Raw genomic sequence first — 57,671 nt, 5'->3', positions numbered from 1 at the left:
AATGCGGATACGGTTTCGCTGGATGGTCCCCTTCCGGCAGTTCAATTTCAGGATGTGATCTTTGCCTATAACGAAGGGGCGAAGCCGGCGCTTGCAGGAATCAACCTGGAGATCAAAGGCGGCCAAACAATTGCCGTTGTCGGGAAATCCGGATCAGGCAAATCGACGATGGTCAATCTGCTCTTCCGCTTTTATGATCCGACCCAGGGCAGTATATTGATGAATGGCATAAATATAAAGGATTACGGCATCCGTTATCTGCAAAGCAAGATCGCCGCGGTGTTTCAGGATACCTATCTTTTTTACGGAACCGTGTTTGAGAATATCCGTATGTCACACACCGATGCTGCTGATGACAAAGTCATAGCCGCGGCCAAGGCAGCCGGCGCTCATGAATTTATCAGGGAGCTTCCCCAGGGCTACGATACTGTCGTTGGCGAGCGGGGGGTCAATCTTTCCGGAGGGGAGAGGCAACGGCTGGCGATTGCCCGTGCCATCCTGAAGGACGCGCCGCTGCTGATTCTGGATGAGGCTACCTCAAGTGTGGATGCCAGGAACGAAGCCCTCATTCAGAATACGCTGGATTCCCTCACCAAGGGGCGCACCACAATCATCATTGCCCATCGGCTTTCCACAGTGCAGAATGCGGACAAGATATTTGTTTTGGATCATGGTGGGCTGGCAGAGGCAGGCAGCCACGAGGAGTTATTGCTGAAGGGCGGCATATATGCCGATCTCGTCCGCGCGCAGAGAGGGGATGAGAACAATGCCTAACGGGGAAAGCAGGAAGGAAACGACGCGTATTAAAAATACCCTCCGCCTCATCGCCTCCATGAAGCCCTATTCCTTGGAGATGATAGCCACCATCGTCACAACCTTTTTAAAGCACATAGGTACAATCGGCTCCGCCGGCATCGTGGCCTACATGGCGGCCCTGGCCATGGAAGGCAGACTTTTGTCTGAATTCTCCGTTCTCTTTAGCTGGCTTTGCGTTTGTATTGTTTTGAGAGCTGTTATGTATTACGGAGAGATGTGGTTCGGCCATGATGTAGCTTACCGGGTCTTGAGAGATTTCAGGATCAAGTTGTATGACAAGCTGGAAACCATCTCGCCGGCCTTCGTTTTAAAGAAGCGTTCCGGTCAGATCGGGGCCACGCTGATGAGTGATGTCGAAATTCTGGAGTGGTTTCTGGCGCATACCTTCGGAAGCTTCCTGGTGGCGGTGGCCATTACGATAGTGCTGCTTATCCTGCTGGCCAAGATTCATATTCTGCTTTCTATTCTCATGATGATATTTTCCATATTAACACTATGGACACCCTTTCTGCTGCAGAAAAAGGCAGATGAGCAGGGCAGAAAAGTCCGTGAAAAAGCAGCCGAAGCGAATGCAGTCACAATCGAAGGCATTCAGGGATTGCGCGAGCTGCTGACTCTGAATTATCTGGAGCGCTACAAAGGGAGAAATAAGGAAAGCATGCAAAATCTCTACGATGCGCAATTGACATACGGTAAACGGGCGGGGACGGAGAGTGCGCTGATGCAGATTTTTGTGGGCGTCTTTACTGTTATCGTCATGGCTGTGACCGCCGTATTTGTCTCCCAAAATAGTTTGGATTTTGAGGTCTATCCCATGGTCGTCATGCTCTCCGCATTGCTTTTCAGCCCGATCATTGAAGTATGCGGTGTAGCGAGAAATCTTGGCAATGTTTTTGCCGCAGCCAACCGCATTCAGATGGTTTTTGATGCCGCTCCTGTCGTAAAAGACGATGGGAAGGATATTGATTGCTCCTCGCTTCAGCATAGCGTCGTATTTGAGCATGTTTCATTTCGCTATGACGATGCTCTGGACGAAGTCCTGCACGATGTGAGCTTTGCTATAGAGCCAGGCCAGACCGTTGCCCTGGTCGGCCCCTCCGGCGCCGGCAAAAGCACATGTATCAACCTTTTGCTGCGCTATTGGGATGCTGAAGGCGGTTCCATACGCATTGGTGGCGTCGATATCCGCCACATCTCTTTGGATAACCTGCGTGACTTAACCGCGGCGGTTCTGCAGGATGTTTTTCTTTTCAATGTTTCCATCAGGGAGAATATCCGGCTGGGCAAGCCGGAGGCGACGGATGCGGAAATTGAAGAAGCGGCCAAGGCGGCCTATGCTCATGATTTCATTATGGAGCAGCCCCATGGGTACGATACGATAGCGGGAGAACGGGGTTTTTGCCTTTCCGGGGGACAGCGGCAGCGTATCGCGATTGCTCGTGCCATACTGAAAAACCCGCCCATCCTTGTCTTGGATGAGGCAGTCTCCAGTCTGGACAGTGAGAACGAGAAGTTCATTCAGCAGGCGCTCCATGATAAATTAGGCGGTAGAACCACGGTTGTCGTTGCCCATCGCCTGTCCACGATCATGGCGGCAGACAAGCTGGTGGTGCTCGACAAAGGCCGCGTCGTGCAGGTGGGGCATCACAGCGAATTGATTGCACAGGAAGGCTTTTATAAAGATCTGGTGGTCAATCAGGTTGATAAGAGCGGAGTGTTAAAGTCGTGATGAGATTTAATTAAGAAGTAGTCATGAGAATTCAATTAATCAGAAAGCGGTGTGAGCAAATTGGCTATCGTCAATAATTACTGGAGTACCCAAGCGGAAGCCTTTACAGAAATCAGTATCGATGAGTTAACAAGTGAGAAAAACGCGCTCTGGCAAAGCATTCTGGAGCCCTTTGTTCAGATTGATAGAAAACTAGAGATTTTGGATGTAGGGTGTGGCGCCGGTTTTTTTGAGATTTTTCTGAGCGGTATGGGCCACCACGTCACTGCCGTAGATTTTAACGGTAAAATGCTTGAAGAGGCTCGTAAAAATATACAGAAGCTGGGCAGACCGGAGCTAACCTAAGCTGATGCAGATGGATGCGCAGAACCTGGCGTTCCGAGATTCTGTATTTGATATGGTGATCAGCAGAAATATTACCTGGGTATTAGAGAACCCGGAACGTGCTTATGGTGAATGGCTCCGTGTTCTTAAACCCCACGGGAAGCTGATTAACTTCGACGCAAACTGGTTTCTGCATCTGCGTGACGACACAGCGAGGCGTAACTTTGAGGAAGGGCAGGCCGCTGTGGTTGAACATGGTTTTGAGCTCAAAGAAAGTGATCATGGCGAGGAGCTGGACAATATCTTCAGAGAGCTGCCGCTTTCCTGCTGCTGGCGACCGCAATGGGATTTTATGACTCTCGCCAATATGGGCTGTGAAGAGATTGCTGTGAAATTTAGCCTTCCCAAAGGATTGTATGACGAATATTATGAGCAATTATATAAGACAATTCCGACATTTATGATCTGTGTGGTGAAGGCAGACTGAACTGATTGCAGCCGAAATATTGATCTAGAGAGCATTAAATGATCAAATACACCGGTAGCAAATCTAAAGGGGCGGAGTATTGAGAATTTTAAAAAAAGATCCCCCCAAGGGGCTTGTAAGATAAGGAAAGAATTGTTAGGATAGACTTAGATTCAGGGGTTGACTATGGATTGGACGTATCCCCCTATCATAGTATAACGAAGACCATGGAGGTCTGTTTACCCTAACTATAGGGCAGGCACTTCATGGTCTTTTTGCATTTCATTGAGTTTTCATTAGGTTGTCAGGTTCTCATAATAGTTGATATTGGATTTCCTTGGCAGGATTCAATATACCTTCTCTTTTTGCTCATTTTTTGGTCCCATTTGGGTCTGGGATCGATAAGATGGGTTTCTTTTCTAAACAGGCTTATTTCTTGAAAATAGGCTTAAGTGTATAGATAGAAGCTTGGTAAAACAATCAATAGGAGGTAAGGGATGGATAGTGAGCAAATTCGTGAAAAATGGAAACTAAGAAAACAAAACAAGCAGGCCAGTGTGGATATGTGGAACTCAATGGCCGGGAGCTTCGGGGAATTTGAACTGCCTGATTTTAAAGAGAATTCCTTCTTAAACCTGTTGGAAAAGAACAAGATGCTGAACCCGGAGAGCCTTGTCTTAGACGTTGGCTGTGGTGCGGGGAAATATTCCTTGGCCATAGCCGAGCGCTGCCAACATATCACCGGATTGGATTTATCTCCCCAAATGATTGAAATTGCCCAACAAAAAATGGTGGAATATCATATCGGCAATAGTGAGTTTTTCTGTGCAGACTGGCATCAACTGGACATCGAAGCTGCCGGGTATCAAAAAAAGTTTGATTTGGTCTTGGCCCGTATGACACCGGCCATCCAGAGTGCAGATACTTTTGAAAAGCTGACGGCGGCGTCCAAAGACTGGTGTGTGTTAGCCAAGCCAATTAAACGAAAAGACCCGGTGTCCGATGAGCTCAAAAAGCTGGTCGGTATCAGCGGACGCCGGGAGAGTGCTGATGAAGAAGTTTTGCTGGCCTTTGCACTGTTATGGGGACAGGGATATCTGCCCCGGCTGGAATATGAGCAGCAAACCTGGAAGATGGAAAAAACGATTGAAGAAGCCTATGGCTTGTATATCAACAGAGTGAAAACCTATCGGGAGATCACTCGGCCGGAAGAAGAAAAGCTTAAGGATTATATTAAATCACTGGCGCGGGATGGTTTTATCTATGAAGAGGTCGATACGACTATTGCCACCCTGTTTTGGCAGGTAGTGTAATTATCGCGCAAGTCCCAAGTTAGGAAAGAAAAAATAGAGTATAAGCATAAAGAATATAACATCTGCGTAGCCATCATTAGTCATGAGCTTAATTTGGCAATACGTTATTGTGACCGATTTATATTCCTTAACAATTTATCGGTTCAATATACCTCCTACTCTTGCTCATTTTTTGGTTCCTCGGATTTGGGAACGATAAAATGAGTTCTTTTATAAGCTCAGCCTGATTCAAGCTTAAAATATAAGTGAACTTTTAGTAAAAAACAATGCTAGAAAAGTAAAGCTATAGCAAACCTGGAGGGATAACAATACTAAGGAATATTAAGAATAGTATAAAAATATCCCCCTTGGGGGCTTGTAGGAGAAGGGAAGAATTGTTAATCTGTACATACCCTTTTAAAAGTGCTTAGCGAGATTATTCCAGTGAAGGTAAATCTTCATAGTATAACGAAGACCATGGAGGTCTGTTTACCCTAACTATAGGGCGGACGCTTCATGGTCTTTTTGCATTTCCTTGGTTGGTTAGATCCTTGAACAGCTGATATTGGATTCCCTTGGCAGGGTTCAATATACCTTCTCTTCCTTGCTCATTATTGATCTCTTTAGGTTAGAGCTCAATAGATGAGTTTCTTCTTAAATAATAAAGCTCAGCATACTTTTATCCAAAACATATATAAAAATATTTAAAAAAATAAAAAGGGGAGATTGACGTTATGAAGAAATGGTTGCTTTTTCTGATGATTCCTATGCTTATTCTGATAGGATGCACAAACCAGGTGTCTCAGAATTCCGATCAGACGGATGGCGAGAAAGAGAATGATACAGAGAAAAGCACACAGGTAATTACCGATATGATGGGAAGAGAGGTGGAAATACCGACCAAGATCGATTCCATCATTTGTACAGGTGCCGGTGCTCTGCGGCTGATCACTTATGCCCAGGCCGTGGATCTCGTGATTGGTATTGAAGATACCGACAAAAGCAGGGTGATAGGACGGCCTTATAACTATGTCTATCATGATCAGTTCAAAGACCTCCCCAGTATCGGCAAGGGAGGCGGCCGGGGTTATACCGCCTATGAAGAGCAGATAATCGCCCTGCAGCCGGATGTCATTTTCTGCAGTTATACCAGTGATGCCCTTGACCAGCTGGCCGCTAAAACAGGTATCCCTGTCGTATCGACAGCTATTCAGGGTAATTTGTTTGAAGAAAATACCGTTCAATCCCTAAAATTGATTGGTGAAATATTGGGGAAAGAAGAACGCTGTGCTGAGGTGATTACCTATCTGGACCAGTATGAGGCCGATCTCAGTGACCGCACTAAGGATATTCCGGAGGCAGACAAGCCGACGGTGTATGTCGGCGCTATATCCAATCAAGGGGGCCGGGGATTTGCCGGAACCTACGGCGGTTTGGGACCTCTTAAAGCCATCAATGTCAGTGGGGTGGCGGATGAGGTAGGGAAAAAAGAAGGCTTTGAAGTGGATTGGGAGCAGATTCAGGTCTGGGATCCCGACTATATCTTCCTTGACCCCGGCAATATAAATCTGGTCAATGAGGAATATAACAAGAAGCCCGATTATTTCAATTCTTTGCGTGCTGTGAAGGAAGGCAATGTCTATTCGATCATCAGCTTTAATAATTATACGACGAATATCGAGATGGCCATCGCCGATGCTTATTATGCAGGTAAGGTTCTGTTCCCCGGGAAGTTTGCCGATCTGGATATAGAGACTAAGACTGAGGAGATATTTAAAAACTTTTTGGGAAAGGGGATCTATTCCGAAATGAAGGAGGTCGGGTTGACCTTTGGAAAGATTACACTTGGTCAATAATGGGAGTGGGCTTCACTATCGGGAAGCTTACGGAAGGTATATGGCCGGAAAACGGTTTGTCATCCTGGTGCTGGTTGCCCTGCTGATCGGTGTAGCCCTGTTTTCGATTACAGCCGGTTCCGCCGGTCTGACTTTGGGAGAAGTTTTCAGGACATTTATAGGCACAGGTTCGGCTCAGGCCCAGGCCATCGTTTGGAACGTACGTCTGCCCCGCATCTTTACCGCCATCGTGGTGGGCGGGGCCTTGGCTTTGGCCGGCTGTGTCATGCAAAGTGTGCTGCGCAATCCCCTGGCCTCGTCATCAACCTTGGGCATCTCTCATGGGGCTGCCTTCGGGGCCGCCATTGCTATCGTTTATTTTAGCGCGGGCTCTCAGCATAATGCCGCAGGAAGCGGGGCAATCAGTATTACCAACCCCTATCTGGTCACAGGATGCGCTTTTATGGGGGGGATGATCTCCGTATTCGTTATTTTGCTCTTATCCCGGATCAAAACCGTTACCCCTGCCGCCATGGTCTTAGCCGGCGTCGCTCTTTCTTCTCTGTTTCGCGGGGGGGTTGCCTTGGTTCAATACTTTGCCGACGATGTGGCGTTGGCTTCGGTAGTCTATTGGACTTTTGGCGATCTTGGACGCACCAGCTGGCATGAAATTGGGCTGATCCTTATCATTCTTGGTCCGACTTTTGTCTATTTTATGTTTAACAGCTGGAGTTACAATGGGATACAAAGTGGAACGCAGACGGCGCGGAGTTTGGGGATCCATGTGGATCAGCTGATTATAGTCAGCATGGTGCTGGCTGCCCTGCTGGCAGCCAGTGCGGTATCATTCGTGGGCATCATTGATTTTGTGGGATTGGTGGCACCCCATATGGTCAGAAAGTTTGTGGGCAGCGATTACCGGTTTTTACTGCCGGCTTCCATGTTGGCCGGGGCTTGTATCCTGCTGTTAAGTGATCTTTGTTCCCGAACCATCATAGCACCTATCGTGCTGCCTATTGGTGCCATAACCTCATTTCTCGGTGCACCGCTGTTCATCTATCTCATATACAAGGGGGCGAAAAAATAAATATGCTGAAAGTTCAAGAGCTAAGCTTTCAATATAGCTCCCGCCTTGTCCTGAAAGATGTGCATTTCGAAGTTCCCTATGGACACTGTGTTGCTGTTCTGGGTAATAACGGTGCGGGCAAAAGCACCTTGATCAAATGCCTCAATAAAATATTGCCCCCACGCTCTGGGCAGGTTCTTCTGGATGAACGGGATTTGTGCAGCATGTCCCGCACCAATGTGGCGAAAGAGATGGCTTATGTAGCTCAACACAGTGAAACCTCCCGTTTTACAGTGTTTGATGCGGTGATGCTGGGACGCAAACCCTATATCAAGCTCAGCCCCTCTCAGGCGGATTATGAGATCGTTGAAAGCATGATGGAAAAGTTGGCCTTAACCCACATGGCTTTAGCTTATATCGATGAGCTTTCCGGAGGGGAACTGCAAAAAGTCATGCTGGCCCGGGCCTTGACCCAGCAGCCGAAAGTGCTGTTGCTGGATGAGCCGACCAGCAATCTGGATCTGAAAAATCAGCATGATATGCTTGGCTTGGTAGGACAGATTGCCAAGGAGGAAAACATCTGTGTTCTTATGGTCATTCATGATTTGAATCTTGCCCTCCGCTACTGTGACCGGTTTCTCTTTATTAAAGGCGGAGGAATTTATGCCTATGGCGACGAAGAAGTCATGAATGCCAGGATTATCAGTGAAGTGTACGGCATACCGGTGGCTATGGAATATTGTCATGGGACCAAAATGGTCGTGCCCTTCCCTGAGCAGGGTGTTAAGTCGAGTAAAGCATAATGTAAAGAGCATAATGAATTAATCATAAGGCATCAATTAAAGAGAGGATTGAGTGATTATGGATCAGCAATTATGGGAAAAAGCGGTGGCCTTTCATGGCCATGAGTGCCCGGGATTAGCGATTGGTTTCAGAGCATGTGAAGCAGTGCAGGAAAAAATGGGGTTGAAGTTTTCCCAGGATGAGGAAGTCGTCTGCGTGACGGAAAATGATGCCTGCGGAGCAGACGCCGTGCAGGTGATTACGGGATGCAGTTTTGGTAAAGGTAATCTTATCTATCGCGGCACCGGAAAGATGGCCTTCAGCTTCTTCAACAGAAACACTGGGGAAAGTGTGCGCATTCTTCAGAAGCCCTCGTCAGGGGAAATGAACCGTCAGGAACGTCAAAATTATATCCTGACCGCTCCCCTGGATGACCTTTTTGAGTTTAAAAAGCCTGGTTTTACCTTGCCTAAGCAGGCCCGGCTCTTTAAATCGGTGGTCTGTGAAATCTGTGGGGAAGGCGCGCCTGAGCATAAAATGAGGCTCCAGGAGGGGAAAAAAGTTTGTCTCGATTGTTTTGAGGATTATTCAAGGGGATATTGATCTTAATTCATTGATCTTAATTCCATAGACGAAAAAGGCCCCTTGCCGAGGAAAACGAGTTCCTCGGCAAGGGGCCTTCTTAGCTTATAGATAAGTGGGGTCAAAAAGATATCCCTATACTAATACGTCAAGTTTACTGCCAAGATGAGGATTAACAGATGACTCCATCTCACCGGACATCCCCGGTGTCATAGCCAAGAGAGAATTCGTCTGCTCTTGAGAAGCATTCATAACCATCTTCATGACAGAGAGTGAAGCTTGCTGTTTGAGCTGAACCTGATTGGAAACGACGGATAAAGCAGCTATATCCATGGGCGACCCTCCTCTGAATTTACTATAGCATAGTTTGGCGGTTTAACCAAACCTTTTCCAATGCGCACAAGGATTTGTCGATGTATATTGCTTGCAATTCACTTCAAACAAGCTATAATTAGGAATAGGTGGAAATTAAAAAGTCGCCGTGACCTGAAAGTGTTGACGCACTTCCAGGCACGAGCAGGTGGGATGAGCACCTACACGTAACAGTCCAGCTGTCCACGACGACATTCTTATTATACAACGCTGCCCGTTTCTGTACAAGCAGGATGCCTGTGCCACGGGTGAGGCGGGTATAGTGGGATGTTGGCAGGGAGCAGACTGTGCGGCTTCACGCAGCAGGAGATTCAGCCTATTCCTGACCCAGGCAGCGGAAAGGAACGGTTCGCATATCGGTTATGCGGACGGCTTTTCTGTTCACAACCGGTTTGTTTCCGGTTGAATGGGGTCGGGTGTTTGGGATTCAGCAGATAACGAAGCATAGCGCATGTGTAGGGTGAAAAAACCTCGCATGCGTTTTTTAATTTCCCCTATCAAAGCAGACGGCAGGACCGGGTTAAGACCCGGAGCCTTGCCGCTGCTTGGAATAGGGGGTATAGATCAGGATGACGGATTATGAAAAGATGTATTTTCAGCTTGCAGCCAAAGTTGCCGATGCCGTAGATATCCTTTTAAAAGCCCAGGAGCAGGGAGAAATGGAATTCATGGATGGTGAGCCTTCGCTCATCAAAGTCATTGCCTTTAAAGGTGAAAACGGTGATTCCGAGTAGGGAGAAGATGAAAAAAGACCTTGGCCAGAGAGCATATCACATCTCAACGGCAAAGGTCTTTTTTGTTTTGTGAATTTAAGACAAGGCCAGAACAACCTTCCTCTGTCTCAGACTTTCCTGCACATCGATAACCCGCTGGTTCTCCGAACCTCTGAAGGGTAAAAGGAGGTTCCTTTCAGCCAAGTGGAAAGGCCCGTCCACCAGGAGGTCCGTCTGTTCCAGCAAGCGAGCCCAGGCGGGGTTCTGTTCACTTGAGGCAGTGAGTTCTTCATAGGTATATCCTGAGTAAGTCATGACATGGAAGCCTTTCTGCCGGGCGGATTGTGCCAGCAAGGCAAAGCCGACCGCCTGGGCAAAGGGTTCCCCGCCGCTTAAGGTGATGCCGTCAAGGAGGGGATTCATGGCCAAACGCTGGAGAATTTCCGCGATGGCGACACTTTTTCCTCCTTCGTAAGCATGGGTCTCAGGATTATGGCAGCCGGGGCAGTGGTGGGGGCAGCCCTGGGCAAACACCACCAGGCGTATGCCCGGGCCATCCACAATGGACTCCTCGATGATTCCTGCGATCCGGATGCGGGGGTCCATCTTAAAGCAAACCTTTCTCGGCAAAGGAGAAGTCAAGGCAATTCAGGTGTTTAATCCGATCCCGGACTTCGGCTTTTTTGGCGTCGTTAAAGCGATCCAAGGTTCCCACCAGATAGCCTGTGATGCGGCGGATGCGCTCAAAGGGGGTGGAGCTTTCCTCGCGGCCGCAGCGAGGGCATTCGTTGCCGATGATTCCTGTATATCCGCAGACGGGATCCCGATCCACAGGATGATTGACGGCGCCGAAGCCGATGCCGGATTCTTTCATGCAACGGACAATTTTCTCAAAAGCCTCCAGATTTTGAGTGGGATCACCATCGACCTCCACATAAGTGATATGGCCGGCGTTGGTCAGCTCATGATAGGGAGCTTCAATCCTGATTTTGTGAAAGGCGCTGATGGGGAAACTGACGGGGATATGGAAGCTGTTGGTGTAGTATTCTTTGTCCGTGATACCGGGGATGCTGCCGAAAAGCTCCTGATCCATTTTGATGAAGCGACCGGAGAGGCCTTCGGCAGGAGTGGCTAAGAGAGAGAAATTCAGCCCGTATTCCCGTCCTGCTTCATCCATGCGTCGGCGCAGCTGTTGAACAATCTCCAGTCCCAGCTCCCGTGCCTCTTCCGATTCCCCGTGATGCTGCCCAGTTAAAACCATAAGGCATTCAGCCAGTCCGATAAAGCCCATGGAAAGGGTGCCGTGCTTCAGCACTTCGCGAATTTCATCATCCCAGCCCAGTTGGTCGGAATCCAGCCAGATCCCTTGTCCCATGAGAAAGGGAAAGTTCTTGACTTTTTTACGGGCTTGAATTTCAAAACGTTCCAGGAGCTGGTTGATAATCAGGTCGATTTTCTCATCCAGCATGGCGAAGAATTCAGTGCGGTTTTGGTGGCTTTTCAGGGCAAGACGGGGGAGGTTAATGGTGGTGAAGCTGAGATTTCCCCGTCCAAAGATGGTTTCCCGGGAAGTGTCATAAATATTGCCGATAACCCTGGTGCGGCAGCCCATGTAGGCAATCTCCGTCTCAGGCCTGCCCGGGACATAGTACTGCAGGTTAAAGGGAGCATCAATAAAGGAGAAGTTGGGGAAGAGTCTTTTGGCACTGACCCGGCAGGCCAGCTGGAATAAATCGTAGTTAGGATCACTGGGATTATAATTAATCCCTTCTTTCACTTTGAAGATATGGATAGGGAAGATAGGGGTCTCGCCATTGCCCAGACCTGCTTCTGTGGCCAGGAGCAGGTTTTTGACCACCATACGGCCTTCCGGGGTGGTGTCCGTGCCATAATTGAGGGAGCTGAAGGGAATTTGGGCTCCGGCACGGCTGTGCATGGTATTGAGGTTATGGACCAGGGCTTCCATAGCCTGATAAGTTTTTTTATCCGTCTCGGCGAGAGCTTTTTTGACAGCAAACTCTTGGGCTTTGCGGATGGTAGGCCTATCCAGATTAAGGTTAGGAAGGGTTAGAAGCAGTGCGGCTTCCTGTTCAAAATAGTCCGGATCAGGGGAAAGGGTGGGTGTAGGCCCGCCTTGGTTGACAAGGGCGATGAATACATCTTTGAGATGGGCTTCCAGCTCCTCCTGATCCACATCCTGATGGATTAAAAGCTCGCAGGCTTTAAGCAGGTTTTGCCTGTAAAGCTTAATATAGGTTTTGGCTACTCCCGGAGCCATACCGTAATCAAAATTAGGAATGCTTTGGCCGCCGTGTTGGTCGTTTTGGTTGGATTGGATAGCGATACAAGCCAAAGCGCTGTAGCTCTGGATATCGTTAGGTTCTCTTAAGAAGCCGTGGCCGGTCCCAAAGCCCTCTTTGAAAAGTTTTATAATATCGATCTGGCAGCAGGTGGTGGTGAGGGTGAGAAAATCCATATCATGGATGTGAATATCCCCTTCTTTGTGGGCTTTAGAGTGTTCGGGCTTTAGGACAAACATCTCATTAAACTGTTTAGCTCCTTCGGAGCCGTAGCGCAGCATGGTGCCCATGGCGGTATCTCCGTCAATGTTGGCATTTTCCCGCTTCATATCATTGTCTTTGGCTTCTTTAAAAGTCAGCTCCTCATAGACCTTCATAAGCCGGGTATCCATTTCCCGGACACGGGTCCGTTCCGCCCGATAGAGAATGAATTCTTTGGCTGTGCGGGCGTGGCCTCTTTCGATCAGGATCTTTTCCACAGCATCCTGAATTTCTTCCACAGAGGGGACTTTTTTATGTAGGTTAACCTCAAGGTAGTTGACCACTTCTTCAGCAAGAAGGAGAGAGGATTGATAGTCCTTGCCTCCCGTGGCACTGGCCGCCTTAAAGATAGCGTTGGCTATTTTTTCAATGTTAAAAGGAGCTTCCCGTCCGTCGCGCTTGCGAATCTTAGTAATCAAATAAAATCTCCCTCTTTTCTCCATTTTATTACTGGCGTCTATTCTGTTCTATTACCGGTGTCTATTCCGTTCCGATAAAGAAAACCCCGAAAGCACTGCTTTCGCACTTTGTTGCTTCGCCCGAAGACACTGTCGACCCACTTGTTTACTTTAAACGTATGTTTGCAAATAAGGCGAAGTCGCTGGTTGCACTTATGCTTAGAAAGTATACAGAGCAAGCTTATACTTTCTGACAGTGAAATAAAAACTTCCCGACAGAGATGTCGAGAAGCTAAAAACAACATGCCGTTAGCAGCCCAACATACTCTATCTTCCGTAGAGTTGGTGGTATACACATAGGCAGGTCTTCTGACTTAGGATCATCTATACTTCTTACCTTCCCGAAAACCTTTTCAGTGGTAATGCCAAGAAGCATATTCCCCTTACAGCGGCGGGACCGTGCCGGTCTCTAACCGGCTTCCCTTTTCAACTGTGGTTGTACAGTCACCTATGAGATTCCTTATTAATGAACTAGTCTCATTATACATCAAAATCTCGTTGAACACCATATATAGATGAAAATTTATAAAAAAACACTATATATAGGGGTGCGCAACCTAAAACCAGTTGAGCCAAGACTGATAAAATCATATCTTAAAAGCAAGGGGACTGTCAACGATCTAAATCACATTATCTAATTAAATGAGCCTTAAATAAGCAAAATTATATTACCTAAATTACATTATCTCACCATGATATTTCTGCAAGGATTTAACCACGGTCTTATTGGCAGCCGCCTCCTGAGACGCGGCAATTCCTTTGGCACTGGCTAAGGCGGCGGGGGTGGTGGTGATATAAGGGATCTTGTACTTAATGGCGGTTTTGCGGATGTAAGAATCATCTTTGAGACTGCGTTTGCCGATAGGAGTGTTAATGACCAATTGGATCTCGCCGTTCATGATACCATCGGGGATATTGGGACGGCCTTCCTCGATTTTGTGGATGAATTCGGCTTCAATGCCATGATCCTGAAGGAATTTCCGGGTCCCCTGAGTGGCCTTGATCTTAAAGCCCAGCTTGAGAAATTCCCGGGCGGTTTCGATTAACCCTGAAGAGCGGTCCTGTTCGGCAATACTCATAAGCACGGTTCCGCTGAAGGGCAGGGGGGAGTGGGTTGCTTCCTGGGCTTTGAAATAGGCCAGACCGAAGGAATCTGCCATGCCCAGAACCTCTCCGGTGGAACGCATTTCCGGGCCGAGGACGGGATCCACTTCAGGGAATTTGTCAAAGGGGAAGACCGCTTCTTTGACACCGTAATGGGTGATCTGAGCAGGCTTAAAGTTTGCTGCGATATCCGTCTTTTCCCCGGTGTAATCAGCCAGAATCAACTCCGTGGCCAGCTTGGCCATAGGGGTATTGCAGATTTTCGAGACCAGAGGTACGGTACGGGAAGCTCTGGGGTTGGCTTCCAGGACGTAGACCTTATCCTCAGCGATGGCGTACTGGATATTCATGAGTCCTACCACATGAAGTTCCTGGGCAATCCGCTGGGTATAATCGATAATGGTGCGCAAATGGTGATCGGCAATGGTCAGAGGGGGAATGACGCAGGCACTGTCTCCGGAATGGATCCCTGCCAGCTCGATGTGCTCCATGACGGCAGGAACGAAAGCATGGCTACCGTCCGAGACGGCGTCGGCCTCTGCTTCAATGGCATTTTCCAGAAACTTATCAATAAGAATGGGGCGTTCCGGAGTGATGTCCACGGCGGCGGCCACATACTCCCGCAATTGCTCTTCATCAAAGACAATCTCCATGCCCCGGCCCCCCAGGACATAGGAAGGACGAACCATGACGGGATAACCGATGGTCTCCGCCACGGCCCAAGCTTCCTCAAGGGTACTGGCCATACCTGCCTGGGGCATGGGGATAGCCAGCTTTTCCATCATTTTGCGGAACTGATCCCGGTCTTCGGCCTGGTCGATGACTTCCGGTACGGTACCAAGGATTCTTACCCCGGCCTCCTGGAGCTGGGCGGCGATATTCAGGGGTGTTTGACCTCCGAATTGAACGATGGCGCCGATGGGGCGTTCTTTTTCATAGATGCTTAAGACATCTTCCACAGTCAGGGGCTCGAAATAGAGCTTATCCGAGGTGTCATAATCAGTGGATACGGTCTCAGGGTTGCAGTTAATCATGATGGTTTCATAGCCCAGGTCCTTTAAGGCGAAAGCGGCATGAACACAGCAGTAGTCAAATTCGATGCCCTGGCCGATGCGGTTGGGGCCGCCGCCCAGGATGAGGACCTTTTCCTTCTGACTGGTGGTGACCTTGTCCGGGGCATTATAGGTGGAGTAATAATAGGCGGCGTTGTTAACTCCGCTTACAGGAACGGCATCCCAGGCCTGGGTCAACCCCAGTCCGAGGCGCTGCCGGCGGACTTCGGTTTCCGAGCTGGCTAAGAGCTGCGCCAGATAGCGGTCGGCAAAACCGTCCTTTTTGGCTTGAATCAGGAGTTCGGCGGGGAGTTCCCGGCCCTGATGCTTCAGGATCTTTTCTTCCAGGTCCACCAGTTCCTTCATCTGCTCAATAAACCAGGTCTTAACATAGGTGATGGCGGCAAGATCCGCCGGGTCAGCCCCTTGGCGGAGGGCCTCGTACATCATAAAATGCCGTTCACTGGTGGGGGTCTTCAACAGCTCCAGAAGCTCGGGAAGGGTCTTGGCATTAAAATCTTTGGCAAAGCCTAAGCCGTAACGGCCTATTTCCAGAGAGCGAATGGCTTTTTGGAAGGCCTCTTTATAGTTTTTGCCGATGCTCATGACTTCACCTACGGCCCGCATCTGGGTCCCCAGTTTGTCTTCCACACCCTTGAACTTTTCAAAGGCCCAGCGGGCGAACTTGATCACTACATAGTCACCCCAGGGAGTATATTTATCCAGGGTTCCTTCCCGCCAGTAGGGGATTTCATCCAGGGTCAGACCGGCGGCCAGCAGGGAAGAGATCAGGGCAATGGGGAACCCGGTGGCTTTGGAAGCCAGGGCGGAGGAGCGGGAGGTACGGGGGTTGATCTCGATGATCACCACCCGGTCTGTCTTGGGATCATGGGCGAATTGCACATTGGTTCCGCCGATGACTTCGATGGCTTCCACGATGGAGTAAGCGTACTTCTGAAGTCTCTTCTGAAGATCCTGAGAGATGGTCAGCATGGGAGCGCTGCAAAAGGAATCCCCGGTATGGACGCCAATGGCATCGATGTTTTCAATAAAGCAGACGGTGATCATTTGATTTTTGGAGTCCCGGACCACTTCCAGTTCCAGCTCTTCCCAGCCCAGGACGGATTCTTCGACAAGAACCTGCCCGATCATGCTGGCCGAGATGCCCCGGTTCACGATGGTTCTTAATTCCTCTACGTTGTAGACCAGGCCGCCTCCGGTGCCTCCCAAGGTATAGGCGGGGCGGATCACCACAGGATAGCCCAGCTCCTGGGCGATTCTCTCGGCTTCTTCCACGGTATAAGCGGGGCTGCTTTGGGGCATGTCAATACCCAGGCGTTCCATGGTTTCTTTGAAGGCGATGCGGTCTTCCCCACGCTCGATGGCATCCAGCTGTACCCCGATGACTTTCACGCCATAGTGATCGAGAACCCCTGCTTTGGCCAGCTCGGAACTCAGATTAAGCCCGGATTGTCCCCCTAAATTAGGCAGGAGGGCATCGGGGCGTTCTTTCTCGATGATCTCGGTGATTCTCTGGACATTGAGAGGCTCGATGTAGGTGGCGTCGGCGGTACCGGCGTCCGTCATAATGGTGGCGGGATTGGAGTTCACCAACACCACTTCATAACCCAGATTTTTGAGGGCTTTGCAGGCCTGGGTCCCTGAATAGTCAAATTCGGCAGCCTGCCCGATGACGATGGGGCCGGAACCGATGATCATTATCTTCTTAATATCTTCTCTCTTGGGCATCTTGATCAACCACTCCTTACTTTGTAGTGAGGGGAATACGCATAAAGGGTTTATATATTTATACATTGATATGCATAAATATAACATCTGGAAGATAAAAAATACAGTGTTTTTTTATTAAGATTCAGCTGCTTTTTCAGAAGGAGTGGAGATCGGGAAAGTCATGGTTTGCCCTATGGACAGCCCCACATATCAGAGTAAAAGCCGATGGCCCTGAGGGAGGATTCTGTTAAATGTGGAGTCGCTTGACTTAAGCATTTCTGAAAAGCCATCGTATTAATGGGGGAAGGGAGCCGCTTGAGTTCCTGGAGGGTTAACATATAATTCAAAGATAGGGTTTCTTTGAGAAGATTCCGGAAATGGTCATGCCTGCCTTTTATGGAGGGGCTGCTTGGTTCAGATAAGGCATAGCTTTGGGAAAAGACAGGTGAGACGATAAGCCGCTCTGTTTCTAATGAGAACTTCTTCTTTAATACATTAGGCAAGTAGGCGTTGCTGTAATAGGCCAAGGTATGATCGGGCAGAAAATAGCCAATACCCCATAGAGGTTGAAAGTCAAAGCGGTCAAGAGCCGGCAATCCGGTTGGGGGGGAATAGGGTATCCTTTGCAGAAGTTCAAGATAACCGGCTCTGTGCAAGCGCTTGGAGCAATAAGCAAAATTAACCAGGGCATAGTTGGCCTGGGAAAGACTCCGAGCTGTTTTAGGAGGGAAAGCTGTTAAGTATCTTTTTAGAATAGGTTCCGCAGAATTGTGGGATGCTGCCTCATTAAAATAAGTCAGGAAGGCAAAGTAGCTCTCAGGATAGTTTTGCTGAAGGATATCCTGCAATGGAGAGGCTGCTTGATTCTCCGGATGAATGGTCAAGGATTTTTGGGTGATGGTTGCGATGGGCGTGCAGATTACTTTTTCAGTCATTTTAGACAGCTGCAGCAAAAAAGCAGGGGCTTCGCTGGCAGCAGCATAATAGTGGACAGCGGCGTTTTCCAGATAAGCAAATCCAAAGAGAGTACCATCCTTTTCGTTTAATACGTTGTTCGCCATTTCGCCGACAAAGACATCGCGATTGGCATTATTGACAATAGACATAGCGCTCAGCTCCTATAAACAATAAGTAAGGAAAGGTTTAAACAGCTTCTGAGAAAGTTTTGGCAGCAGGAGGGGTTCTTGCTATAATTTTAAAACAAAAAAAGGCCGGGCAGGTAGTCGCCGCAACCTCCTTAAAATGAAAACTGAGTAGGATGTAATTAGGCCTTAAAAAATTTAAGGTGAGTCATGTTAAACCTATTTTAAAACTAAAGGAGGTAAAATTGTGAAAAGAAAGGCAATGTCAGACAAAATTTTAGTGTTAGGTCTGGATGGTATGGATCCAAGCCTGGCTCTGAAATTTGTCAACAAGGGCTCCATGCCGAATTTGAAAAAGCTTATGGAGCAAGGGGCTCAAAGAGCAGATCTGCGCATGCTGGGCGCCATGCCGACCATTACGCCTGCCCAATGGACGACATTGGCAACCGGGGCCTACCCGGAAACTCACGGAATCACAGACTTCTGGAATCAGAGTAAAGAAGATCTTTCCGAGATTGTTTATTCCTTGGATTCCGGCATGTGCCAGGCGGAACAACTTTGGAATTGTTTTGCAGAGGCCGGCAAGAAAACCCTTGTTTGGCACTGGCCGGGGTCAAGCTGGCCTCCGACTTCAGACAGCAAAAACTTATTTGTTGTGGACGGAGCCCAGCCGGCGGCTGTCAACATGAGTGTGGCTAATGTTGACGGTGAGAAAATGGTATTCGCTGCCAACAATGTGAACAAAGTCGGATATAAACCTTGCTCTACGGATGATACCGGGGCAGGGTGTGTGATTCAGGACTTGCCGGAAGAGGATAGTGCCGGAGGATCGTTTCTTCTTGAACGCCACAAGAAGAAAACGGTAAAAAATTTATTTATGAGTTTAGAAGAAGGGGCGGCCGGATTGGATAATCTCCCCTATGACAGAGTGGTAAGTCCGATCAAAGAGGCCGAAGGCTGGGCTCACGCTCCGGCAGGGGCCAAAGAATTTTATTTTGTAACCTCTAATGGGTTAGTGAGAAGACCGGCATTAATCTTGAAGAACGAATCCGGGGTCTATGACAGCATCGCCCTTTATCGCTCCAAAAAAGATGAGAACCCCTTCGCCTCCATGAAAGAAAAGGAATTTGCCTTTACGGTTGTGGATGATTGTAATGTCAATGGTGAGCAAATTCCCTGTGCAAGAAGCTACAAGCCTATGGAAATTGCTCCGGATGGTTCCCGGGTAAGAATGTGGATGAGCACAGCCTTTGATATTGCCAATGATGTAAGATGGTCGCCGAAATCCATGTATCAAGATGTTATCAGCAATGTCGGTTATGTTCCGCCCTTCTGCCAGCTTGGCGGTTCTAATTTTGAAAATTGCCGGGAGCTGTTAAATCCGGTCTGGGCCCACTATGTACAATGGCAGGCCGATGCCCTGAATTACCTGATTAAAGAGCAGGGCATCGAAGTCGTGTTCTCCCATATCCACTTTATTGATCATCAAGGGCATCAGTACTGGAATTATGCCCTGGAAAAAGAAGGGGTAGGGAACGAAGAAGGGTACCAGGGGCTGATCGAAAAAGTGTATCAGGATGCAGACCGTTATATCGGCGAGTTTATGTACCTGCTCGATGAGGATTGGACGATTTTCATCACCTCCGACCATGGGCTGCAAATCCATTACGAAGAGCTGCCCTTATTGGGAGACGGTATGGGCTGCAATATCAGGGTGATGCAGGAGCTGGGCTATACTGTCCTGAAGAAAGATGAGAACGGCCAGGAGTTAAGGGAAATCGACTGGGAGCAAACAAGAGCTGTGGCGACGAGAAGCAGTTATATTTGGGTTAATTTGAAAGGAAGAAATTCCACAGGAATAGTTGATCCAAAAGATAAACAAGCGCTTGAAGAAAAGATTATCGATGATTTATATAATTATAGGCATCCCAAATCGGGGAAAAGAGTCGTTGGCATTGCCTTGAGAAATAAAGATGCTCAGGTCCTGGGATTAAGCGGAGACGAAACAGGCGATATCGTTTATATGTGCAAGGAGGGCTGCTGCCGGGAGCATGGAGAAAGCATGTCCACCTATGACGGGTATTTCGATACTTCGATTTCCCCTATTTTTGTGGCGGCCGGTAAAGGGTTGAAAAAAGGCTTCACAACGACCCGGGTTATTCGTCAGGTTGATTTTGCTCCTACCCTGGCTATTTTGGGGGGAGTGAAGATCCCGGCTCACTGCGAAGGGGCGCCGGCTTATCAAATTTTAGCGGAAGAGCTGTAGAAGCAAAGAATCTGGAACTTTACTTGGAGCGGCTTGAAATATAGAAAAAGGCCGCCCGGAATAGAGATTTTGGGCGGCTTCTTGTGGCGTGTCCCGATGCGCTGCGCCGGACAATGGTAGGAAGAGGCAAGAAACTTTGCAATATAGGAAAGAAATAACTTTCATTAGTAGAGTGAAGGGAGTAGGTTGAATGCGCGTTAAATGTTAAATTCTAATCACGTGGGGTGCTGTTTATTCGGTTATCGTCAATTCAAAATAAAAAAATTATAGTCAGAGTTCCGGGCAATTGCCGGAAGGCTAACTATAAGAAAGTCATTGGAACTTAATTATACTACAAAAACCTTATTTGTGGAACCGCCTTGCCTTATGATCACTCACGCATTATGTTCATCACTTATCAAGGGGAGGAAAGTTAAATGGCAGTCAATGTCAATACTCCAAAGTTTAATAATGTTGCTTTAACTAAATATTATGTTCATATAGCAGTGTTCGCTTTTTTACTGTTTGGATTTTCTATTGTGGTGCCTCCGATTGAACCAATAACAGCAATGGGCATGAAAATTCTGGGAGTGTTTTTAGGGACGGTCTATGCTTGGCTGTTTATCGATGTTCTTTGGCCAAGCTTAATATCCATGGTTGTATTGGGGTTCACTGGTTATGCTAAAATTGGCCGTATATTTGCTGAAGGCTTCGGCAGTGATATTTTTCTGACCCTGTTCTTCATTTTTATTTTTGCAGCGTATCTTGAAGAAACAGGAATCAACAGATATTTCGCGACATGGCTGATTACACGCAAGTTTGTCGTCGGGAAGCCCTGGCGCCTGATTGCGATGATATTTGTAGCCGCATATCTGATAGCTACCGTTATGGGGGTTTATGCGGCAATTCTTGTATTATGGACGATTGTTTATAATATCGCAGAAACAGTAGGGTTGAAAAGGAAAGACCGCTTATTGGGATTTATTTTAGTGGGGATTGCCAACGTTGTCATGCTGGGTTGGGGAGTGTTTCCCTTTACACCCTTCCCGTTGCAGGGGCTGACGTTGCTGGCAAAATCAACGGGTGTGGATGTCAATCTTGGCGTCTATTTGCTGTATATGATTCCTATTTCAGTCATTACTTTGGTTGCGTACCTCTTGGGCGGAAAGTATATTTTTAAATTAGATACGAAGGCTCTGGAAAACTGTGACTATACTCTTAATCTAAAAATAGAGCCATTAACAAAGGAACAAAGAATTGCCATTCTTTTTACGATAGTTTTTGTATTGGCATTATTTGCGCCCCAAGTTGTCCCTAAGAGCACAGCCGTTGGCGCATTTCTTGCCCAATTACCGAATCCGGCGATAATTTCCATAATTTTGGTGGTGATCTGTCTAATAAAAAATAAAAGCAATGAGCATCTGACCAGCTTTCAGAGATTGGCAACAAGTGGTTCGAATTGGCGTATCCTGATTTTAATGGCCTGTACAGTTCCTTTAGGTAATGCATTGGAAATTAAAGAAGCGGGGTTGATGCAGGCGCTTACCAACTCCCTGGCTCCTATATTGAGCAATCTTTCTCCATTTGTATTTTATGCACTGAGCTTTCTCATCGCGATTGTTATTACTCAGTTTGTTCACAACGTTGTCTTGTTAACCATAATGACGCCGATTCTCACAACACTGGCGGTTTCCATTGGCGCTAATCCGGTGATTGTAACCATGGGCTTAATCTTAGCAATTATGGCAGCAATTGCCACTCCCGGCGCATCCAGCAGAGCAGCATTGGTATTTGGCAATACAGAATGGATTGCGACGAGGGATGCTTATATTTTTGGGATTTGGGCGGTAGTAAGCGGTTATCTTGTTGTTTTAGCATGTGGTATTCCTTGGGGGATGCTTTTATTTTAAAAGCGTTCAGCAAAGGTCCATAGTTGCTGTCAAAAATTAAGAGAGCGGACCCATTGAGGACGAGTAGCGCAATGGGTCCGCTCTTCTTAAGCTAAGGTTATACGAGTCAATCGGCTAAATTGATTAATTTTTCAAGGGTTTGGGGCTGCTTGATGATAATGAACTGTTTTTCTTTTTTTATGATCGCCATGTTCTCAAGTTCACTTAAGTACTTAATAATATTGGAACGATGAACACCGGTGATCGAAGCCATATCCATTCTTGTTAAAAAATTTTTGACAAGAATGCTCTGATCGGATTGAATTTGGCCATAGTTTTTTCCTAACTGGTGGATCAACTTATACACTCTCACCTTGCTTGTGCTTTTATGTTCTGTGAGCAAAATATTAATGCAATACTGGTATTTTTTGTATAATTGATCAAGAAAGAAATCCAGGTTGTCCTGATTAGAGCGGATAAAGCGAAAGAAAAATTCTTTTTTTATGAAGACAATTTCCGTCCTTTCTGTAGCAACCGCCTCCTGATAAAAAAGATCACGGAAACAGGAAATGACACAGCCTTGGTTAAGGAACCACATGAGCCTGTTCTCACCCTCTTCGTTGGATAAGCCTATTTTTAATCTTCCCACTTTAATCAGGCCCACATCGTATCCAAAGATTGCGGGAAAAACGGCTCGCCTTTCATAAGCAATGTTTGATGGATAGAGTTCTCCTTGAAATAATCCAAAATTGATGTGTTGGCTTGAATAAAGGGAGTGTTATCGGTGTTCATAACGATGCTCCTTTCGGAAATTATACTTGCAATAAAGGGGATAAATCTTTATTTGAAGATAACCATTCCGGAGCCCGATTGTTGAGGAGAACCCTGCAGAAAGAAGAGCTTGTTCATTAATCCACTATCTGATTATACCATCTATAGAGCAAGAAGTCTTATTTTTTAAACTATTTTTCAAAATAAGGCAAGAAATATTGAAACAGTAGTCTGGACTATAGTATGAGATTTTAGAGATGATAAAATTAAAATGGGAGTGATGAGCTTCCCGAGATTAAAACGAAAGCATTAAATTGACTTAAGGAGGATTCCAATGGAGCAGGCTCTGATTGAAAACCTAAAAAAGCTGGTGGGCGATGAGAATGTCATCCATAGATTTGAGGATCGTTTTTGTTATACCTACGATGCCTCCTTTGCTGAAATTGATCAAAAAAATATTCCGGGAGCCGTTGTCTTTCCGGAGACCACGGAACAAGTAGCAGCGGTGATGAAGTTTGCCTATGCGCATAAAATCACGGTGATCCCCCGGGGGGCCGGTTCCAATGTCAGCGGCGGAACCCTTGCCGTTGCGGATGGCTTGATCATGGTTTTAACTAAAATGGATAAGATCCTGGAGATCGATCGGGATAATCTGCTGGTGGTCGTTGAAACCGGTGTCAAAACCGGCCGGCTTCAGCAGGAGGTGGAAAAGATGGGGCTTTTTTACCCTCCCGATCCGGCCAGTCTGGCTTTTTCAACAATTGGCGGCAATGTGGCGGAAAGCGCCGGGGGACCCCGGGGTGTCAAGTATGGGACCACCAAAGATTATGTCCTGGGTATGGAGGTGGTGCTGCCCACCGGAGAAATCCTCAATACCGGCGGCCGGGTGATCAAAAACGTGACCGGATATAACCTGACCCAGCTCTTTACAGGCTCCGAGGGTACTTTAGGGATCATTACCAAGGTTATTTTGAAGTTAGTTCCTAAACCCGAGGGGAAGAAAACCCTGCTGGCCGTATTCAATGAGATCGAAGGGGCGGGGCAGGCTGTTTCGGGAATTATCGCCCAGGGCATTATTCCCACAACCATCGAGCTTTTAGATGATGTCTATATTAAAAATATTGAAGAATATGCCCATGTGGGCTTCCCGCTGGATGCCGGGGCGGTTCTGCTGATTGAGGTGGACGGTGACAAGGAAGTTTTGGACAAACAGGCCGGCAAGATTGAACGGGTCTGCCAAGCAGCCGGAGCCAGAGAAGTGAAAATCGCCCGCAATCAAGAGGAAGCGGAAGAGCTGTGGAAGGCGCGCCGGGCGGCCTTTGCCTCCTGTGCCCGCTTGAAGCCCACGATTATCGGCGAGGATGCCACAGTGCCCCGAAGCGCCATTCCGGCCATGATCGCCAAAATACGTGAAATTGCCCGCAAATACGAGGTGTTGATTGCCGTGGTGGGGCATGCGGGAGATGGCAATCTGCACGCAACCTTCCTTTGTGACGAAATGAATCAGGAGGAAATGGCCCGTGTTGAGAAGGCTATCGACGAAACGTTCTATGCGGCCTTGGAGCTGAAGGGAACCTTAAGCGGCGAGCATGGCATCGGCAGAGCGAAGGCCCCCTTTATCAAAATGCAGATCGGAGAAGAGGGTTACCGGGTCATGAAAAAAATAAAGCTGGCGCTGGATCCGGAGAATCTTCTCAATCCCGGCGTAATGTTTGGAGAGTGATGGCAATGTCTGAAGCATGGGATCAGTGGGAAAAAGAAGCGATTAAATGTACACGCTGCGGGTCCTGCCAGAATGTCTGCCCGGTTTTTGCCGAGCTCATTTCCGAGGCGACAGTGGCACGGGGCAAGGTGCGTCTGATCCGTACAGTGCTCAAGCAGGATATGGAGATGACGGATTCCTTTGCGGAGCTGATGTCCCAATGTCTGATGTGCAAGGCTTGCGTAGCCAATTGCCCCAGCGGGGTGCGGGTGGATAAATTAGTTGAGGCTGCCCGGACGGAGCTGGTCAGACGCCGGGGAATGCATCCCCTGAAAAAGTTTATTTTTCGTGTAGCGCTGAAGAATCGGGGGATATTCCATATCGGCTTAAGAAGCGGCTCTTTATTTCAGAAGCTCCTTTTCCGCCCGGGACCTCATGGGCAGGGAATGCTGCCCCGGCTGCCGATGGGCATAGATAGGAGAAGGATGATAAAGCCTATCGCCCCGGTCCCTCTGCGCGGGCAATTCCCGGAAAGGGCGGAGAGCAAGGGTTCCCGGGGAACAGTGGCATTTTTTACCGGCTGCATGATGAATTATTTTTATGTGGATGCCGGCCGGGCAGTGGTTGAGGTGCTGAACAAGCTGGGCTACCATGTCCTTATCCCCGCCAGACAGCATTGTTGCGGAACTCCGGCCCGCGTAAACGGGGATAAGGATACGGCGGTTGCTTTAGCCAAAGCCAATCTGGATGTTTTTGCCGATGTGGAGGCTGAGGCGGTGATTGTGGCCTGCGCTTCCTGCGGCTTGGCCTGGAAGGAAGAATTTGCGGAGCTGCTTGAGGATGATGCCCGCTATCAGGCTAAGGCTCAGAAGCTTATGACCAAAGTCAAGGATTTTAATGAATTTGTCGCGGGCCTTGACGGATGGGAACAGAACATCGGACAGATTGCAGCCAGGACGACCTATCATGATCCCTGCCATTTGGCACGGGGGCAGAAGATAAGGGAGCAGCCCCGCCGGATTATCCGGGCAATCTCAGGGGACTATTTTGCAGAATTGCCAGGAACAGAGCAATGCTGCGGTATGGCCGGGTCATACAGCCTCTATCATTACGATACCTCCAAAAAAATTAATGATAAAAAGATTGCGGATATTAAGGCCACCGGTGCGGAAATTATGCTCACCTCCTGCCCGGCGTGTCTGATGCAAATCGAAGACGGCTTGCAGCGCAATCAGCTGCAAGGAGTTCAATGTATGCATGTGGCCGAATTATTGAATAAGGCCCTTGCGGCGGATAATACCCGGCAGACGGAAGGTTAATGCGTTAAAACACAGTCCCCTCCATAGATTGCGGCAAAAAAAGGCGGTGCTATGATGAGGGGATTTTCCTTAGGAGGGTGGGCGCATGGAGCAAAAAATAGGAATTATAGCCAATAATAGGGAACTAAAACAGAGAATTGAAGAGCTTTACAGAGAGGATGTCCGTCAGGGGAGGATATTGATTGAGATCCTGGACTTTGAAAAAATTGAAGAGCAAGGCCGGCTTCTGGAAAAAAGGGGAGCCAAGGTGATTATCGCCAGAAGCGGCGGTTATCGCCATACTCTCGGCAAAGTCAGCGTTCCGGTAATTCAGTTTAAAATAAACACCCTGGATATCTTAGCCGCCATTAAGTCGGCGCAAAAGATCAGCCGCCATGTGGTGCTGGTCATTTCCGATTTAGAGTCCTTCGCTTACGAGGAGTGGCGGGAAATGATTCAGGCCAGAGTGACCATTGAAGAATTCGCTTCTCTGGAGGCTATTGAAGACAAGGTCTTTAAGTATGCTGCCGCCCCTGCGGAGGTGGTCATTGTGGGAGGCGGCATTCCTTGCCGGTTCGCCCGTAAATTCGGCTTGAAGTATGTTCCCATCAGCGCCGGCAAGGAATCGATCAACGAGATTATGACCTCGGCCTGGGAACTCGTTGATAATCTCTATGAACAAAAATACAAAAACGAAGTGCTGAAAAAAACCTTGGATGGAGTTCATGATGCGGTTTTGGCCGTCGATCAGGAAGGCCGGATTATCCATTGCAATGAAAAGGTGAAGGCCACGCTCAAAGGTGAGAGAAATCCGCTGATCGGGGAGCGGTTGGATCAGGTTTTTCCTGAGCTCGGCTTTATGGTCAAGGGTTCAGGCAATAAGGCGAATGAGATTATTAATCTGAACGGCCTTGTGATCACTGCCAATACCTCGCGTTTAGAAGTGGACGGTCAGGTCAGGGGAATGCTGTGTTCTTTTCAGGATATTACGAAGCTGCAGAACCTCGAAAAGAAAATACGCTATGAGCTCAATAAAAAGGGACTTAGGGCAAAGTATCATTTTGACGATCTTATTGCCTGGGATCCGGTGATGAAAGGGACGGTAGCCAAAGGGATCAAGATCGGGCTAACGGACGTTACGGTGATGATCTACGGGGAAAGCGGCACCGGCAAAGAGATGTTTGCCCAAAGCATGCATAATATCAGTGCCAGAAAGGACGAACCCTTTGTGGCCATTAACTGTGCGGCCATATCGGAAAGTCTGCTGGAGAGTGAGCTCTTCGGGTATGAGGAAGGCGCCTTTACCGGTGCCAGAAAAGGAGGTAAACCGGGATTATTTGAACTTGCTCATGGAGGAACCGTGTTCCTGGATGAGATCAATAGCGTCTCTCCGGCACTTCAGGCCAAGCTTTTGCGTGTCCTGGAGGAGAAAGAGCTGATGAGGATAGGTTCGGATTATGTGATTCCCTTGGATGTCCGCATTATCTCTGCGGCTAATGAGAGTTTGCTCATGAAGATGGAGGAGGGGAATTTCAGAAGGGATTTATTCTATCGGTTAAGTATTTTGGAACTGAAGATTCCTCCCCTGCGGGAAAGGGAGATGGATATTGTGCCGATTTTTAAGCATTATCTCTCGAATTTGGAGGGAGCCTCCGGTTTAATCATCGATGATGAATTGGCGGAGGCATTAAAAGCCTATACCTGGCCCGGCAATGTCCGGGAATTGCGGAACAATGCTCAACGTTATGCTATTTTTGGCGAACTGGATATAAATCCCGGACCTTGGCCCAAAAACACTGAGTTTTTGCAGGAAGGGTTTATTGATCTCAAAGAAATCAACCGCTATGTGGAAACAAAAGTGATTGATCTGCTTATGGAGAAGGGTTTAAGTAAAAATGAAATTGCGAAACGGCTAGGGATCAGCCGGGCTTCCTTATGGAACAAATCCAATAAACGTCTTAACAAGAAAGAGGACAGGTAAGAAGTCGATGTTCAAAAAACTAGATACTATGTCTAATTTTTTGAACGTATTTTTGGGGATACCTCATAGGGTTGGTGAGAAAGTGCAGGTTTTAGGCCTGTTTTTTTTGATTCTCTTTTTGGCATGATTTTTGCTTATTTAATGGATAAGGGGATAAATCCGGAGTGAAAGAAGGGAAGGACTTGGGGGGACGATGTATCGGCAGTACTGTTAAAAGGATTTAAAAAGCAAAAAGGAGTCTGTTCATGAAGAAATTACTTACGGGAAATGAAGCCATTGCCCGGGGGGCTTACGAAGCAGGAGTTAAATACGCTTCTGCTTATCCGGGGACACCCAGTACGGAAATTCTGGAGAACTTAGCGCTATATAAAGAAGAGGTTTTGGCCGAGTGGGGGACCAATGAGAAAGTCGCTTTAGAGGCAGTTTTCGGCGCTTCAATGGCCGGGGCGAGGGCCATGGCGTCCATGAAGCACGTGGGGGTGAATGTGGCGGCGGACCCCCTCTTTACCATTGCCTATACGGGTATTAACGGAGGGATGGTGCTGATATCCGCCGACGAACCGGGACAGCATTCTTCTCAAAATGAACAGGATAACCGCAACTATGCCAAAGCCGCTAAGATTCCCATGTTCGAACCGGCGGACAGCCAGGAAGCCAAGGATATGGCGAAAGCCGCCTTTGAACTGAGCGAAACCTATGATACTCCGGTCATGGTCAGGGTGACCACACGGGTATGTCATTCCAAAGGGATTGTGGAATGTCAGGAAAGGAAAGAGGTTGGGTTTAAGCCCTATACCAGGAATATTCCCAAATATGTCACCGTGCCTTTATATGCCCGGCAGCTAAGGGTCAAGGTGGAAGAACGAATGAAAAAGCTGCAGGATTTTTCCGACCGGACTTCCGTAAACCGGATCGAATGGCATGATACCAAAGTCGGGGTGATCGCCTCGGGAATTTGCTATTCCTATGCCAAAGAGGTGTTCGGCGATTCCGTCTCTTATTTGAAGCTGGGATTTACCAATCCGCTCCCCGCCGGGAAAATCCGCGAGTTTGCGGGTAAGGTTGAAACCATCTATGTGCTTGAAGAGAATGACCCTTATATTGAAGAACAGGTTAAAATCCTCGGGTTTAAGTGTTTGGGAAAAGAACTCTTCCCGGCCTATGGGGAAATGCTCCCGGATGTCATCCGCAAGGCTGTTTTTGGTCAAACCTATCCGGTGCCTGACTATGGTCAGGGCAAAGTGGTTCCCAGGCCCCCTGCACTTTGCGCCGGCTGTCCGCACCGAAGCTTTTTCTATGAGATCGGCAAACGCAGGAATGTGATGATCTCGGGGGATATCGGCTGTTATTCCTTAGGCTATGCCGAGCCTTACAATGCCATGGATCACAATATCTGTATGGGGGCAAGCATAAGTGTGGGTCATGGTGCCCAGCAGGCCTTTAATATGATGGAAAACAACCGGATGAGAGTGGTTTCGGTCATCGGAGATTCGACCTTCTTCCATACGGGAATCAATTCCCTGATCGATGTGACCTTCAATGGCAGCAAGACCATCAACGTTATTTTGGATAACCGCATAACCGGGATGACCGGACATCAGGAGAACCCCGGCTCAGGATATACCTTACAAGGGCAGGAAACCGTCGGCATTAACATTGAAGCTCTGGTCAAGGTATGCGGAATCAAAAATGTCCGGGTGATTAACCCCAACGATCTGAAAGCGGTGAACGAGACCTTCGATTGGGCGCTCAGCCTTGAGGAGGCTTCGGTGATTATTGCCAGATGGCCTTGCGTTTTGAAGAAGCTGTCCAAAGAGGATAAGCGGGAGTTCAGGGAAGTCTTTACCAGCAAATGTGTGGTGGACCATGACCAATGTGTGGGCTGCAAGTCTTGTATCAGGCCCGGCTGTCCGGCCATTTCCTTTGATAAAAGCCGCAAAAAAGCGGTTATCGATGCCAATTCATGCGTGGGCTGCGGGATCTGCCTTCAGGTATGTCCGGTTAAAGCGATTGGAAAGGTGGAAGGTAAATGACAAAGAGCATTCTTTTAGTCGGAGTAGGGGGGCAGGGAACCATCCTGGCCAGCAAGCTTCTGACCGCAGGTCTGCTGGAAGCCGGATATGATGTCAAAATGAGCGAGATCCACGGAATGTCCCAGCGGGGCGGCTCGGTTTCCTCCCAGGTAAGATATGGCGGGAAGGTGGAAGCGCCGGTGATCGAAGTCGGAGGAGCGGATATGCTGGTGGCTTTTGAGAAGATGGAAGCCTTAAGGTGGCTGAAGTATTTGAAACCGGAGGGCAAAGTCGTTGTCAATGATTTCGAAATTCCCTCCATGCCCATTATCACCGGCAAAGCGGATTATCCGGCCGGTATAATAGAAGAGCTTTCCGGCAGAGTTCGGACCACAGTCATTGATGCGGCCCGACAAGCTGAAGCCCTGGGTAATCCCAAGGTCATGAATGTTATTTTATTAGGCACGATCATCACAGCCATGAATCTCAAGGCCATCGACTGGGCCAAAATTATCCGGGATAATGTGAAGCCTCAATTGGCGGAGTTGAATATCCAAGCCCTTGAAGTGGGAATGAGCTTGGTTTAAGGGGTATTGAGAATGAAACGGGGCGATTATGTATGGGGCTTGGGGCTGCTGATTTGGATTCTTATTTTGGCGGTGCCTGATTCCAGAGCCGTATTTATGAGGGTGACAGGGGACCATCCTTATGCGGGCGGATTTGTTAAATTTGCCGTCCTGGCAACAATGGGCGACTTATTGGGAATAAGAATGCTCAGGGGGGAGTGGAGTATCCCCAAGGGCTTGTTCTACCGGGTTATGGTCTGGGGGATCATCGGTCTGATGATTACCCTGGTCTTTACGGTCTATATGGGCGGTACGGCAGCGGCTCAAAGTTTGGGGATGCTGCCCTTTCAGGACTCGCTGCCGGCGCAGGCGTTTTTGGGAAGCGTGCTGATGAATGTAACCTTTGGACCGATGATGATGGTGTTTCATCGATTTACGGATCTGTTCATTGATGCCAAGACAGAGCAGAAGGGCAAGGTGACCCTGAGCTCTTTGATCAGGAAAAATGACTGGAACTCTTTGGTGGAATTCAGCTGGCTGAAGACCTGCCCGTTTTTCTGGATACCCGCCCACACGGTGGTTTTCTTGCTGCCCGGTGAATATAGAGTCCTGGCTTCCGCGTTTTTATCGATTGCTTTGGGAGCTCTGCTAGCTTTAGCGAAGAAGCAAAAGCCGGCTGATCCGGAAACCGCGGCTTAAGGATAAACAAGATAAAGGATGGGAACAGCCTATGGAATTTAAGATTCTGGCCATTAACCCGGGTTCGACCTCAACGAAAGTAGCCCTCTATCAGGACGAGGCAGAATTGTTCTGTGAAACACTGGATCATCCCCGGGAGGAAATGGCCCCATATGGCAAGGTCCGGGAACAGTTTGCCATGAGAAAGGCGGTTGTTCTGGCTTGCCTGAGTAAGCACGGAGTTGAGGCCGGTCAATTGTCGGCCGTTGTGGGAAGAGGAGGGATGCTTCCGGCGGTAAAATCGGGTGCATATCAAGTGAATCAGGAAATGCTGGATGCCTTGACGAATCATCCCGTAATGGAGCATGCTTCCAATTTAGGAGCATTGCTTGCTTATGAAATAGCGGGCTTGGCAGGAATTCCGGCCTATATCTATGATTCGGTGCGGGTGGATGAGCTCAAACCCATTGCCCGTCTGTCGGGGATGCCGGAAATACCCAGGACAAGCACCAGTCATGCCTTAAATACAAGAGCTATGGCCATAAAATATGCCTATGAGCAGGGCCGGGAATACACGGATATGAATTTTATCGTAGCCCATTTGGGCGGAGGCATCTCCTTAAATGTTCACGAGAAGGGGCAATTGGTGGATGTCATCCCCGATGACGAAGGCCCATTCTCTCCTGAGGGGTCCGGGAGAGTTCACTGTAAGAGTCTGATCAAGCTTTGCTATGCCGACCGGTACGACGAACAAACCATGCAGAAAAAGCTGCGTGGAAACGGAGGACTGAAAGCCTATCTGCAGACTACGGATGCCCGGGAGGTCGAGGCCATGATCCTGGCCGGCAACGAAGAAGCAAGGCTGGTTTATGAAGCTATGGCCTATCAGGTAGCGAAAGGAATAGGAGAGCTGGCCACTGTGGTTTGTGGGAAGCTGGACGCCATTATTATTACAGGGGGCATCGCTTACTCGGAGCTGCTGACTTCGTGGATCAAGAAGCGGGTGGAATTCCTGGCGCCGGTGATCGTCATGTCGGGAGAGAATGAGATGGAAGCCTTAGCCTTAGGTACGCTAAGAGTGCTGAGAGGAGAGGAGCAGGCAAGGGTGTACAGTGAGTAATTGTGTTGATCAAGGCTGGGCCATTGAGAACAGGGATGCGGCTGTAAAAGGGCGGCATCAGGCAAATTGATTTTAGGAGTGATGAGGATGTCTTTATCGCCATTAGATGATACCGGTTTTGAAGAGGTGATTTACGACAAAGGCGAACCGTGTTTGGTGATCTTTTCGAGGAAAAGCTGCCATGTCTGCAAGGAAGTGGTCCCCCTTTTAGAAGAGCTGCAGCCGGAATACGCAGGCAGATTTGGTTTTTATTATGTTGATGTGGAAGAAGAAAAGGGGCTGTTTCAACGTTTCTCCCTAAAGGGAGTGCCGCAGATTCTTTTCTTCCATGAAGGTGAATTCAAGGGCAAAATGGCCGGACAGGTGGAAGCCGAACAAGTCGAGGAGAAAATAGAGGATGTTCTGGGCGCGATAGGTTGAAAGAGAAGGGAGGAGTGTTCTGTTATGGCCATCAAAAATTTTGCGGAGCTTATCGCCAAAGTGCAGACCACTCAGGACAGAAAACGCATGGCAGTGGTAGCCGCCGATGATGAACACACCCTGGAGGCGGTTATCCAGGCCCGCAGAAACGCTATAGCGGAACCGCTGCTGATCGGAAATCCGGATAGGATAAGGGAAGTGCTGAAAGGTCTGCAGGAAGATGCCGGTGCGTTTCAGGTTATTGAAGCCCTGGATAACGAAGGGGCCGCCTACAAGGGTGTGGAGTTAATTCATCAGGGGCAGGCGGATATTATCATGAAGGGCAAGCTGCAGACCGGTGAGTTGCTGAGAGCGGTTGTCGATAAAGAAAAAGGTTTGCGGGCAGGGAAGATCGTGTCGCATATAGCGTTCAAAGAAATTCCCAATTATCACAAGCTGGTCGTCATGACCGATGGCGGAATGGCCACCTACCCCGACCTGGAACAGAAAAGGCATATTTTAGAAAATGCGGTTCATATTCTGCATGTCCTGGGGTATGCAAAGCCCAAGGCAGCGGTACTGGCGGCAGTGGAGACCCTCAATCCCAAGATGCCGGAAACGGTGGATGCGGCAGAACTTAAGGCCTTGAATCTTTCAGGTGAACTAATGGACTGTATCGTCGAGGGACCGATCTCTTATGATTTAGCCATGAGTAAAGAAGCTGCCCGCTTAAAAGGCTATCAAAGCCCGGTAGCCGGTGATGCGGATATTTTGCTGATGCCCAACATTACGGCGGGGAATATCTTGGGAAAATGCCTGCTTTGTTCGGCTCAGGCGAAAATGGCCGGGTTCATTGTGGGAGCCAGGGTTCCTGTGGTGGTAACCTCCCGGGGATCTACGGCTGAAGAAAAGTATCTATCCATCGTTCTTGCGGCGGCAGTGGCTTAGCCGGCGAACACAAGCAGGGGCTTGCCATTTAGCTTATATTTATAGCAAAAGAGGGCTTCTGGCATTTGCCCGCCGCCCTCTTTCGTTATTTATTTTTTCATCATGGCTTTTACTTTCTCGCCGGCGGGAGTTTCCGCTACGATTTTACCCAGTCTTTCATAGTCTTTTTGCACTAACTCTTTAAATTCCTTTCTGGACATAGGTGATAATTCTTCACCTGTAGATTGGGCCTTTTCGGCGAAGGCGGGGTCTTTCAGTATGGTATTGATTCCTTCGTTAAGCTTGTCGGCTATGGGTTCGGGAATCCCTTTGGGGGCAAAAATCCCGCTCCAGACATTCAGTTCTATAGCATAGCCTTGTTCCTGGAAGGTAGGGGTCTCGGGCAGGCTGCTCAGCCTTTCTGGTGAGGCCATGGCCAATGTCAGGGTATCGCCGGACTCTTGATAAGTTAAAAGAGGAGCGCCTCCTACCAAGGCAAAATCAATATGTCCTCCCAAAATAGCGGCGATGGCTTCCGATGTTCCGCTAAATCCGATGCCGCTTGCTTCAATACCGGCTTGCATCAGGAATTCCTCTGTTTTCAAGTGGGGCAGCCCGCCTACGGCAATGGTCCCGTATTTGAGCTTGCCGGGATTTTCTTTGCCGTATTTGACCAGGTCTTCCAGGGTGTTGAATTTTCCATTCTTGACGATCAGCCCAAAGTATCGTTCGATCACATAGGCGATAGGCTCCAAGTCGGTGTAGGCATAGGGCAGATCCTGGTAGTATCCCTGCAGCACGATACTGCCCAGCGGACAGGAGAGAAGAGTGTATCCGTCCGGAGTGCTTTTGGCTACTTCGGCAGTACCTATCGTCTGAGCACCGCCCGGGCGGTTCACCACAAAGAAGGGCTGCCCAAACACTTTTTGCGTGTGCTGTGCCAGCAATCTCGCCACCGTATCGTCTCCGCCGCCAGCCGCTACAGGCACTGTAATCTGTACTTGCTTTTCGGGATAGTCAAGGCCCGGTTCTTGTCCCGCCTCCTTCGAAGCTCCTGATGAACACCCCAGGAACAGGGCCGACAGAGAAAGAATGGCTAAAACCAGGATACAGTTTGTTTTAAAACGCATCATCTTCATCCTCCTTAATTTTGGGTTACTGATGTTGGCCTAAGTGTCAGAAAATCTTGATTCCTCCCTTCATTGCGTACTCACAGCACTAATTAAACGACTGTTTGGCCTTACCGGTTACGATGAATCGGGTATAAAGAAACCTGGCTATCTGAAAAATCAGGGTAATCATAGCGATAGCTACGAATACTGCGGTAACCGGCCTTTGCAGCATGATTAAAAGGTTTCCGTCCGCCATCACCAGCCCCTGCCTGAGACTTTTTTCCAATATTCCGCCCAGAACGAATCCGATGATCAGCGGGGCCACTTTAAAATCAAGATGTTCTTTCATCATATAGCCCACTAAGCCGAAGATAAGGGCCAGCCAAAGGTCGAACACGCTGTTGTTAACTGTATACACGCCGATAAACACCACCCCGGTAATGAGGGGCATGATAATTTTGGGCGGTACCGTGGCGAGGGAAGCAAAGACTCCTACCAGTGGATAATTCAGTATTAACAGAAGAATGTTGCCAATATACAGGCTGGCGATAACCCCCCAAAAAAGGTCGGCATGCTGAGTCATGAAAAGCGGCCCGGGGTTGACTCCGTGAACCATGAAAGCGCCCAGAAGGACGGTCATCGACGCGGTGAAGGGAAGCCCCAGAGACAGTAAAGGGATCATTCCCGTTGTCGAAGCTGCGTTATTGGCAGATTCGGGTCCGGCAACGCCTTCGATGGCACCTTTCCCAAAATTTTCGGGGTTTTTGGAGGGGCTCTTTTCGACTTTGTAAGAGATGATTGTGGAGAGAAAGGCGGCCGGACAGGGAAGCAAGCCTATGGGCAAACCGACGAGGGTGCCTCGCATAACAGGCTTGACAGCGGACTTGAGTTCGTCCTTCCTGGGATAGAGATCCTTGAATTTTACTTTGACCATATCCTTAACGTTATAAGGGCTGAGGACGGTGGCAAATATCTCTGAGAGTCCGAAAAGGCCCATCATGATCGGCACGATATCGATGCCTTTGCTTAATTCCAGGGTCCCGAAAGTAAATCTGGACGTGCCGGTCAGGATATCCAGGCCAATCGTGCTTAGCATCATGCCCAGAATAACCCCCAAAAACGCCTTGAAAACAGAGCCGCCGGTAACGTTGCTCAGGACAACGAGACCACAAAAGGTTATGGCAAAGTATTCAGGCGGCCCCAGAGACAGAGCTGCCCGGCCTAACCAAGGGGCCATAAACATGACGACGGCTATTCCTACAGTACCGGCCACCCATGAGCCAATGGCTGAGACAGCCAAGGCAGCTCCCGCCCTGCCCTTCTTGGCCATCTGGTGCCCGTCGATGCAGGTCATCATGGAAGTGGCTTCACCGGGAACGTTAAGCAGTATCGAGGTAGTGGAGCCTCCGTACATTGACCCGTAATAGATGCCGGACAGCATGATAATGCCGGAAAGAGGGTCGAGCTGAAGAGACAGCGGAAACAGCAGTGCCATGGCTCCTACCGGACCCAGCCCAGGTAAGACACCCACCACAGTCCCTACCATGACGCCAATAAAACAGAAAAGCAGCTTTTCAGGTGTTCCTACTAAAATAAATCCATTCATAATATTGTCGATGTATTCCATTTTTTCACTTCCCAGCCGTTTGAATTTGCTTACCCATCGTGTGCGGATACTCTGTTAAAATTGGATATTGAACCACATAACGAACACCACATAGATAAAGGCAGAGAAGGAAACCCCCATGATCAGAGGCTTCTTCCAGCCTTCAAGTCCGAATATTTTAGCCAGTACGATCATAATCACCAGCGTGTTCACAAGCGGACTCACAAATTTAAAAGCCACTATGTAACAGACAATGGCCAGTACAAGCCAAAGCAGCTTTCTCATCGGGGGGGGGGCCTCTATTGCCGCTTTTTCTTCAGTACGGTCAACGGAAAGGCTCAGCTTTTTTTCCTTTTGGTAAGCTAGAATAAACCAGGCCAAGGACATAACCAGACCGATACAGCCAATGATTGTCGGCAATAATCCCGGCCCTGGAGACTTGAGAGAACCGAAAGGCAGGGAGAAGGAGGAATATAGGTACATAGAGCACACTATGATCAGTACCAGAACAAATAGGGACTCAATCCTTTTCATGACTCTTCTACCTCTTTCTGCGCTTAGTCGGAAAAACTCCTTATATGGACATTGATGCCGCGTGATTGTTCCTTATGTTTTGATGCATATTTTTTCACATGCTGTGTTACAATTTAAATATCACACTCCTTCAAAATGTATAATTCGTATTGTTGAGATAGAAAGTTCACCTCCAGTTTAAACGATAAATATTTCACTAGATCTGCCTGGAAGTATTCGGATTTTTGCGATTATTGCTATAACTCAAATTAAGTTTCTTTATACATTAATAGGGTAGCCACTACTACTTTTTTGAGATCTTTCTATAATTAAAGCAGCATGCTTTCACTTTTGTTTCCCTATGGTATAATCGACTATAAGATAGAGCGGATTATGCCTTGAGACGGGAAGGATCCATGATGCCGGAGCATAAACTCAAAGACTGTGATATTGTACTCTTCGATGCCAACAGCTATTATGCCAGCTGCCATCAGGCAGTAGATCCTGAACTCCAAGGCAAGCCTCTGTTGGTTGCCGGGGATCCCAAGAACCGAACGGGGATTATCCTCACAGCCAGCTATGAGGCGCGGCTTTATGGGGTTAAGACGGCTATGCCTTTGTTTCAGGCTTTAAAGCTGTGCCCGGAAGCGGTGGTGTTATCCCCGGACTTTCGGCTGTACTTTGAACTCAGCAGAAAAATGTGGAGGATCGTTGAGCGATATACGGATGAAGCTCATATTGAAGTGGTTTCCGTGGATGAGTGCTTTGCCGATTTTCGAGGCTCCCACCTTCTTTTTGGCAGTACGGAAGAGATAGCCCGCCGGATACAAAAGGAGATTCTGGAAGAGCTAGGCCTGGGGGTATCGGTGGGGATCAGTTATTGCAAGATTTTTGCGAAGCTAGCCAGTGATTATCAGCGGGACCCGAAAACCAGAATTAAGCTTCCCCGCAGCTTTACGGTGATCACTCCAGGAGAGCTGGAGAGCAAAGTATGGCCTTTAGGGGTAGGTGAGTTATCCGGCATTGGCAGGCAGACGGAAAAGCAGCTGGCAGGCATGGGAATTCGGACCATCGGCGATTTGGCTCAAGCTTCTCCTCAGGTTCTTCGCAAGTGTTTTGGGGTCTATGGGATCAGACTCTCTGAATGGGCCAATGGGCTTGATGAGCGGCCTGTGACCCCGGAAGATCAGGTCAAGGATCATTCGATTGGGCGGTCCATCACCTTGCCTCAGGACGTAATAGACCCGGAGCAGGAGGCGGAGGTCCTGCTTTTTCTGGCCGATGGTGTGGGAAGAAAGATTCGTCAGGAGGAGACCAAGGCTCAGACCCTTACGGTACAGGTCAAAGATGGGGAGTTTAAGACCCGGACCTATTCCACTACCCTTTTTGAGCCCACGGATATTACCGATGTGATCTATCAGGAGAGTCTTAAGCTCTTGGCCAAATGGCCTCAAGGAAAGCCCATCCGTTTGCTGGGCATAACCGCCAGCCGTCTGCAGAAGGGTATAGAACAGCTCAGTCTGTTCCAGGAAGAGATTCAGGAGCAAACTGAGCTGGAGCGAACGGTGGATGAGCTTCGCGATAAGTATGGATCAGGGATCCTGATGCGCGGAACTCAGTATCTTCCTTTAAGCCGCAAGTTGGCGGGAAGAGGCGCCAAAGATAAACGGGAATAAGGATAAAGATAGACATAGATATAAATATAAATATAAATATAAACTTAGATGCAAGTATTGGCTATGAGGATTAGACAAGTATCGGCAGGAAACTCAGATGGTCAAATCCACATGCTGGAGGGTTCCCACCGTACCATTTTCATTCACGTAGATGCCGGTCCTGCGGATCTCACCCAAGGATTGATTGCGGTCATCCTTCAGACTGAAGTCGGTGGCTGTGCTGCCTAAATAGAGAGCTCCGATTCCTTTTTCACCCAGGGCGAAGAGTATATCTTCGCCCTTTTCGTTTTTAGTCCAGATGCGGAGTTGATCGTAGATAGGGTCGCTTTCATCGATCCAACCATTGTTATCACTGTCGTAGAAGGCCAAATCGGCAAAGCCGTCCCCGTTTTTCGTGCCGAAGAGCTCGCTGCCGTCGTTGATGAGGCCGTCCCCATTTTTATCCAGAGCGATAAATCCGCTGCCGGGGGCCAGGAAGGAGATGAGTTCGTTGTTGCCGTCACTGTCCAGGTCAAAGACGTATTTTTGCTGAGTCAACTGGGCGGAGCTAACCCCCAGGTTAATCGCCAGAGGATCGATGGTAACAGCAGCTCCGGCCCGAAAGCTGATGTTGTTTTGATAGGCAAAGCTGCGGCTTATATTCAATTGAAGCTGCAGGTTAATGGTCTTGCCGTCGGCAGTGGTCACCTGGCCTTGAGCAGAAAAGGACATGGATTGCTGTTCAATATACTGTTCTCTGGATTCGAAAATGATGCCCCAGCCTTGATTGGGGACTTGAGTGGGGGAAAAGGGAAGCCTGCTGGGATCATTGAGAACGAGCTTTTGGGGCACAAAGAAGCGCAGCTTCTTGCCGGTGATGGCTTCCAGCATGAGTTGGAGCAGTTCCAGCTTGCGCTTATCCCCTTCGCTCATCTCCAAACTAATCTCTTGGGCTTGCTGGACATTGGCGGCAGGACTTTTCTGGTCTTTAATCGAATCAGATAGATCAAGAATGTCTGCATTCTCCAGGTTAAGGACCGGCTTTCCGGCGGCGTCTTTGTTCTGCCAGCTCTGCAGGGTGACTTCCTTATTGTAGCTCTCTGAATACTTGGATTCCCCTGCCATGACAATGGACGAGTTTTGAATTTTCATAGGGCGACCTCCTTGTCGTTGATTTCATCCTTAAAAGATCCCTTATCTATGTATCGGCACATCAACGGCAGTTCTTAACGAGATTAGGAAGGGTTTATAAAATTTAGAAGTATATGACAATGAAGAGGAATGAAGGACATAATAAAGAATAAAGTGGTAGAGAATGAAAGAGGAGGAATCGATATGAATTTTCTTGAACTGGCTCAAAAAAGAAGAAGTCTGCGGAGTTATCTGCCTGACCCTGTAGAACAGGAGAAACTGGATTATGTCCTGGAGTGCGCCCGTTTGGCTCCCTCCTGGAAAAACCTGCAGTGCTGGCGTTTTATCGTGGTAGAGGATGAGGCCTTGCGCCAAGAGCTGACCACGGCTTATGCAGAGACCAACCCCGGACGCAAAGCGCTGCTGCAGGCCCCTCTGATCGTGGTGCTCTGCGGAGTGCCGGCGGAGTCCGAAATCTGGGAAGGCAAGGACTATATGATGCTGGATGCGGGATTGGCCATGGAGCATTTGATCCTGGCAGCCGCCGAGCAGGGTCTGGGAACTTGTTGGCAGGGACTTTTCTCTGAAGCTAAGGTGCGGGAGATCCTAAAGGTTCCCGAGAATGTCCGCGTCCTGGCCATGACTCCTTTGGGCTACCCGGCGGAGGAAAGAAAACCAAGACCCCGCAAAGAGATGTCCCAGATCGTCTTTAAGGGGACTTGGGGCTCAGGTAATGTTTAACCCATAGACTGACAGTTACCGGTACCGAATAAAGGAATTAGGAGCAGGATAATATGCCCTCATCTTTGAAGCTGAGAAAAACGATTATTCCTTATGAAGAAAGAAAGAGCTCTCGGATCAAGCGGATTTCCATCCGCATTACGCCGGAAAAGGTCAGAGTATCTGCTCCCGCGCGTACTGCCAAGGGTGAGATTCAAGCCTTCATTGAGAAGAATCAGGAGTGGATCTTAGAGAATTGGACCAAGCTTCAAGAAACGATGGTCAAGCCCCCAAGGGTGTATGAAACGGGTGAAAAGGTTTCTTATCTGGGAAAAGAGCTGAACCTGGAGATCATCGATACCCCTCATAAAATGATCAGTGCCTTTTACAGAAAGGACCAGGAAACCTTAGAGATCAAGATGCCCCAGGAGCTTCAGGGAGAGCAGCGGCAAGAAGCGGTTCGGGAGATTCTTGAGAAGTGGTATAAGCAAAAAGCCCGGGCGGTGTTTCTCCAGAAGCTTAATTTTTGGAGCCGCCAAATGGGAGTAACCTATAACCAGTTCCGCTTAAAAGAGCAGAAAACCCGCTGGGGAAGCTGCTCCAGCCTGGGCAATATCAATCTGAACTGGCGGGCCGTTATGGCCCCGGAGCCGGTGCTGGATTATCTGGTGATTCATGAGCTTTCCCATCTTGTCTATCTGAATCATTCACCGCAGTTTTGGGGGAATGTGGCCCGTTACTGTCCGGAGCATGCCACTCATCGCCGCTGGCTGCGGGAAAAGGGTCATAGTCTGGTTATTTAGCCGAGTACTCTGCAACGCTTAATTCCTCACCTTTCCGGCGGTTAAATTTCCGTATGACTGCGTTGTCGTCAATCGCCATACGGCCGGTATTCCTCATTCCTTCGCCTTGTCCTACGAAAATTTTCCTCGCCGGGAATGCGAGTTTTAAGTGTTACAGAGTACTAGTGCAAAAAATCAGCAGGTTGAGGACCTGCTGATTTTTCCATAGACACCGGGACTGCAAGGGAGCTGCATACAATAAAGGAGTGACACAACTTGGACCAAGGCTGTCAGCTTATTCAAACCAGAGTAGGAACCAGGATTTACTATCGGCAAAACCTCCCCGCCCATCCTAAGGCTGTGGTGGTGATCTGCCATGGCTATGCGGAGCATTCGAGCTTTTATGTTCCGTTTATGGAGTTTTTGGCTGAGCATGGCTATGGGGCTTATGCTTTGGATCATCGGGGCCATGGGCATTCCGAGGCTGAACGGGGTCATCTGGACCGCTTTGAGGTGTTCCTGGAGGATCTGGATGTTTTCGTGGATCATGTTCGGGAGCTTCACCCAACACAGCCTCTCTTCATGTTTGGCCACAGTATGGGAGGATTAATCAGCTTTAATTATGGGGTTCTCCACCCGGGAAAATTGCAGGGGCAAATTTTCAGCGGAGCTGCCTTGGCCAGGCCTGTGGGAACGGAATATATTCCGACTGTTCTCTTTAAACTCTTGAACGTAGTATTGAAGCGGCACAGGATTCGTCCTAAGTTGAGCGGCAAGACAACCCGGAATATGGCTGTGCGCAAAATCTCCGCTGGGGATTCTTTGGTTCTAAGGTATGCTACCCTGGGCTTTTTCTATCAGTTTGCCTGTCGGGGAGTGGCCTTCGCTCAGGAAAAAGCCGGCCGTTATCAATTGCCCTGCCTCATACTCCACGGAACCGGTGATCGACTGGTTCCTTATCAGGCCTCCCAAAAGATATTCGCTGAGATTTCCTCTCAGGATAAGACCCTCAAGCTTTACGAAGGGCTTTATCATGAGTTGATTCATGAGCCGGAGCGGGAAGAGGTTTTGGCGGATATTGTAGACTGGTTGGAGCGACGGGTAAAATTTTGCTAAAATCCCTTTAATTCTTAAAATAAATACTGGAATATCCCAAATTTAGAGTAAAACAGCAGATTCTTACAATTTGCTGTTTTTATATTTGATAATTTGTTTAAAAATAGAAAAAATAGCAGGAATATGCCTAGAAATGTCATAATAGATAATGTTGCTATTTAACAATTAATTCACAAATTTGTGTTTAATATGGCGATGGTTAGGGGTGTAGCTATGGTGAAGAGAAGCTGGGGTTCCTGGCTTAGCATTTTGGCAGGGATCATCGGGATCCTCGATACAATCCTAGTAACCGGTCTTAAGGGAGGAGTCAATCTGGGGACTATCCTCCCCGCGGGAGTAGGAAGCTTATTCTTGTTATGGGGATTATGGGGGGATAAGTTCAAAAATGCGCCTTTTATCGAGGAACTTCCAGGGTTGCGCAAATTAATTCGCTGGGGAATCGTCCTGTTGCTGGGCTCCTTTTTCATTATTGAAGGGTTACTATTATGGAACACAGAGGATAGAATACCTGAGCATGGGAAGGTTTTGATCATCCTGGGCGCAGGTCTGAATGGGGATCAGCTCTCCTGGACTCTGCGGGAGCGGGTGGATAAGGGGATAGGAATCTTAGCAGAAAACCCACAGATGAAGGTGGTGGTTTCCGGCGGACAAGGACCAGGGGAATGGATTCCCGAGGCGGAAGCCATGGCTCAGTATTTGATCGGGCAGGGGATTGCCCCGGAGCGAATCCTCAAAGAAGATCGCTCTACCAGTACTATGGAAAACTTCCGGTTTTCCCGTGTTGTGCTTGATCAACTGGAGGGCTTTGATCCGGCTGAACCAGTGCTGGTGATCACCAGCGATTTTCATATGTTTCGTTCCAAGATTTTAGCCGAACGCAATGGGCTGAATCCTGTGGGAGTGCCTTGTTCCACCCCTTGGTACATCAGCCCCAATGCTTATCTTCGCGAGTATTTTGCTGTGGTAAAGTCCATTCTTATTGACAGGTAAAGAAAGACGCTTTGAAGAAGGAGGATTAGCACTATGCTCAGAGGGAGTCATGGAGACGAATTCTCATTGAGGATTGTGGGATATGAGTTTCCTGATAAGGACAATGATCTGGGGTTTGACTCCAATTGGCTGATTGTGGAGGTCTATTGTAAACATGGGGAAAAGACCTGGGTCAAAAGAGACCCTAGTCTATTAACCTGGGAAGTGGGAATTTTGATTAAATGGGCACGGGATATACTTTATAGACAGCCGGAGTCTGAGGTGCTGGAGTTTATTGAGCCTAACCTCCTGTTTCAAGCTCTTCGGGGAGAGAATGGAAAAATCGAGACGTTGAGGGTTACCTTAGGTCATGAAACCTGTCCCGATTGGGTTCATACCCTGCGTAAACCTGCCTACTTTTCCATGGATTTCACCATTAATCCTGAGGATATCGAGACTTTTTGCCAATCCCTCGAAGCCGATTTGCTGATCTATCCGCGGCGGCTCCAGGGCATCAAGGAGCTGGCCTCTTCGCCGCGGGATAGGTTAAGAATTGTTAAGAAAGATAACGACAGGACATAAGGTTACTAGTTCCATAGATCCTGAAAAATGTCCCAGAACTCGTTTTTATCTTTGGTGTCCTTCTTGTTCTTCTTCCCCTTTTTGTCCTTTTTATCTTTGTCGTCATCCTTGTTTTGGTCGTATTCATCCTGATCGTCCCAGCCTTCGGGCCAGATATTCCAATCCTTCACATACCCGGCGGGAACCTCAAAAGGTTTGATAGGGGTGTCCTTGAGGGCTGAAGAGAGGACTTCATGGAAGACGACGGCAGGTCCGGAGCCGCCGGAGGTGGTGAGGTAATGATCCCGATCCGTTTGATCATAGCCCATCCAGATGGCAGCGGTCAGCTCAGGAGTGTAGCCGACAAACCAGACATCTTTTTGCCCCTTGCTGATACCTGCAAACTCTTGGGTAGGCGGCAACTCCACAGAACCGGTTTTTCCGGCTACGGGGCGACTGCCCAGAGCGGCTTTAGGGGCGGTTCCCTGCTGGATGACATTTTGGAGAAGAAGGGTCATGGTATAGGCGTGATCAGGCTCTGTGACCTGGACACTTTCCGGCTGCATTTGGGCTAAAACATGTCCGTCGGCGGTGGTAATTTTGGTGATGGCGTGGGCTGTGTGCATGAGTCCTTGATTGGCAAAGGCGGTATAGGCCTGGGCTATCTCCAGGGGAGAGACACCTTCGGCAAATCCGCCCAGAGCCAGGCTTAAATGGGCATCCTTTTCAGTTAAAGGGATGCCGGCTTTTTGCACAAAGGCTTTTCCAGTGTCGATGCCGATTTGCTCAAATAACCAGACAGCGGGGATGTTCCAGGATTGCTGAATGGCCTCTTCCATGGTCACCCAGCCCCGGGTTTGGCCGTCCCAATCCTTTGGCGCATAACCGTCCAGATCCAGAGGACCGTCATAGAGGAGGGCGTCGGGGCGATAGCCTTTTTCCAAAGCGGGACCATAGACCATCAGGGGTTTGATGATGGAACCGGGTTGGCGCTTGAGCTGGGAGGCATGGTTAAACTGGCGGAAAGCGCTTTCTCCCCGATACCCCACCAGACCTCGGATAGCCCCTGTATGCTGGTCAAGAATGGCGATGCCGCTTTGGACCTTTTGATCGCTCTGGCCTTGGGGGAAGAATTGGTCATCTTTATAGACGGTTTCGGCGGCTTGTTGAACCTTGGTATCCATTTGGGTATGGATTTGCAGACCAAGGGTGAGAATCTGATCTTCTGTAAAGCCATAGCGGTTGATAGCTTCTTCGATGACATAATCCACGTAGGGGGCGTATTTGCCGGATAAATTATCTAAAGGCTTGGTGCGCAGGGCGATGGGAGCTGCAGTAGCCTGAGCGGCTTCCTTGGCGGTAATATAGCCCTGGTCGGCCATCATGGCAAGGACGATGTTCCGGCGCTGGAGAGCCAGTTCCTTATCTTTGAGAGGGGAGTAGATGGTGGGGCCTTTGAGGATGCCGGCAAGAAGGGCGGATTCCTCCAGGTTCAGCTCTTCAGCGTTTTTGCCAAAATAATAACGGGCGGCTTCCTGAAGTCCCCAGCGGCCTTCCCCAAAATAGATATGGTTGAGGTAGGCTTCCAGAATCTCTTCTTTGGAGAGGGTGGCTTCAATTTTAATGGCATAGCCGGCTTCCTTCAACTTGCGGCTGAGGGTCTTGTCTGAGGTGAGAAAAAGGTTTTTCGCCAGCTGTTGGCTGATGGTGCTGCCCCCCTCGGAGAAATTCCGGGTCTTCAGGTCCTGGCTGAGGGCGCGCAGGATGGAGCGGAAATCCACACCTTGATGTTCATAGAAGCGTTTATCTTCGGTAGCGATAATGGCCTTTTGTGTAAGCTGAGGGACTTGTTCCAGGGCTACGGGCTCAATGCGGGAGGAGGAGAGCTGTGAGATCTTGTTGCCGGCCTGGTCGTAGATATAGGTAGGCTTAGCCAGAGGGCTTTCCAGCTTGCTTACATCCAGGGTGGAGATCCAATAGTAACCGGCGCCCAGGCCGGCCAGCAGTACGAACAAAAGCAGGATGGCCAGGTTGCGCCAGAATTTGGGTTTTTTATAGAAAGCAGGGAACTTAAAGGTGCGGCATTTTGCTAAGGCCTTGCTAAAATAAGATTGCCATTTCCCTTGAGAGTCCGGGGAATTATTCATGATGGGCCTCCTTTTGGATTAATAGAAAGAATCATAAACAAAGAATAAAACCATCGGTCATCATGACGGATGGTTTTATTCAGATATACGAAGAGTTTGCAAGGTTTTAGGGGGTGCCAGGAACCGTTGTTTTTCTTCTGTAGCCGATCCGGATAATATCTGCTATACTTGATTTGGGCGGTATCATTCGAACTGCACCTTTTCATGAGAACCATTCAATTTATACTGCCTGTAGCCAATACGGACCGGGACAGAGGGATAAAACAGTGCTGTGTTTTGTGAGTTCCTTCTGACAAGGGGGAATTTTTTTGTTGCTCAGTTTTATCTTCTCTCCTGAAAAAAGGAGGAAAAGCGTTGAAAACAACAAAAGACTTCTGGGTAATGAAAAATGAGGGGAAAAAGATTGTCATGATTACCGCCTACGATTACCCCTCAGCCAAGCAGGCCGAACAAGCCGGTGCGGACATAATTCTTGTGGGGGATTCTCTGGGCAATGTGGTGCTGGGCTATGACTCTACGGTTTATGTCACCATGGAAGACATGGTCCATCATGGGAAAGCAGCTAAGCGCGGGGCTCCTAATACGTTTATCGTGGCGGACATGCCTTTTATGAGCTGCCATCTGTCCATCAGGGATACTTTGCTCAATGGAGCAAGGCTTATTCAGGAGACAGGGGCCCAGGCTGTGAAGGTGGAAGGTGCGGATGAAATGATCCCTCATATCAAAGCTCTTGTCCGCGCGGGGATACCTGTAGTGTCCCATCTTGGTTTGACACCTCAGACTGCTGCAGTTCTCGGTGGCTTTAAAGTTCAGGGTAAAGATGGGGAAGCCGCCCGCAAAATGCTGGAGGATGTGAAGGAATGCCAGGAGGCAGGCGCCTTTGCCCTGGTTCTGGAATGTATCCCCAAGCAGCTGGCCCAGGAAATTTCTACGACCTTGACAATTCCCACCATTGGCATCGGCGCAGGTGTTCATACCGATGGACAAGTGCTCGTCTACCATGACATACTCACCTATGGGGTGAACCGGGCTCCCAAGTTTGTCAAAGCTTATGCCAATGCTGATCAACTCATGCTCAAGGGATTGCAGGACTATGCGGATGAGGTAAGAAGTATGAATTTCCCGGATGATGAGCACAGCTTTACCATGAAGGAAGAGGAACTAAAAACCTTGTATGGAGGCAGGGGCTAAGGTTAAGAAAGCAGCATGGCCATTTTTTATGATGGCATGCTGCTTTTGTTATTCCTGCTCTTTGGATATCTGATACAAAATAGCCTGATCGCCACCGATCATCTTTACCCCTGTCTGAGGCAGGAAGCCTGGAGATGTGGGGATAAGCAGGGTGCGGGAAGCTTTGATCACACTGAGACTGAGCTGGGCGATGGGGAGATTTTCGCATTCCTCAAGGGTGAAGAAGCCCAAATCGCTTATTTCTTCAGGCTCACCCTGCAAAGTGCCCCCTAAATATTCCAGGAGAAAGACGATATAAGAATCATGCTTTTCCCCGGGGCGATCCCGCAAGGCAATGACGGAAAGGGGCTTGGCGTGGATGCCGGTTTCTTCCCGGATTTCCCGGGTGATGGCAACGGCGATTTGTTCATCTTGTTCCACATAGCCTCCGGGGATGGTCCAGTTCCCCTTGCCGGGATTATGGGCCCGTTGAACCAGGAGGACTTTCCCCTCATGCCAGACTACTCCCCCTACCCCTAAGGAGAAATTCCCCCAGAAGACAAAGGAACAATCCGGGCAGTGAGGACGGTGTTGGCCGGAGAAATCGACGCTGAGGAGAGGTTTCCCGCATTGGGGGCAGAATTTATAGTCAACAATCGGTAGTGGCATAGCATTTCATCCTTTTAGTGTTTTTTCTTTAGCTTATTAGTTTAAATTGCTTGCTCCTTGGCGCCGGTTCCCTGCGTGAAGGTTCTTTCCCGACGCTGATAGAGATAGAAGGGCAACAGGGCGACGCTGACAAAGACCAGGGCCAAAGCCCAAGCCATGTTGCCGCCGTAATGGTCAAAGGCCAATCCTCCCAGAATAGGGCCAAGGGCACGGCCGCCGGAGGCAGCTCCCCCTACTACCCCCTGATAGGTGGCTGTTTTTCCTTCCGGGGCGATGAGAGCGGCCGCAGCCGGAACACCGGGCAGCACCAGCATTTCTCCTAAGGTGATGATGATCATCATCATAAAGTAAGAGGGGTAAGGGAAATTGCCCAGCAGGATCAGAAAGCCTATGGCGTAAAATAGACAGGATACATAGAATTGACGGGAGAGGGTAGACGCCCAATGGCGGATAATCCAATGGATGACCGGTTGGAAGGCGACGATGATCACGCCGTTTAAGGTCCAGAGAATACTGTATTGGGGCAAGGAATACCCCAGATTCGTCATGGTCACCGGCAGAACGGTGGTGATCTGGATATAGGCACCCCACATAAGGAAGATAGCGGCGCAAAGAGCGATCAGAACAGGGAAGCCGCGATCCTTAAATATAGGCACTTTAACCCGGGATTTGCTCAAGGGCTTGCTCTGAATATCTTTGGCAGGCAAGAAGAAAAGAACCATTAAGAGATAAATAAAAAAGAAAAGACCGTTGAGCAAAAAGACCAATTTAAAAGACAGGGCGGCAATAAATCCGCCTAAAGCTGTTCCCACAGCTACTCCGGCATTGTTGAACACGTAGAGCAGGTTAAATCCCCGCCGCCCGCCTTCAGGCCAGAGGGTAAATACTAAGGCATTGATGGGGACGAAAATGAAAGCGATTGCAAAACCATAGAAAAGGAGGCCGGGGGCATACACTTCCCAAATAGGGAAGCAGCTGATTAAAATGAGGGGAAGAATCGCGCCGATCAACCCATAGATCATAACCCTGCGGGAACCAAAGCGATCCGCCAGGACACCGCTGATAAACTGTCCCACCAAGGTGGCCAGAGCCTGCAGAGAGATAAGGGCTCCTGCCTCGGTGAGGGAACGCCCCAGGATATTATGCATAAAGATACTGTTCAGGGGCCACATAAAGGAGCTGCCCACTGAGTGCATAAATCCCCCGATGATCAGAACCAGGATGGGCCGTGGCATATTGAGTTTATTCAGGTACTGCGTATTCATAGTATAACCTCTTATGTAGTTAAAGATAGTAGCCGCCATAATAACGTATCACTGGAAAGAAAAAATAACAATCCATTTTCAGGAAGATAATGTCTCCCAAATCAGGTAATCAATAATGATTTTAAAAAACTTTAGGAAAAGAGGCAGGAAAAGCAAGCTAAATGAAGAATTTAACAAAAGTGTATTGAGCTGAGTATAGAAAGACCAATACTTGGTATACTACCAAAAGTAAAAACGGGGAGGTTTGTATCAATGGATTTCAAAGATTCAAAAACATTTCAGAACTTAGTCAATGGATTTGCGGGGGAGTCTCAAGCACGCAATCGCTATACCTTTTACGCCGGCGTCGCCAAGAATGAAGGACACCAAGCCATTCAAAACATCTTTATCTCTACTGCAGACAACGAAAAAGAGCATGCAAAAGTGTTCTATAAATTCCTGCAAAAATATGCCGGTGATCAAACGGAGGTTTTCCGTGTGAACGCCGATTATCCTCTCAACTATCGGGATACTTTGGCCAACCTGAAGAGCGCAGCCGCCGGTGAAGGTGAAGAAGTAATCGACTACAATACTTTTGCCGATATTGCTGATGAAGAAGGCTATGCCGAGATCGCTGTGGCCTTCCGCAAAATCGCCACGGTAGAAGCTCACCATCAAGAGCGTTATGCCCGTTTGGCCGCTGAATTGGAAAATGGCACTCTCTACAAAAAAGATGAAAAAATCTCCTGGAAATGTGAGAACTGTGGCTATGTTCATGAGGGCTCCGGAGCTCCCGATCTTTGCCCGGCTTGCCAACATCCTCAAGGCTATTTCAAGCCTCTGCCGGAAGTATATTAAAAAACTGCTCCAGATCAGGATATTGCGAAGAACCCGTAAAGGGTTCTTTGTTTTTTACCCTGGAACGGGCTGTTCCTTTATCAACAGAGCGGCCATAAAGCCTAAAGCAGCCATGCTCAGGATGACCCACCAGGCGGCACTGGGATTGCCGCTGAAATCCAAAATCAGACCGATGGTTAAGCTGGCCAGGGAGCTGCCGATGAATTCGGCCATATTGGTAATCGCTGTGGCCATGCCGCTGTAGTGGAGAGGGTTGACAGCGGTAACATTGGAGAAAGCGAGAATATGAGTCATGATGAGCAGGCCGAAGATGAAGAAAAAGGCGGGCCAGAGCTCTGCCGCCGGGCGGCCGCCGGCGATGATGGCGATGTATATCCACAACAGCAGGTTAAGCCCCGTCCCGGCTAAAAGTGTTGGGCGGATACCCTTCAGCAAACGGACCCAAAGGGTGAGCAAAGGAGCGCCCAGGATAAAGCCGAAGGTGGCAAAGGTCACATATCCCGCTGCGGTGGCTTTATCGAGAGAGTAGAGTTGAGTCATGAGGGGAATTCCCCACAGTCCCAGCAAGGTGGTGCTGGATCCGGTAAAGGCGAAAAGGATCAGCACATTGGGCCAGGTCCGGGGATTCTTGAGAACGCAGGAGAGGCTTTCCTTGAGGTAGGCCAGGAAAGGAAGAGGCTTTACTGCGGTGTAGGTATGTTCTGAGGCTTGGGAATGTTTTCGGTTTAAGGGGCTGATTGAGCCGGTTGGACCGGTTGGACCTGCTGAACCTGCTGCGGCTGTCTCCCGAGAGGGGCTGGAAATCTCCGTCCTGGCATCCCGCACTCCCCAGAGTACCAGGAGGGCCAACAAAAGAGAGATGCCGGCCATCCAATAAAAGACGTTCCGCCAACCGAAGGTCAGGGAGAGAAAGGTCAGGGGGTAGAGAGCCAATAAGGAGCCGAAATTGCCAAAGAAGGACGTCAGTCCCGACAGGGCGGAGAAGCGGGAAAGAGGAAACCAGGTGGCTTGAATCTTGAAGATGGAGACGATAATCACCGAGGAACCGATGCCGACCAGGAAACGGGAGAGGTAGGCTGCTTCCAGGGTATGGGCCAGTCCGAACAGAATGCTTCCGGCCGCTGTGACTAAGAGCCCGCAGAAGTTGATTTTGCGGACACCGATGCGATCCACCAGGATGCCTACGGGTATTTGCATCAGGGCGTAGGCGTAATAGTTCATGGCGGTCAGATTCCCCAGGGTCACTGAATTCATGGGAATTTCCCGGGTCAGTTCATCTGCTACAGAGCCAACGGATAAGCGGTGAAAAAAGACGGTAATGAAGGCTATGACTAAGATGCTCCAACTGCTCCAGCCATAACGGAATGATTTTACATAGGGTTGCAAAATTCCCACTTCTTTCTGAGATGGTTAACAAGCCGACCTGCTACATTTTTAAAAATGTCCTATAAAACACTATTATAAGTTGCTTTTTGAAAAATAACTACTTAAAATTAAAGTAAGAAGAATCCTTGCCGGGAGTCTTTAAAAGAAGGGGGCAATTTCTATGTATAAGAAAATACTTGTTCCAACAGATGCGTCAGAATTCTCTGTGCGGGCCTTTAAGACGGCTGTCGAGCTGGCCGGACTTTTTCAATCAGAAATTGTACTCATTCATGTGACCTATACCCCTCAAGCTCTTTGGGGCAACACTGTGCCTTATGGCTATATTTTTTCCCAGGAGGATGTTGCAAAGAACGGCCAGATGGCCTTAGAGGCGACCATGGCAGAAGTGTCTGCGGAGGGAGTGCCGACGAAAACGGTGCTGGAGATTGGTCATCCGGTCATTAAGATTATCGATCAGATTAAGAAGGATGATATTGATTTGGTGGTTATCGGCAGTCATGGCTATGGACCTATCACGGGATCTGTCCTGGGCAGCGTCAGCCAACGGGTATTGCAGAAATCATCGGTTCCGGTGTTGCTTGTGAAGTAGGCTGAGCACTGCTTAGTTAGGTCGGTTCTGCTTTATGAATCAGGTGATTCGCAGCAAAGTCAGACAAATTAGTACAAAATTCTTGGATAAATAGGCCTTTAGCCCTGCTATGGCAAGCAGGGTTTTTTCTTTTTTTAGCGAATACCAAAATGTGTAAGTTAAACCCAATAGGAGCGTAGTGCAGACATGAAGGAAAAAGAAATTCGACTCACTTCAGAGGAGATTGACTATCTATTAAAAGGTACGATTCATTGGGAGGATATCGCATCCCGGACGGCAGGGCCCTTAAGAAAATCTGTGGACCCGGGGACCAAAGAGGCTGAGTCTGGTGACTACCTGAAGAAGCCTTCCTTTAAGGATATTGAGCAGACAAAGGTTCCGGAAAGAGGTCCTTTTAATAGTGAGGGTCAGGGCAGGAACTTTAATCATAATGAAAAGGACCGGGAAAGCTTTAATTTTAAAGAGGATACCGATGAAGACTTTGCTGAAGACTTCCTGGCAGAGGACCAGCCCTTTTGGTCGGGAACCAAAGTCTATATCATCTTATCCTTAACGGGATGCATCACCCTGGGGACATGGGCATACTTCGTTTTTGCTTGATTGGCAAAAACGAAGTTTTTTTATCACCCTCAGCCGGTTCCCTCTGCCCGCTCCGGATAACACTATGCAATGATTTATAAGAAATCGGGAAGGATAGTTTGGTAAGACTGGCAGAAAGAATCTGCTGAAAGTATTTGCAAAAATGCATTTTTAGGGTAAAATATTAATCAAAGGTCAAAGAAGGTCATAAGGTCAAAGAATGTCATAGTCAAGGGAGTGTCGTGTAATGGGAAATCTAGCGGACCGCATCGAGGTTTATTTGAAGCGGATCCTGGAACAAGCGGCGGAGGGCTATGTTATCCTGCAACGGGGTGTTCTGGCTGAGGAGTTCTCATGTGCTCCATCTCAGATTAATTATGTTCTTGATACTCGCTTTTCCGTGGAGCGGGGATATTTGGTAGAGAGCCGTCGCGGCGGCGGCGGGTATCTGCGGATTGTCCGCCTGGGCTTTCATGATGACGGAGATTTTCAAAATATAATGAAGCAGCTTATCGGCAGCCAGTTGGGAGAAAGTCGTGCCTTTAATCTGCTGCAGCGCCTGGTTGAAGATGAGATTATTACCCGGCGGGAAGAAGAAATCATTCGTACTGTTTTCCACCGGGATACTCTGGGCCCGGAAAGCCCCACCACCAACGCGCTCAGAGCTCATATGATGAAACGAATCCTTCTGACCTTAAGCCGTGAGGATTTGCATTAAACAGGAGGGGATCACTATGCTCTGCCAACATTGCCAACAGAGAGAGGCCAATGTTCAGTTTACCAAGATCGTCAATGGGGAAATGGTCAAACTGTACCTTTGCGATCACTGCGCTAAGAATGCTCCGGAAGTGAGCTTTGTTTTCAGCCCGGGAATTATTCCGGATTTCTTACAGTCCCTTTTTAATTTTACCACCAATGCCCAGGCCTTAAAGGAAGAAGCCTGCCCCCAGTGCGGCCGCCGGCTTTCGGAGATTACTCAGGCGGGAAAGCTGGGCTGCAGCGGTTGTTACGATAAATTCCAGTCGGAGCTGGAGCCTATCCTGCGCAAAATCCATGGAGGCGGCTGTCATGTGGGCAAGATTCCTGCCCGCAAAGGAGCCGACCTGCGCGAAAAAGCGGAGATTGAAAAACTCAAGGAAAAGCTCCAACAGCTCATTCGCAAGGAAGAGTTTGAAGCAGCCGCCGTGGTGCGTGACCAAATTCGTGAACTCGAGCAGAAGCTGGGGGGATGAGACTATGGAGAGAAAAGAACATTTGCTGATGAATAGTGAGTGGATGAAGGAAAACAAGGACACGCCGGTGGTGCTGAGCAGCCGGATTCGTCTGGCACGCAACCTGGAAGGAGTGCCTTTCCCTTTGGGGCTTTCCCAGGAAGCCTCTCAGGACATTGAACAGAAAGTCTCCGCTGAGCTGGAATCCCTGACTATCGATCAGGATAAATTAACCTATTATTCTATGAAGGATTTGACTCCGATTGAGCAGTATGTGCTGATCGAAAAACATCTGATCAGCCCGGCCTTGGTCAATTCCCGGGGCGCTCGCGGGGTGGCGATTAATTCGGATCACCGGGTTTCCGTGATGGTCAACGAAGAGGATCATCTCCGAATCCAGGTGCTGCTGCCGGGAGATCAGCTCAAGGAAGCCTATCTCCTGGCCAATACCATGGATGACCAGTTGGAGGAACGTTTGGATTTCGCCTATCGGGAAGCCCAAGGGTATCTGACCGCTTGCCCCACCAATGTGGGCACAGGCATGCGGGCCTCAGTGATGGTGCATATGCCGGCGCTGGTCATGACCAACCGTGTGCAGCAGTTGCTGGGGGCTCTCAATCATCTGGGCTTAGCTGTCCGGGGCTTGTATGGGGAAGGTTCTCAAGCCTTTGGGCATATCTATCAAGTATCCAATCAGATTACTCTGGGCAAGAGTGAAGAGGATACCATCACCCATCTGGAAGCGGTGACCCGACAGATTATCGAACAAGAGGTTCACGCCCGGGAAGGCTTGGTCCGGGAGGCCCCCCTGGTCCTCGAGGATAAGGTCTGGAGAGCTCGGGGAACCCTGGAAAAGGCCAGGCTTCTCAACTCTGAGGATGCTCTGCAATGCCTGTCCCTGGATCGCCTGGGAGTCGATATGGGAATTCTTCCTCCGCGTCAGCAAAGCTTCAGTACCCTGTTGGTGGAGACTTTGCCGGCTTCCCTGCAATATGGCTTGGAGCGGGAGCTTAGTCCGGAGCAAAGGGATCAGGAGCGTGCCAGCTATATGCGCAAGGCTATGGCTGAAGTAAATTAAACGAGACTTCTTTCAGTGAGCAATGATTTATGGATTAAAACAAGGATGGTGAAATCAAAAATGAATGAAAAATATACGGAGAAAGCCCTTAAAGCGCTGCAATTCGCTTCAGACGAAGCAAAGCGCATGGGCTCCAATGTGATTGGCACAGAACACCTGCTGCTTGGCTTGGTGGCTGAAGGGGAGGGTATCGCCGCCAAATCCCTCCATGGCATCGGGGTGACTCCGGAGAAAATTCGGGAACAAATCGGTAACCTGACCGGTATCGGCCAGCCCTTTACCGGAGAGGTGAGCCTGACTCCCCGGGTTAAACGGGTAATAGAGCTGGCTCATGAAGAAGCCCGTCGTCATGGGGTCAGCTATATCGGTACTGAGCACCTGCTCCTCGGTCTGCTGATGGAAGGAGAAGGTGTAGCGGCCCGGGTGCTGCGCAATCTCGGTGTGAGCCCGGAAAGAATTTGGAAGCAAGTAGTTCAGCTTTTAGGAGGCCAACCGGATGATATTCCCATGCCCGGCGGTGCTCCCGGGCCCGGTGCAGCCAAGAATAATGGAGCTTCCAATACACCGGCTTTGAATGAATTTGGCCGGGATCTGACCCAACAAGCCCGGGAGGGCAGGCTGGACCCGGTAGTGGGACGGGAAGACGAGATTGAGCGTGTAGTTCAGGTCCTCAGCCGCCGTACCAAAAATAACCCTGTGCTGATCGGCGAACCGGGTGTAGGGAAAACGGCCATTGCCGAGGGTCTGGCCCAACGGATCATCAATAATAAGGTGCCCGAAACCCTGGCGGGCAAACGGGTGGTTACCTTAGATCTCTCCGCTGTGGTGGCTGGAAGTAAATATCGCGGTGAATTTGAAGAACGCCTGAAAAAGGTCATGGAAGAGATTCGGGTGGATGGCCGCATTATCGTTTTCATCGATGAGCTTCACACCTTAATCGGGGCCGGAGCGGCTGAAGGAGCCATCGATGCGGCCAATATCCTCAAACCGGCCTTAGCCCGGGGAGAGCTCCAATGCATTGGCGCGACGACCTTGGATGAATATCGTAAATATATTGAAAAAGATCCCGCGCTGGAGCGGCGTTTCCAGCCCATTACCGTAGGAGAGCCTACAGTAGAGCAGGCTGTTCAGATTCTCCTGGGTTTACGGGATCGTTATGAAGCCCATCACCGGACCAAGATTACCGATGAAGCGGTGGAAGCGGCTGTGAAGATGTCCGATCGGTATATCTCGGATCGCTTCCTTCCCGATAAGGCCATTGATTTAATGGATGAAGCCGCTTCCCGAGTGCGCCTGGCGACCTTTACGGCTCCAACCGATCTCAAGTCTTTGGAGGAAAAGATCGAAGCCCTGAAGAATGAGAAAGAAGCGGCTGTCTTAGGTCAAGAGTTTGAAAAAGCCGCCAAGTTCCGGGACGAAGAGCATCAGCTTCGGGAAGAGCTTGCTCAGCTTCGCAACACCTGGGAGAGCAAACGGGATGTGAGCCAAAGTCAGGTCACCGCCGATGATATCGCTCAGATCGTGGCCAGCTGGACGGGAATCCCGGTGAAGAAGCTGGCTCAGGAAGAAAGCGAACGGCTCCTGGGTTTGGAAGAGGTTCTCCATCAACGGGTGGTGGGGCAAGAAGATGCTGTGAAGGCTGTTTCCCGCGCTGTGCGGCGGGCTCGTGCCGGGTTAAAAGATCCCAAACGCCCGGTAGGCTCCTTCATCTTCCTCGGACCTACCGGAGTGGGCAAGACTGAGCTGGCCCGGGCTTTGGCAGAAGCCTTATTTGGTGAGGAAGACGCTCTGATTCGCATTGATATGTCCGAATATATGGAGAAGCATGCGGTTTCCCGTCTGGTGGGAGCCCCTCCTGGATACATCGGTCATGATGAAGGGGGTCAGTTAACCGAAGCGATCCGCCGTAAACCCTATAGTGTTATCCTGCTGGATGAGATCGAAAAGGCTCATCCTGAGGTCTTCAATATCCTGCTGCAAGTTCTGGAGGATGGCCGTCTCACCGATACCAAGGGCAGGACGGTGGATTTCCGCAATGCGGTGATTATTATGACTTCCAATGTAGGCGCTTCCTTCATGAAGAAAGAAGCTTTGGGCTTTGCCTCCCGCAGGGATGAGGAAACCGAGTACAAGAATATGAGCTCACGGGTGATGGAGGAACTGAAAAAGACCTTCCGTCCGGAGTTCCTCAACCGGGTCGACGAAATTGTGGTCTTCCATTCCCTTCAAGCTGAAGGACTCTTGAAGATTACCGAGATTTTGATGAAGCAGGTCAATGGCCGCCTCCAGGAACAGGGCTATGACCTCCAGGTGGAAAAGAGCGCGCTTGAGCTTATTGCCAAAGAAGGCAATGATCCCACCTTCGGCGCCCGTCCTCTGCGCCGGGCTATCCAACGCCTGATCGAAGATAACTTGTCGGAAAAGATTCTCCTTGGAGAATTTAAGTCCGGGGACAAAATCAAAGTTGAGGCCGTAGAGGACAAGATGAAATTCGCCAAAGTCAGAGCCCGTAAAAACAAAAAAGCCGATGCAGCGGAGTGACGGAGCGGCAGCTGAGTCGGTCTGCGGGTTAAGAGAAGAATGAACAGCCATAGACTAGCCTTGGGGTTAGTCTATGGTCTTCTCTGGCGTAAACGTGTCAGGGGTGAGCATGGTGGATGGGGAACCCTATGAATTTTGTATTCTTAAGTGGATCACACTGGAATGAAAAGGGTTTTGAGCCCTCTGCGCCGTATAATAATTAGGTTGGGTGAATTCACAACCTTATCTTTTGGGCGCAAGCCAAAGCTCTTTGAGGGAGTTAGTGTATTATAGAACATATGCGGAGGAAAGGCGGATAGGGTTTTGGCAAAGGTGAAGACGCGGTTTTTTTGTCAGTCCTGCGGTCAGGAAAGCCCTCGTTGGCTTGGGAAATGTCCGGGCTGTGGGGAATGGAATACCTTAGTTGAAGAAGTTGTGGAGCGTGCCGCTGCTAAGCGTACCCCCTTAGGGGTGAAGGCGACGCCTTTGACAGAGATTCAG

The 57,671-nt window shown here is 49.0% G+C and carries 52 protein-coding genes and 1 riboswitch (2 of these 53 only partly in view); of the genes, 37 read left to right on the top strand and 15 right to left on the bottom strand.

All coding sequences use genetic code 11. The annotated features are described in order from the left end of the window. The 9 genes from BUA14_RS02555 to BUA14_RS02520 all read left to right on the top strand — a co-directional run. Positions 1-774, top strand: the 3' end of a protein-coding gene (locus tag BUA14_RS02555) for an ABC transporter ATP-binding protein (RefSeq protein ID WP_072771123.1). The gene continues 969 nt to the left of window position 1, outside the view; 774 of the gene's 1,743 nt are visible here — the last part of the coding sequence; its start codon lies off the left edge, out of view; the stop codon is at positions 772-774. Then, positions 767-2,545 (top strand): ABC transporter ATP-binding protein, encoded by a 1,779-nt coding sequence (locus tag BUA14_RS02550; RefSeq protein WP_072771122.1) that lies wholly within the window; start codon positions 767-769, stop codon positions 2,543-2,545. The genes BUA14_RS02555 and BUA14_RS02550 overlap by 8 nt, the downstream gene beginning before the upstream one ends. Positions 2,546-2,596: 51 nt before the next feature. Further along, a complete protein-coding gene (locus tag BUA14_RS28700) occupies positions 2,597-2,890 on the top strand; it encodes a class I SAM-dependent methyltransferase (RefSeq protein ID WP_282433324.1) in 294 nt (97 codons plus the stop codon). 4 nt (positions 2,891-2,894) lie between these two features. Continuing rightward, positions 2,895-3,356, top strand: coding sequence for a class I SAM-dependent methyltransferase (locus BUA14_RS28695; RefSeq protein WP_282433323.1), 462 nt, complete (start codon positions 2,895-2,897; stop codon positions 3,354-3,356). A 476-nt stretch (positions 3,357-3,832) separates the two neighbouring features. Next, complete coding sequence (locus tag BUA14_RS02540) at positions 3,833-4,648, top strand: class I SAM-dependent methyltransferase (RefSeq protein ID WP_072771121.1); 816 nt, start codon at positions 3,833-3,835, stop codon at positions 4,646-4,648. Positions 4,649-5,361: 713 nt separating this feature from the next. Continuing rightward, positions 5,362-6,483 (top strand): iron ABC transporter substrate-binding protein, encoded by a 1,122-nt coding sequence (locus BUA14_RS02535; RefSeq protein ID WP_072771120.1) that lies wholly within the window; start codon positions 5,362-5,364, stop codon positions 6,481-6,483. Further along, a complete protein-coding gene (locus BUA14_RS02530; RefSeq protein WP_084078328.1) occupies positions 6,473-7,549 on the top strand; it encodes a FecCD family ABC transporter permease in 1,077 nt (358 codons plus the stop codon). The genes BUA14_RS02535 and BUA14_RS02530 overlap by 11 nt, the downstream gene beginning before the upstream one ends. Before the next feature lie 2 nt (positions 7,550-7,551). Next, positions 7,552-8,331 carry an ABC transporter ATP-binding protein gene (locus BUA14_RS02525; RefSeq protein WP_072771118.1) on the top strand — a complete coding sequence of 260 codons (780 nt, stop codon included), beginning with the start codon at positions 7,552-7,554 and terminating at the stop codon, positions 8,329-8,331. A 58-nt stretch (positions 8,332-8,389) separates the two neighbouring features. Continuing rightward, positions 8,390-8,914: an FmdE family protein gene (locus tag BUA14_RS02520; protein ID WP_072771204.1), complete on the top strand. Its 525-nt coding sequence runs from the start codon at positions 8,390-8,392 to the stop codon at positions 8,912-8,914. 114 nt (positions 8,915-9,028) lie between these two features. Here BUA14_RS02520 and BUA14_RS02515 read toward each other — a convergent pair whose 3' ends face one another. Further along, complete coding sequence (locus tag BUA14_RS02515; RefSeq protein ID WP_072771117.1) at positions 9,029-9,226, bottom strand: YjfB family protein; 198 nt, start codon at positions 9,224-9,226, stop codon at positions 9,029-9,031. A gap of 301 nt (positions 9,227-9,527) precedes the next feature. Here BUA14_RS02515 and BUA14_RS28395 point away from each other — a divergent pair, with 301 nt between their 5' ends. Both BUA14_RS28395 and BUA14_RS27770 read left to right on the top strand, forming a co-directional pair. After that, positions 9,528-9,671 carry a hypothetical protein gene (locus tag BUA14_RS28395; protein ID WP_242954525.1) on the top strand — a complete coding sequence of 48 codons (144 nt, stop codon included), beginning with the start codon at positions 9,528-9,530 and terminating at the stop codon, positions 9,669-9,671. Positions 9,672-9,834: 163 nt separating this feature from the next. Beyond that, complete coding sequence (locus BUA14_RS27770) at positions 9,835-9,999, top strand: hypothetical protein (RefSeq protein WP_178371602.1); 165 nt, start codon at positions 9,835-9,837, stop codon at positions 9,997-9,999. A gap of 75 nt (positions 10,000-10,074) precedes the next feature. On the opposite strand, the gene nrdG is transcribed toward BUA14_RS27770, so the two are convergent. From nrdG to BUA14_RS02490, 4 genes are all read right to left on the bottom strand, one after another. Then, positions 10,075-10,584 (bottom strand): anaerobic ribonucleoside-triphosphate reductase activating protein, encoded by a 510-nt coding sequence (nrdG, locus tag BUA14_RS02505; protein WP_072771116.1) that lies wholly within the window; start codon positions 10,582-10,584, stop codon positions 10,075-10,077. Position 10,585: 1 nt separating this feature from the next. Further along, positions 10,586-12,958: an anaerobic ribonucleoside triphosphate reductase gene (locus tag BUA14_RS02500; RefSeq protein ID WP_072771115.1), complete on the bottom strand. Its 2,373-nt coding sequence runs from the start codon at positions 12,956-12,958 to the stop codon at positions 10,586-10,588. A 321-nt stretch (positions 12,959-13,279) separates the two neighbouring features. Beyond that, positions 13,280-13,464: riboswitch (cobalamin riboswitch) on the bottom strand. Between the two features lie 210 nt (positions 13,465-13,674). Beyond that, complete coding sequence (gene carB / locus BUA14_RS02495) at positions 13,675-16,902, bottom strand: carbamoyl-phosphate synthase large subunit (RefSeq protein ID WP_072771114.1); 3,228 nt, start codon at positions 16,900-16,902, stop codon at positions 13,675-13,677. Between the two features lie 173 nt (positions 16,903-17,075). Beyond that, complete coding sequence (locus BUA14_RS02490; protein ID WP_072771113.1) at positions 17,076-17,990, bottom strand: hypothetical protein; 915 nt, start codon at positions 17,988-17,990, stop codon at positions 17,076-17,078. A gap of 223 nt (positions 17,991-18,213) precedes the next feature. Between BUA14_RS02490 and BUA14_RS02485 the strand changes: the two genes are divergently transcribed. After that, positions 18,214-20,232: an alkaline phosphatase family protein gene (locus BUA14_RS02485; RefSeq protein ID WP_072771112.1), complete on the top strand. Its 2,019-nt coding sequence runs from the start codon at positions 18,214-18,216 to the stop codon at positions 20,230-20,232. Between the two features lie 416 nt (positions 20,233-20,648). Then, positions 20,649-22,121 (top strand): SLC13 family permease, encoded by a 1,473-nt coding sequence (locus BUA14_RS02480; protein ID WP_072771111.1) that lies wholly within the window; start codon positions 20,649-20,651, stop codon positions 22,119-22,121. 106 nt (positions 22,122-22,227) lie between these two features. Here the strand turns inward: BUA14_RS02480 and BUA14_RS02475 are convergent, their stop codons facing one another. Together BUA14_RS02475 and BUA14_RS27765 are read right to left on the bottom strand one after the other, a co-directional pair. Continuing rightward, positions 22,228-22,749 (bottom strand): Crp/Fnr family transcriptional regulator, encoded by a 522-nt coding sequence (locus BUA14_RS02475; RefSeq protein WP_207649522.1) that lies wholly within the window; start codon positions 22,747-22,749, stop codon positions 22,228-22,230. Between the two features lie 5 nt (positions 22,750-22,754). Continuing rightward, entirely contained in the window at positions 22,755-22,892 is a 138-nt protein-coding gene (locus tag BUA14_RS27765) for a hypothetical protein (protein ID WP_178371601.1), read from the bottom strand. A 313-nt stretch (positions 22,893-23,205) separates the two neighbouring features. Here BUA14_RS27765 and BUA14_RS02470 point away from each other — a divergent pair, with 313 nt between their 5' ends. The 9 genes from BUA14_RS02470 to BUA14_RS02430 all read left to right on the top strand — a co-directional run bounded on the left by BUA14_RS02470 (position 23,206) and on the right by BUA14_RS02430 (position 33,575). Continuing rightward, positions 23,206-24,594: an FAD-binding oxidoreductase gene (locus BUA14_RS02470; RefSeq protein WP_072771109.1), complete on the top strand. Its 1,389-nt coding sequence runs from the start codon at positions 23,206-23,208 to the stop codon at positions 24,592-24,594. Between the two features lie 5 nt (positions 24,595-24,599). Then, positions 24,600-25,892 carry a (Fe-S)-binding protein gene (locus tag BUA14_RS02465; protein WP_072771108.1) on the top strand — a complete coding sequence of 431 codons (1,293 nt, stop codon included), beginning with the start codon at positions 24,600-24,602 and terminating at the stop codon, positions 25,890-25,892. Positions 25,893-25,977: 85 nt separating this feature from the next. Continuing rightward, complete coding sequence (locus tag BUA14_RS02460) at positions 25,978-27,852, top strand: sigma 54-interacting transcriptional regulator (RefSeq protein WP_072771107.1); 1,875 nt, start codon at positions 25,978-25,980, stop codon at positions 27,850-27,852. A gap of 245 nt (positions 27,853-28,097) precedes the next feature. After that, the gene (iorA, locus tag BUA14_RS02455) at positions 28,098-29,885 is read left to right on the top strand and encodes an indolepyruvate ferredoxin oxidoreductase subunit alpha (RefSeq protein WP_072771106.1); all 1,788 of its coding nucleotides are present in this window, start codon (positions 28,098-28,100) and stop codon (positions 29,883-29,885) included. After that, on the top strand, positions 29,882-30,451 hold the full coding sequence (locus BUA14_RS02450) for an indolepyruvate oxidoreductase subunit beta (protein WP_072771105.1): 570 nt from the start codon (positions 29,882-29,884) through the stop codon (positions 30,449-30,451). Before iorA ends, BUA14_RS02450 begins: the two co-directional genes overlap by 4 nt. Before the next feature lie 12 nt (positions 30,452-30,463). Next, on the top strand, positions 30,464-31,129 hold the full coding sequence (locus BUA14_RS02445; RefSeq protein WP_143153412.1) for a hypothetical protein: 666 nt from the start codon (positions 30,464-30,466) through the stop codon (positions 31,127-31,129). A 31-nt stretch (positions 31,130-31,160) separates the two neighbouring features. Then, positions 31,161-32,228, top strand: a complete 1,068-nt coding sequence (gene buk, locus BUA14_RS02440; RefSeq protein WP_072771103.1) for a butyrate kinase — start codon at positions 31,161-31,163, stop codon at positions 32,226-32,228. A gap of 87 nt (positions 32,229-32,315) precedes the next feature. Beyond that, positions 32,316-32,648: a thioredoxin family protein gene (locus BUA14_RS02435; RefSeq protein WP_072771102.1), complete on the top strand. Its 333-nt coding sequence runs from the start codon at positions 32,316-32,318 to the stop codon at positions 32,646-32,648. Positions 32,649-32,672: 24 nt separating this feature from the next. Continuing rightward, a complete protein-coding gene (locus tag BUA14_RS02430) occupies positions 32,673-33,575 on the top strand; it encodes a bifunctional enoyl-CoA hydratase/phosphate acetyltransferase (RefSeq protein WP_072771101.1) in 903 nt (300 codons plus the stop codon). Between the two features lie 89 nt (positions 33,576-33,664). Here BUA14_RS02430 and BUA14_RS02425 read toward each other — a convergent pair whose 3' ends face one another. The 3 genes from BUA14_RS02425 to BUA14_RS02415 all read right to left on the bottom strand — a co-directional run bounded on the left by BUA14_RS02425 (position 33,665) and on the right by BUA14_RS02415 (position 36,806). Continuing rightward, a complete protein-coding gene (locus tag BUA14_RS02425) occupies positions 33,665-34,687 on the bottom strand; it encodes a Bug family tripartite tricarboxylate transporter substrate binding protein (RefSeq protein ID WP_072771100.1) in 1,023 nt (340 codons plus the stop codon). An 85-nt stretch (positions 34,688-34,772) separates the two neighbouring features. Next, positions 34,773-36,293 carry a tripartite tricarboxylate transporter permease gene (locus tag BUA14_RS02420; protein WP_072771099.1) on the bottom strand — a complete coding sequence of 507 codons (1,521 nt, stop codon included), beginning with the start codon at positions 36,291-36,293 and terminating at the stop codon, positions 34,773-34,775. Positions 36,294-36,347: 54 nt separating this feature from the next. Beyond that, positions 36,348-36,806 carry a tripartite tricarboxylate transporter TctB family protein gene (locus tag BUA14_RS02415; protein WP_072771098.1) on the bottom strand — a complete coding sequence of 153 codons (459 nt, stop codon included), beginning with the start codon at positions 36,804-36,806 and terminating at the stop codon, positions 36,348-36,350. Positions 36,807-37,204: 398 nt separating this feature from the next. Here BUA14_RS02415 and BUA14_RS02410 point away from each other — a divergent pair, with 398 nt between their 5' ends. Further along, a complete protein-coding gene (locus tag BUA14_RS02410) occupies positions 37,205-38,461 on the top strand; it encodes a DNA polymerase Y family protein (protein ID WP_072771097.1) in 1,257 nt (418 codons plus the stop codon). A gap of 93 nt (positions 38,462-38,554) precedes the next feature. Here the strand turns inward: BUA14_RS02410 and BUA14_RS02405 are convergent, their stop codons facing one another. Then, a complete protein-coding gene (locus BUA14_RS02405) occupies positions 38,555-39,592 on the bottom strand; it encodes a hypothetical protein (protein WP_072771096.1) in 1,038 nt (345 codons plus the stop codon). A 183-nt stretch (positions 39,593-39,775) separates the two neighbouring features. On the opposite strand from BUA14_RS02405, the gene BUA14_RS02400 reads away from it, so the two are divergent. The 5 genes from BUA14_RS02400 (at position 39,776) to BUA14_RS02380 (ending at position 43,740) form a co-directional block, all read left to right on the top strand. After that, positions 39,776-40,312 carry a nitroreductase family protein gene (locus tag BUA14_RS02400; RefSeq protein WP_072771095.1) on the top strand — a complete coding sequence of 179 codons (537 nt, stop codon included), beginning with the start codon at positions 39,776-39,778 and terminating at the stop codon, positions 40,310-40,312. A 53-nt stretch (positions 40,313-40,365) separates the two neighbouring features. Beyond that, positions 40,366-41,094 (top strand): M48 family metallopeptidase, encoded by a 729-nt coding sequence (locus BUA14_RS02395; RefSeq protein WP_072771094.1) that lies wholly within the window; start codon positions 40,366-40,368, stop codon positions 41,092-41,094. A 255-nt stretch (positions 41,095-41,349) separates the two neighbouring features. Further along, positions 41,350-42,189, top strand: a complete 840-nt coding sequence (locus tag BUA14_RS02390) for an alpha/beta hydrolase (protein WP_072771093.1) — start codon at positions 41,350-41,352, stop codon at positions 42,187-42,189. 213 nt (positions 42,190-42,402) lie between these two features. Next, positions 42,403-43,179, top strand: coding sequence for a YdcF family protein (locus BUA14_RS02385; protein ID WP_072771092.1), 777 nt, complete (start codon positions 42,403-42,405; stop codon positions 43,177-43,179). A 33-nt stretch (positions 43,180-43,212) separates the two neighbouring features. Then, positions 43,213-43,740 (top strand): WapI family immunity protein, encoded by a 528-nt coding sequence (locus BUA14_RS02380; protein WP_072771091.1) that lies wholly within the window; start codon positions 43,213-43,215, stop codon positions 43,738-43,740. Between the two features lie 5 nt (positions 43,741-43,745). On the opposite strand, the gene BUA14_RS02375 is transcribed toward BUA14_RS02380, so the two are convergent. Then, complete coding sequence (locus tag BUA14_RS02375; RefSeq protein WP_072771090.1) at positions 43,746-45,866, bottom strand: transglycosylase domain-containing protein; 2,121 nt, start codon at positions 45,864-45,866, stop codon at positions 43,746-43,748. Between the two features lie 354 nt (positions 45,867-46,220). Here BUA14_RS02375 and panB point away from each other — a divergent pair, with 354 nt between their 5' ends. Beyond that, on the top strand, positions 46,221-47,057 hold the full coding sequence (gene panB / locus BUA14_RS02370) for a 3-methyl-2-oxobutanoate hydroxymethyltransferase (protein ID WP_072771089.1): 837 nt from the start codon (positions 46,221-46,223) through the stop codon (positions 47,055-47,057). A 48-nt stretch (positions 47,058-47,105) separates the two neighbouring features. Here panB and BUA14_RS02365 read toward each other — a convergent pair whose 3' ends face one another. Together BUA14_RS02365 and BUA14_RS02360 are read right to left on the bottom strand one after the other, a co-directional pair. Then, positions 47,106-47,705 carry an NUDIX hydrolase gene (locus BUA14_RS02365; RefSeq protein ID WP_072771088.1) on the bottom strand — a complete coding sequence of 200 codons (600 nt, stop codon included), beginning with the start codon at positions 47,703-47,705 and terminating at the stop codon, positions 47,106-47,108. A 41-nt stretch (positions 47,706-47,746) separates the two neighbouring features. Then, positions 47,747-48,970: an MFS transporter gene (locus BUA14_RS02360; protein ID WP_072771087.1), complete on the bottom strand. Its 1,224-nt coding sequence runs from the start codon at positions 48,968-48,970 to the stop codon at positions 47,747-47,749. Positions 48,971-49,222: 252 nt separating this feature from the next. Between BUA14_RS02360 and rbr the strand changes: the two genes are divergently transcribed. After that, positions 49,223-49,807 carry a rubrerythrin gene (gene rbr / locus BUA14_RS02355; protein WP_072771086.1) on the top strand — a complete coding sequence of 195 codons (585 nt, stop codon included), beginning with the start codon at positions 49,223-49,225 and terminating at the stop codon, positions 49,805-49,807. Positions 49,808-49,861: 54 nt separating this feature from the next. Here rbr and BUA14_RS02350 read toward each other — a convergent pair whose 3' ends face one another. Then, positions 49,862-51,193: an MFS transporter gene (locus BUA14_RS02350; protein WP_072771085.1), complete on the bottom strand. Its 1,332-nt coding sequence runs from the start codon at positions 51,191-51,193 to the stop codon at positions 49,862-49,864. A 160-nt stretch (positions 51,194-51,353) separates the two neighbouring features. Here BUA14_RS02350 and BUA14_RS02345 point away from each other — a divergent pair, with 160 nt between their 5' ends. The 7 genes from BUA14_RS02345 to radA all read left to right on the top strand — a co-directional run. Beyond that, a complete protein-coding gene (locus BUA14_RS02345; RefSeq protein ID WP_072771084.1) occupies positions 51,354-51,782 on the top strand; it encodes a universal stress protein in 429 nt (142 codons plus the stop codon). 186 nt (positions 51,783-51,968) lie between these two features. Then, complete coding sequence (locus BUA14_RS02340; RefSeq protein WP_072771083.1) at positions 51,969-52,382, top strand: hypothetical protein; 414 nt, start codon at positions 51,969-51,971, stop codon at positions 52,380-52,382. Between the two features lie 226 nt (positions 52,383-52,608). Then, positions 52,609-53,079: a CtsR family transcriptional regulator gene (locus BUA14_RS02335; RefSeq protein WP_072771082.1), complete on the top strand. Its 471-nt coding sequence runs from the start codon at positions 52,609-52,611 to the stop codon at positions 53,077-53,079. A gap of 16 nt (positions 53,080-53,095) precedes the next feature. Beyond that, the gene (locus tag BUA14_RS02330; RefSeq protein ID WP_015942740.1) at positions 53,096-53,593 is read left to right on the top strand and encodes a UvrB/UvrC motif-containing protein; all 498 of its coding nucleotides are present in this window, start codon (positions 53,096-53,098) and stop codon (positions 53,591-53,593) included. Positions 53,594-53,597: 4 nt separating this feature from the next. Then, positions 53,598-54,650, top strand: coding sequence for a protein arginine kinase (locus BUA14_RS02325; protein ID WP_072771081.1), 1,053 nt, complete (start codon positions 53,598-53,600; stop codon positions 54,648-54,650). A gap of 60 nt (positions 54,651-54,710) precedes the next feature. Continuing rightward, on the top strand, positions 54,711-57,191 hold the full coding sequence (locus BUA14_RS02320; protein ID WP_072771080.1) for an ATP-dependent Clp protease ATP-binding subunit: 2,481 nt from the start codon (positions 54,711-54,713) through the stop codon (positions 57,189-57,191). A gap of 303 nt (positions 57,192-57,494) precedes the next feature. Beyond that, positions 57,495-57,671 carry the 5' end (the start) of a DNA repair protein RadA gene (gene radA / locus BUA14_RS02315; RefSeq protein ID WP_072771079.1) on the top strand. 1,173 nt of this gene lie beyond the right edge of the window, so the window shows 177 of its 1,350 coding nt (coding positions 1-177); the start codon lies at positions 57,495-57,497; its stop codon lies beyond the right edge, outside the window.

This window comes from Desulfitobacterium chlororespirans DSM 11544 (genome assembly GCF_900143285.1).
GTDB classification, from domain to species: Bacteria; Bacillota; Desulfitobacteriia; order Desulfitobacteriales; family Desulfitobacteriaceae; genus Desulfitobacterium; species Desulfitobacterium chlororespirans.
This window is presented reverse-complemented; position numbering and strand designations above follow the sequence as displayed.

Coding starts and splice junctions, on each gene's coding strand:
- BUA14_RS02550 (WP_072771122.1), top strand. CDS start 767: ATGCCTAACGGGGAAAGCAGGAAGGAAACGACGCGTATTAAAAATACC.
- BUA14_RS28695 (WP_282433323.1), top strand. CDS start 2,895: ATGCAGATGGATGCGCAGAACCTGGCGTTCCGAGATTCTGTATTTGAT.
- BUA14_RS02540 (WP_072771121.1), top strand. CDS start 3,833: ATGGATAGTGAGCAAATTCGTGAAAAATGGAAACTAAGAAAACAAAAC.
- BUA14_RS02535 (WP_072771120.1), top strand. CDS start 5,362: ATGAAGAAATGGTTGCTTTTTCTGATGATTCCTATGCTTATTCTGATA.
- BUA14_RS02525 (WP_072771118.1), top strand. CDS start 7,552: ATGCTGAAAGTTCAAGAGCTAAGCTTTCAATATAGCTCCCGCCTTGTC.
- BUA14_RS02520 (WP_072771204.1), top strand. CDS start 8,390: ATGGATCAGCAATTATGGGAAAAAGCGGTGGCCTTTCATGGCCATGAG.
- BUA14_RS02515 (WP_072771117.1), bottom strand. CDS start 9,226: ATGGATATAGCTGCTTTATCCGTCGTTTCCAATCAGGTTCAGCTCAAA.
- BUA14_RS27770 (WP_178371602.1), top strand. CDS start 9,835: ATGACGGATTATGAAAAGATGTATTTTCAGCTTGCAGCCAAAGTTGCC.
- nrdG (WP_072771116.1), bottom strand. CDS start 10,584: ATGGACCCCCGCATCCGGATCGCAGGAATCATCGAGGAGTCCATTGTG.
- carB (WP_072771114.1), bottom strand. CDS start 16,902: ATGCCCAAGAGAGAAGATATTAAGAAGATAATGATCATCGGTTCCGGC.
- BUA14_RS02490 (WP_072771113.1), bottom strand. CDS start 17,990: ATGTCTATTGTCAATAATGCCAATCGCGATGTCTTTGTCGGCGAAATG.
- BUA14_RS02480 (WP_072771111.1), top strand. CDS start 20,649: ATGGCAGTCAATGTCAATACTCCAAAGTTTAATAATGTTGCTTTAACT.
- BUA14_RS27765 (WP_178371601.1), bottom strand. CDS start 22,892: ATGAACACCGATAACACTCCCTTTATTCAAGCCAACACATCAATTTTG.
- BUA14_RS02470 (WP_072771109.1), top strand. CDS start 23,206: ATGGAGCAGGCTCTGATTGAAAACCTAAAAAAGCTGGTGGGCGATGAG.
- BUA14_RS02465 (WP_072771108.1), top strand. CDS start 24,600: ATGTCTGAAGCATGGGATCAGTGGGAAAAAGAAGCGATTAAATGTACA.
- BUA14_RS02460 (WP_072771107.1), top strand. CDS start 25,978: ATGGAGCAAAAAATAGGAATTATAGCCAATAATAGGGAACTAAAACAG.
- iorA (WP_072771106.1), top strand. CDS start 28,098: ATGAAGAAATTACTTACGGGAAATGAAGCCATTGCCCGGGGGGCTTAC.
- BUA14_RS02450 (WP_072771105.1), top strand. CDS start 29,882: ATGACAAAGAGCATTCTTTTAGTCGGAGTAGGGGGGCAGGGAACCATC.
- BUA14_RS02445 (WP_143153412.1), top strand. CDS start 30,464: ATGAAACGGGGCGATTATGTATGGGGCTTGGGGCTGCTGATTTGGATT.
- buk (WP_072771103.1), top strand. CDS start 31,161: ATGGAATTTAAGATTCTGGCCATTAACCCGGGTTCGACCTCAACGAAA.
- BUA14_RS02435 (WP_072771102.1), top strand. CDS start 32,316: ATGTCTTTATCGCCATTAGATGATACCGGTTTTGAAGAGGTGATTTAC.
- BUA14_RS02430 (WP_072771101.1), top strand. CDS start 32,673: ATGGCCATCAAAAATTTTGCGGAGCTTATCGCCAAAGTGCAGACCACT.
- BUA14_RS02425 (WP_072771100.1), bottom strand. CDS start 34,687: ATGATGCGTTTTAAAACAAACTGTATCCTGGTTTTAGCCATTCTTTCT.
- BUA14_RS02420 (WP_072771099.1), bottom strand. CDS start 36,293: ATGGAATACATCGACAATATTATGAATGGATTTATTTTAGTAGGAACA.
- BUA14_RS02415 (WP_072771098.1), bottom strand. CDS start 36,806: ATGAAAAGGATTGAGTCCCTATTTGTTCTGGTACTGATCATAGTGTGC.
- BUA14_RS02410 (WP_072771097.1), top strand. CDS start 37,205: ATGCCGGAGCATAAACTCAAAGACTGTGATATTGTACTCTTCGATGCC.
- BUA14_RS02405 (WP_072771096.1), bottom strand. CDS start 39,592: ATGAAAATTCAAAACTCGTCCATTGTCATGGCAGGGGAATCCAAGTAT.
- BUA14_RS02400 (WP_072771095.1), top strand. CDS start 39,776: ATGAATTTTCTTGAACTGGCTCAAAAAAGAAGAAGTCTGCGGAGTTAT.
- BUA14_RS02395 (WP_072771094.1), top strand. CDS start 40,366: ATGCCCTCATCTTTGAAGCTGAGAAAAACGATTATTCCTTATGAAGAA.
- BUA14_RS02385 (WP_072771092.1), top strand. CDS start 42,403: ATGGTGAAGAGAAGCTGGGGTTCCTGGCTTAGCATTTTGGCAGGGATC.
- BUA14_RS02380 (WP_072771091.1), top strand. CDS start 43,213: ATGCTCAGAGGGAGTCATGGAGACGAATTCTCATTGAGGATTGTGGGA.
- BUA14_RS02375 (WP_072771090.1), bottom strand. CDS start 45,866: ATGAATAATTCCCCGGACTCTCAAGGGAAATGGCAATCTTATTTTAGC.
- BUA14_RS02365 (WP_072771088.1), bottom strand. CDS start 47,705: ATGCCACTACCGATTGTTGACTATAAATTCTGCCCCCAATGCGGGAAA.
- BUA14_RS02360 (WP_072771087.1), bottom strand. CDS start 48,970: ATGAATACGCAGTACCTGAATAAACTCAATATGCCACGGCCCATCCTG.
- rbr (WP_072771086.1), top strand. CDS start 49,223: ATGGATTTCAAAGATTCAAAAACATTTCAGAACTTAGTCAATGGATTT.
- BUA14_RS02345 (WP_072771084.1), top strand. CDS start 51,354: ATGTATAAGAAAATACTTGTTCCAACAGATGCGTCAGAATTCTCTGTG.
- BUA14_RS02340 (WP_072771083.1), top strand. CDS start 51,969: ATGAAGGAAAAAGAAATTCGACTCACTTCAGAGGAGATTGACTATCTA.
- BUA14_RS02335 (WP_072771082.1), top strand. CDS start 52,609: ATGGGAAATCTAGCGGACCGCATCGAGGTTTATTTGAAGCGGATCCTG.
- BUA14_RS02330 (WP_015942740.1), top strand. CDS start 53,096: ATGCTCTGCCAACATTGCCAACAGAGAGAGGCCAATGTTCAGTTTACC.
- BUA14_RS02325 (WP_072771081.1), top strand. CDS start 53,598: ATGGAGAGAAAAGAACATTTGCTGATGAATAGTGAGTGGATGAAGGAA.
- BUA14_RS02320 (WP_072771080.1), top strand. CDS start 54,711: ATGAATGAAAAATATACGGAGAAAGCCCTTAAAGCGCTGCAATTCGCT.